General features: G+C 59.4%; 44 protein-coding genes and 1 riboswitch. Of the genes, 18 read left to right on the top strand and 26 right to left on the bottom strand.

The window, feature by feature from the left end; genetic code table 11:
* From WMO44_RS10495 to WMO44_RS10485, 3 genes are all read right to left on the bottom strand, one after another.
* Positions 1 to 1,187: MFS transporter (locus WMO44_RS10495; protein WP_349152550.1), on the bottom strand; the 1,187-nt coding region annotated here is incomplete at its 3' end.
* A gap of 43 nt (positions 1,188 to 1,230) precedes the next feature.
* Positions 1,231 to 2,028, bottom strand: coding sequence for a zinc dependent phospholipase C family protein (locus tag WMO44_RS10490; protein WP_349152549.1), 798 nt, complete (start codon positions 2,026 to 2,028; stop codon positions 1,231 to 1,233).
* 237 nt (positions 2,029 to 2,265) lie between these two features.
* Entirely contained in the window at positions 2,266 to 3,402 is a 1,137-nt protein-coding gene (locus WMO44_RS10485) for an NAD(P)H-dependent glycerol-3-phosphate dehydrogenase (protein ID WP_435387733.1), read from the bottom strand.
* 260 nt (positions 3,403 to 3,662) lie between these two features.
* Here WMO44_RS10485 and WMO44_RS10480 point away from each other — a divergent pair, with 260 nt between their 5' ends.
* The 5 genes from WMO44_RS10480 to WMO44_RS10460 all read left to right on the top strand — a co-directional run bounded on the left by WMO44_RS10480 (position 3,663) and on the right by WMO44_RS10460 (position 7,596).
* A complete protein-coding gene (locus WMO44_RS10480; RefSeq protein WP_349152548.1) occupies positions 3,663 to 4,346 on the top strand; it encodes an amino acid ABC transporter permease in 684 nt (227 codons plus the stop codon).
* A 17-nt stretch (positions 4,347 to 4,363) separates the two neighbouring features.
* On the top strand, positions 4,364 to 5,164 hold the full coding sequence (locus WMO44_RS10475; protein WP_270193083.1) for an amino acid ABC transporter ATP-binding protein: 801 nt from the start codon (positions 4,364 to 4,366) through the stop codon (positions 5,162 to 5,164).
* Between the two features lie 47 nt (positions 5,165 to 5,211).
* Positions 5,212 to 6,039 carry a transporter substrate-binding domain-containing protein gene (locus WMO44_RS10470; RefSeq protein ID WP_349152547.1) on the top strand — a complete coding sequence of 276 codons (828 nt, stop codon included), beginning with the start codon at positions 5,212 to 5,214 and terminating at the stop codon, positions 6,037 to 6,039.
* Between the two features lie 135 nt (positions 6,040 to 6,174).
* Complete coding sequence (locus WMO44_RS10465; RefSeq protein WP_349152546.1) at positions 6,175 to 6,492, top strand: PadR family transcriptional regulator; 318 nt, start codon at positions 6,175 to 6,177, stop codon at positions 6,490 to 6,492.
* 3 nt (positions 6,493 to 6,495) lie between these two features.
* Positions 6,496 to 7,596: a DUF1700 domain-containing protein gene (locus WMO44_RS10460; RefSeq protein ID WP_349152545.1), complete on the top strand. Its 1,101-nt coding sequence runs from the start codon at positions 6,496 to 6,498 to the stop codon at positions 7,594 to 7,596.
* A gap of 55 nt (positions 7,597 to 7,651) precedes the next feature.
* On the opposite strand, the gene uvrC is transcribed toward WMO44_RS10460, so the two are convergent.
* The 9 genes from uvrC to WMO44_RS10415 form a co-directional block, all read right to left on the bottom strand.
* The gene (uvrC, locus tag WMO44_RS10455; RefSeq protein ID WP_349152544.1) at positions 7,652 to 9,502 is read right to left on the bottom strand and encodes an excinuclease ABC subunit UvrC; all 1,851 of its coding nucleotides are present in this window, start codon (positions 9,500 to 9,502) and stop codon (positions 7,652 to 7,654) included.
* Positions 9,499 to 9,747: a hypothetical protein gene (locus tag WMO44_RS10450; RefSeq protein ID WP_097778839.1), complete on the bottom strand. Its 249-nt coding sequence runs from the start codon at positions 9,745 to 9,747 to the stop codon at positions 9,499 to 9,501. The genes uvrC and WMO44_RS10450 overlap by 4 nt, the downstream gene beginning before the upstream one ends.
* An 85-nt stretch (positions 9,748 to 9,832) precedes the next feature.
* Positions 9,833 to 10,096: an HPr family phosphocarrier protein gene (locus WMO44_RS10445; RefSeq protein WP_005920365.1), complete on the bottom strand. Its 264-nt coding sequence runs from the start codon at positions 10,094 to 10,096 to the stop codon at positions 9,833 to 9,835.
* A gap of 281 nt (positions 10,097 to 10,377) precedes the next feature.
* The gene (gene trmD / locus WMO44_RS10440; protein ID WP_349152543.1) at positions 10,378 to 11,625 is read right to left on the bottom strand and encodes a tRNA (guanosine(37)-N1)-methyltransferase TrmD; all 1,248 of its coding nucleotides are present in this window, start codon (positions 11,623 to 11,625) and stop codon (positions 10,378 to 10,380) included.
* A 3-nt stretch (positions 11,626 to 11,628) separates the two neighbouring features.
* Positions 11,629 to 12,165 carry a ribosome maturation factor RimM gene (gene rimM, locus WMO44_RS10435; RefSeq protein WP_349152542.1) on the bottom strand — a complete coding sequence of 179 codons (537 nt, stop codon included), beginning with the start codon at positions 12,163 to 12,165 and terminating at the stop codon, positions 11,629 to 11,631.
* Positions 12,166 to 12,394: 229 nt separating this feature from the next.
* The gene (locus WMO44_RS10430) at positions 12,395 to 12,628 is read right to left on the bottom strand and encodes a KH domain-containing protein (protein WP_005920371.1); all 234 of its coding nucleotides are present in this window, start codon (positions 12,626 to 12,628) and stop codon (positions 12,395 to 12,397) included.
* An 18-nt stretch (positions 12,629 to 12,646) separates the two neighbouring features.
* The gene (rpsP, locus tag WMO44_RS10425; protein WP_022257433.1) at positions 12,647 to 12,889 is read right to left on the bottom strand and encodes a 30S ribosomal protein S16; all 243 of its coding nucleotides are present in this window, start codon (positions 12,887 to 12,889) and stop codon (positions 12,647 to 12,649) included.
* A 69-nt stretch (positions 12,890 to 12,958) separates the two neighbouring features.
* Positions 12,959 to 14,314, bottom strand: a complete 1,356-nt coding sequence (gene ffh / locus WMO44_RS10420) for a signal recognition particle protein (protein ID WP_349152541.1) — start codon at positions 14,312 to 14,314, stop codon at positions 12,959 to 12,961.
* A 26-nt stretch (positions 14,315 to 14,340) separates the two neighbouring features.
* Positions 14,341 to 14,724 carry a sigma factor-like helix-turn-helix DNA-binding protein gene (locus WMO44_RS10415; RefSeq protein ID WP_015536880.1) on the bottom strand — a complete coding sequence of 128 codons (384 nt, stop codon included), beginning with the start codon at positions 14,722 to 14,724 and terminating at the stop codon, positions 14,341 to 14,343.
* A 226-nt stretch (positions 14,725 to 14,950) separates the two neighbouring features.
* Between WMO44_RS10415 and WMO44_RS10410 the strand changes: the two genes are divergently transcribed.
* The gene (locus tag WMO44_RS10410; protein ID WP_097778841.1) at positions 14,951 to 15,862 is read left to right on the top strand and encodes a pyridoxal-phosphate dependent enzyme; all 912 of its coding nucleotides are present in this window, start codon (positions 14,951 to 14,953) and stop codon (positions 15,860 to 15,862) included.
* A 38-nt stretch (positions 15,863 to 15,900) separates the two neighbouring features.
* Positions 15,901 to 17,229, top strand: a complete 1,329-nt coding sequence (locus tag WMO44_RS10405) for an MATE family efflux transporter (protein ID WP_349152540.1) — start codon at positions 15,901 to 15,903, stop codon at positions 17,227 to 17,229.
* A 56-nt stretch (positions 17,230 to 17,285) separates the two neighbouring features.
* Here WMO44_RS10405 and upp read toward each other — a convergent pair whose 3' ends face one another.
* From upp to WMO44_RS10380, 5 genes are all read right to left on the bottom strand, one after another.
* Positions 17,286 to 17,912 (bottom strand): uracil phosphoribosyltransferase, encoded by a 627-nt coding sequence (gene upp / locus WMO44_RS10400; protein ID WP_349152539.1) that lies wholly within the window; start codon positions 17,910 to 17,912, stop codon positions 17,286 to 17,288.
* Positions 17,913 to 18,052: 140 nt separating this feature from the next.
* Positions 18,053 to 18,499 carry a ribose 5-phosphate isomerase B gene (gene rpiB, locus WMO44_RS10395; RefSeq protein ID WP_112090383.1) on the bottom strand — a complete coding sequence of 149 codons (447 nt, stop codon included), beginning with the start codon at positions 18,497 to 18,499 and terminating at the stop codon, positions 18,053 to 18,055.
* Positions 18,500 to 18,540: 41 nt separating this feature from the next.
* The gene (gene tsaB, locus WMO44_RS10390) at positions 18,541 to 19,251 is read right to left on the bottom strand and encodes a tRNA (adenosine(37)-N6)-threonylcarbamoyltransferase complex dimerization subunit type 1 TsaB (RefSeq protein WP_055186126.1); all 711 of its coding nucleotides are present in this window, start codon (positions 19,249 to 19,251) and stop codon (positions 18,541 to 18,543) included.
* Positions 19,248 to 19,673, bottom strand: a complete 426-nt coding sequence (gene tsaE, locus WMO44_RS10385) for a tRNA (adenosine(37)-N6)-threonylcarbamoyltransferase complex ATPase subunit type 1 TsaE (protein WP_005920389.1) — start codon at positions 19,671 to 19,673, stop codon at positions 19,248 to 19,250. The genes tsaB and tsaE overlap by 4 nt, the downstream gene beginning before the upstream one ends.
* Before the next feature lie 84 nt (positions 19,674 to 19,757).
* On the bottom strand, positions 19,758 to 20,969 hold the full coding sequence (locus WMO44_RS10380; RefSeq protein ID WP_349152538.1) for a hypothetical protein: 1,212 nt from the start codon (positions 20,967 to 20,969) through the stop codon (positions 19,758 to 19,760).
* 246 nt (positions 20,970 to 21,215) lie between these two features.
* On the opposite strand from WMO44_RS10380, the gene WMO44_RS10375 reads away from it, so the two are divergent.
* On the top strand, positions 21,216 to 22,433 hold the full coding sequence (locus WMO44_RS10375; protein ID WP_349152537.1) for an FtsW/RodA/SpoVE family cell cycle protein: 1,218 nt from the start codon (positions 21,216 to 21,218) through the stop codon (positions 22,431 to 22,433).
* 130 nt (positions 22,434 to 22,563) lie between these two features.
* Here WMO44_RS10375 and WMO44_RS10370 read toward each other — a convergent pair whose 3' ends face one another.
* Both WMO44_RS10370 and WMO44_RS10365 read right to left on the bottom strand, forming a co-directional pair.
* The gene (locus WMO44_RS10370; RefSeq protein WP_349152536.1) at positions 22,564 to 23,148 is read right to left on the bottom strand and encodes an ABC transporter ATP-binding protein; all 585 of its coding nucleotides are present in this window, start codon (positions 23,146 to 23,148) and stop codon (positions 22,564 to 22,566) included.
* Positions 23,142 to 23,912, bottom strand: coding sequence for an ABC transporter permease (locus WMO44_RS10365; protein ID WP_349152535.1), 771 nt, complete (start codon positions 23,910 to 23,912; stop codon positions 23,142 to 23,144). The genes WMO44_RS10370 and WMO44_RS10365 overlap by 7 nt, the downstream gene beginning before the upstream one ends.
* Positions 23,913 to 24,123: 211 nt before the next feature.
* Between WMO44_RS10365 and brnQ the strand changes: the two genes are divergently transcribed.
* A complete protein-coding gene (gene brnQ, locus WMO44_RS10360) occupies positions 24,124 to 25,404 on the top strand; it encodes a branched-chain amino acid transport system II carrier protein (RefSeq protein WP_349152534.1) in 1,281 nt (426 codons plus the stop codon).
* Between the two features lie 13 nt (positions 25,405 to 25,417).
* Entirely contained in the window at positions 25,418 to 25,828 is a 411-nt protein-coding gene (locus WMO44_RS10355; RefSeq protein WP_349152533.1) for a peptide deformylase, read from the top strand.
* A 391-nt stretch (positions 25,829 to 26,219) separates the two neighbouring features.
* Here WMO44_RS10355 and WMO44_RS10350 read toward each other — a convergent pair whose 3' ends face one another.
* The 4 genes from WMO44_RS10350 to WMO44_RS10335 form a co-directional block, all read right to left on the bottom strand.
* The gene (locus WMO44_RS10350) at positions 26,220 to 27,086 is read right to left on the bottom strand and encodes a carbohydrate ABC transporter permease (RefSeq protein WP_097778848.1); all 867 of its coding nucleotides are present in this window, start codon (positions 27,084 to 27,086) and stop codon (positions 26,220 to 26,222) included.
* A gap of 2 nt (positions 27,087 to 27,088) precedes the next feature.
* Positions 27,089 to 28,066, bottom strand: a complete 978-nt coding sequence (locus WMO44_RS10345) for a carbohydrate ABC transporter permease (RefSeq protein ID WP_349152532.1) — start codon at positions 28,064 to 28,066, stop codon at positions 27,089 to 27,091.
* A 97-nt stretch (positions 28,067 to 28,163) separates the two neighbouring features.
* Positions 28,164 to 29,606: a twin-arginine translocation signal domain-containing protein gene (locus WMO44_RS10340; protein WP_249251153.1), complete on the bottom strand. Its 1,443-nt coding sequence runs from the start codon at positions 29,604 to 29,606 to the stop codon at positions 28,164 to 28,166.
* A gap of 78 nt (positions 29,607 to 29,684) precedes the next feature.
* The gene (locus tag WMO44_RS10335; protein WP_349152531.1) at positions 29,685 to 30,692 is read right to left on the bottom strand and encodes a LacI family DNA-binding transcriptional regulator; all 1,008 of its coding nucleotides are present in this window, start codon (positions 30,690 to 30,692) and stop codon (positions 29,685 to 29,687) included.
* 526 nt (positions 30,693 to 31,218) lie between these two features.
* Here WMO44_RS10335 and WMO44_RS10330 point away from each other — a divergent pair.
* From WMO44_RS10330 to WMO44_RS10300, 7 genes are all read left to right on the top strand, one after another.
* Positions 31,219 to 33,654 carry a glycoside hydrolase family 94 protein gene (locus tag WMO44_RS10330; RefSeq protein ID WP_097778852.1) on the top strand — a complete coding sequence of 812 codons (2,436 nt, stop codon included), beginning with the start codon at positions 31,219 to 31,221 and terminating at the stop codon, positions 33,652 to 33,654.
* Positions 33,655 to 34,042: 388 nt separating this feature from the next.
* Positions 34,043 to 34,151: riboswitch (TPP riboswitch) on the top strand.
* Between the two features lie 263 nt (positions 34,152 to 34,414).
* Positions 34,415 to 34,930 carry an energy coupling factor transporter S component ThiW gene (gene thiW, locus WMO44_RS10325; protein WP_015536868.1) on the top strand — a complete coding sequence of 172 codons (516 nt, stop codon included), beginning with the start codon at positions 34,415 to 34,417 and terminating at the stop codon, positions 34,928 to 34,930.
* Between the two features lie 15 nt (positions 34,931 to 34,945).
* A complete protein-coding gene (thiM, locus tag WMO44_RS10320) occupies positions 34,946 to 35,767 on the top strand; it encodes a hydroxyethylthiazole kinase (RefSeq protein ID WP_349152530.1) in 822 nt (273 codons plus the stop codon).
* Positions 35,754 to 36,392, top strand: a complete 639-nt coding sequence (thiE, locus tag WMO44_RS10315; protein ID WP_097778854.1) for a thiamine phosphate synthase — start codon at positions 35,754 to 35,756, stop codon at positions 36,390 to 36,392. Before thiM ends, thiE begins: the two co-directional genes overlap by 14 nt.
* Positions 36,393 to 36,461: 69 nt before the next feature.
* Positions 36,462 to 36,626, top strand: coding sequence for a hypothetical protein (locus WMO44_RS10310; RefSeq protein WP_349152529.1), 165 nt, complete (start codon positions 36,462 to 36,464; stop codon positions 36,624 to 36,626).
* A gap of 224 nt (positions 36,627 to 36,850) precedes the next feature.
* On the top strand, positions 36,851 to 38,161 hold the full coding sequence (gene thiC / locus WMO44_RS10305; RefSeq protein WP_349152551.1) for a phosphomethylpyrimidine synthase ThiC: 1,311 nt from the start codon (positions 36,851 to 36,853) through the stop codon (positions 38,159 to 38,161).
* Between the two features lie 257 nt (positions 38,162 to 38,418).
* Positions 38,419 to 39,804 (top strand): alanine/glycine:cation symporter family protein, encoded by a 1,386-nt coding sequence (locus tag WMO44_RS10300; RefSeq protein ID WP_349152528.1) that lies wholly within the window; start codon positions 38,419 to 38,421, stop codon positions 39,802 to 39,804.
* 66 nt (positions 39,805 to 39,870) lie between these two features.
* Here the strand turns inward: WMO44_RS10300 and WMO44_RS10295 are convergent, their stop codons facing one another.
* The 3 genes from WMO44_RS10295 to WMO44_RS10285 are packed head-to-tail and all read right to left on the bottom strand — an operon-like array spanning position 39,871 to position 43,733.
* Positions 39,871 to 42,582: a cell envelope biogenesis protein OmpA gene (locus WMO44_RS10295; protein ID WP_349152527.1), complete on the bottom strand. Its 2,712-nt coding sequence runs from the start codon at positions 42,580 to 42,582 to the stop codon at positions 39,871 to 39,873.
* A 42-nt stretch (positions 42,583 to 42,624) separates the two neighbouring features.
* The gene (gene rlmB / locus WMO44_RS10290; protein ID WP_154265637.1) at positions 42,625 to 43,431 is read right to left on the bottom strand and encodes a 23S rRNA (guanosine(2251)-2'-O)-methyltransferase RlmB; all 807 of its coding nucleotides are present in this window, start codon (positions 43,429 to 43,431) and stop codon (positions 42,625 to 42,627) included.
* Complete coding sequence (locus WMO44_RS10285) at positions 43,359 to 43,733, bottom strand: hypothetical protein (protein WP_349152526.1); 375 nt, start codon at positions 43,731 to 43,733, stop codon at positions 43,359 to 43,361. The genes rlmB and WMO44_RS10285 overlap by 73 nt, the downstream gene beginning before the upstream one ends.
* Positions 43,734 to 44,222: 489 nt before the next feature.
* Between WMO44_RS10285 and fba the strand changes: the two genes are divergently transcribed.
* Complete coding sequence (gene fba, locus WMO44_RS10280) at positions 44,223 to 45,086, top strand: class II fructose-1,6-bisphosphate aldolase (protein WP_005920439.1); 864 nt, start codon at positions 44,223 to 44,225, stop codon at positions 45,084 to 45,086.
* Positions 45,087 to 45,185: the final 99 nt, after the last annotated feature.

Raw genomic sequence — 45,185 nt, 5'->3', positions numbered from 1 at the left:
GCAATGGAGCCAACGCCCACGTTGGCGCTGCCGGTCAGCTGGCTGCCCACGCTGACGATCATGGTGCCAAGGAAGGAGGCGCCCTTGCCACAGATATCGAACAGACCAAAGTATTCGCCAGATTTTTCCTGCGGGATGATCTTGGCAAAGTGGCTGCGGCTCAGTGCCTGCACGCCGCCCTGGAACATTCCCACCACCACGGCAAGCACCCAGAACTGCCACTGGCTCTTCAGGAAGAAGGCAAAGACGGCGATGCCGGTATAGGCCGCAATGCACACCGGGATCAGGGTCTTGGACGCGTATTTCTGGCTCAGACGGCCAAAGATCAGCGCCGAGGGGAAAGCCACGATCTGGGTGACCAGCAGCGCCAGCAGCAGACCGGTGGTGTCCAGTCCCAGTGCCGTGCCGTAGGCGGTAGCCATATCAATGATGGTATACACGCCGTCGATGTAGCAGAAGAAGGCCAGCAAAAACCAGAACACCTGCTTGTCCTGCGGCAGATGCTTCAGGGTCTGCCCGATGCGCACAAAACTCTGTCGGATGGCGTGCTGCTCCACCTCCACATAGTTGATCTGGCGGTATTTTTTCAGCAGCGGCAGGGTGACCACCAGCCACCATACGGCGGTAATGACCAGCGCGATGGACAGCGCGGTCATCTGGCTGAGCCCCACCGCACTGCTGCCCAGCACCAGCGCCAGACAGACCACAAAGGGCACGCAGCTGCCGATATAGCCCCATGCGTACCCGCGGGAGGACACCATGTCCATCCGCTCCGGGGTGGTCACATCGCCCAGCATGGAGTCGTAGAACACCAGACTGCCGGAGTAGCCGATCTTTGCAATGATAAAAATGACCAGAAAGGCCAGCCATGTGCCCGCCATACCCATGGCGCAGCAGCCAATGACGCCCACAAAAAGGCAAAGCATGAAGATGGGCTTTTTAAAGCCCTTGGTGTCGGCCAGCGTGCCCAGAATGGGGCTCAGAATGGCGGTGACCACCGTGACGATGGAGCTTGCATAGCCCCAATAGGCCAGATAGTCCACCTTGCTCACCCCACCGGCCTCGGCCAGCGCATTGAAGAAGATGGGCACCAGCGTGGCGATCATCAGCACAAAGGCCGAGTTGCCCACATCGTATAAGATCCATGCCCGCTCCAGCGGTGTCACCTTGAATTTTTCAGTTTTCATCGTATTTCCCTTGTCCTCTTTGCACCGCCGGGCGGCGCGTTTTTTAAAATTCCCCAAAGGTGTGGTCGTAGGCGGCATCCAGCGGCTCGTCCGTATCCAGCTTTGCCACATACTCTAAGATCAGCCGCTCTGCCAGCGGTAAAGCCTTGGCGTACAGCGCGTCCAGCTTGCGGTTGCTCTCGGTGCACTGCGGGTTCGGCTGCGGGTTTGCCACAAGGCCGTGCATCCCATCGTACTTGCCCAGCACCTTCATGCCGGTCAGCACCACCCAGCGCTTGACCGGGCTCGAAGCCTGCAGCACCTTATGCACCATGATCATCCCCTTCAGGGCTTCCAGCGCGGTCTGCTCCGAAATATCCCTGTAAAACGGCGCAATGACCCGGGCGTTTGACGCGCTGGGGTGGATATGGCTGGCGGAAAAGAAGGTCAGCGGGTCATAGCCGTCCCGGCGCATCAGCATATTGTCGAACTCGGTCTCGATCTCGCAGTGGGTCACACCGCTCTCCCGGGTAAACTGCTCCACAAAGGGGTGGCAGGTGCTGTCCAGCGCAAAATGACACACAAAACCCAGCGCGTAGGCCAGCGCAGCCTCGCGGTCGGCTTCCTCATGCACCACCCGCCGTGCCCGGTCAAAGAACGTTCTGCCCGGCTCGTCGTGCATGGCGTTGCCCAGCGCGGCGACCGGGGTGGACTTTTCCGCATGGTAATAGAACAGCAGATCCGGCCCGTGCAGACCGATATCGTACAGTTCCCGGTGTGCCTCCAGCTTTTCCCGCAGCGGCGCGGGCAGATGATCCAGCACATTTGCGCCAAAGCGGCGGTGTGCGTAGGTAGAGGGCATCTCTCATTCCTCCTTCTTGCTGTGCCAGTGCCCGCCGCCCTGTTCCGGCTGCACTGACCAAAAATCCTATCGTTTCCAGTATAGCAGAAAGTTTGCCGACCTTCTACCCTTTTGTGTCTGTTTTCTGTAAAAAGTTTTAATAATTTTGCTGCACTTCCCGCCGCTCCCCCAAACAGAAAAGGGACCTCCTGAAATGCCCGCAGGCATTTCAGGAGGTCCCTTTCTAATCATTCAGATTCACACACTCTCATAGCCCTGCGGCATCTCGCTCTTGCGGTCGCGGGACATCAGGTTGCGCAGTGCGTCGCTGGCGCTCATGCCCTCCTTGACAATGGCGTTCACCGTCTGGGCAATGGGCATTTCCACATGGTACTTCTCGGCCAGCTCCATAGCGGCGGGCAGGGCGTTGATGCCCTCCACCACCATGCCGACCTCCTTCACGGCCTGCTCCGGGCTTTCGCCCTTGCCGATCAGGATACCGGCGCGGTTGTTGCGGCTGTGCATACTGGTAGCGGTAACGATCAGATCGCCGATACCGGCCAGACCCGCAAAGGTCTGGACATTGCAGCCCATAGCCACGCCCAGCCGGGCGATCTCGGCAATGCCGCGGGTGATCAGGGCGGCGCGGGCGTTATCGCCGTAGCCAAGGCCAGTGGAGATGCCGACACCCAGCGCGATGACATTCTTCATGGCGCCGCTCAGCTCCACGCCCTTGATATCAGTGTTGGTGTACACGCGCATACAGGTGTTGCTGAACACCTCCTGCACCACCTCGGCAGCCTCCAGATCCGGGCTGGCGGAAACGATGGTGGTGGGCAGATCCAGCGCCACCTCCTCGGCGTGGGTGGGGCCGCTGAGCGCCACCAGACGCACCGCGCGGGGGCCGTTCTCGTGGCTCAGCTCGTCGGCAAGGATCTCGGTCATGGTATATAAGGTATCAGGCTCAATGCCCTTTGCCACATCCACGATGATCTGGCCGGAGCGGATATAGGGCCGCGCCTTGGCTGCCGTGGCGCGCACGAACACCGACGGCACTGCAAACAGCAGCACGTCCTTGCCGGTGCACACTTCCTCTATGCTTTTGGTAAAACGCAGCTCCTGCGGGATGACCATCCCCGGCAGATTGGGGTGTACCCGGGTGGCGGAAAGGTTGTCCACCTCGGCCTCAATGGCCGACCACACCTGCACATCGTTGCCGCTGACGGTCAGCATCCGTGCCAGAGCCATGCCCCAGGTACCTGCACCCAGAACACCAATACTAAACTTTTTCACGTTTGTATCCTCCGTGTCTGCACCGGGCCAAGGGCAAGCCCCTGCCGGTGGATTTGCGCCGTGCCGAGCCGTTGCCCCGCGCCTGCGCACTACTATGACCATTGTACACGAAAGCACCCACAGCGTCAAGCATCTGCCGCATTGCACAATTATTTAACAAGTTTATGCAATTTTTCGGTCACATCACACGTTTTGTGCAAACCGTTTGCGCTGCGGGGCATTTCATGCTATTATAGTATTCTGGTAGGTTTTGTAGGGATTGGTGATTCAGTCTCTTGACTTTGACCCTACTTTAAGGTATATACTGCTTTAGTCGGCAAAAACTTTGCCGGAGCGCGTATTTTTATTTTGAGGAAAAACCAATGTTTGAAGCACTTTTATCCAACCGCACGGTCAGCGTGCTGGTGGAGGCGCTGCCCCGCATCCTGACGGCAGGCCTGACCATGACTATTCCGCTGACCCTTCTCTCCTTCTTTTTTGCCATGATCATCGCAGTGGCGGTGGCGCTGGTGCAGTACGCCAACGTGCCGGTGCTGCGGCAGATTGCCCGGTTCTACATCTGGGTCATCCGGGGCACGCCGCTGCTGGTGCAGCTGTTCATCATCTTTTACGGCCTGCCCAGCGTGGGCATCATGCTAAACGCCTTTCCGGCAGCGGTCATCACCTTTGCCTTTAACGAGGGTGCCTACTGCGCCGAGACCATGCGCGGTGCGCTGGAAAGCGTACCGCAGGGGCAGCTGGAGGCCGGGTACTGCGTGGGCATGAGCTGGTGGCAGATCATGCGCCGCATCGTGCTGCCGCAGGCGCTGCGCACCGCCGTGCCTGCGCTGTCCAACTCCCTTATCGGCATGATCAAGGACACCTCGCTGGCGTCCAATATCACGGTGGCAGAGCTGTTCATGGCGGGGCAGCGGGTAGCCGCCCGCACCTACATCTTTTTGCCCATCTACTGCGAGGTAGCTGTGGTGTATCTGCTGTTCTGTACCGTCATCACCAAGCTGCAGGCGCTGCTGGAACGTCAGCTCAACGCCCGCGGCTTCCAGTAAAAGGGAGGTGCGCACCTATGGCTATGTTAGAGATCCGCAATGTGCAAAAAACCTTCCGCACCTACGCAAAGCCCGGCCTTTTCCACCGCCCCGGTGCACGGAAGGTCGCCAGTGAGCTGCCCGTGCTGCGCGGGGTAGACCTGACCGTGGAAAAAGGCGATGTAGTGGCGATCCTTGGGCCGTCCGGCTCCGGCAAGACCACCCTGCTGCGGTGTTTAAACTTTCTGGAAACTGCCGATGCCGGGCAGCTGGTATTTGACGGCGAAAGCTTCGACCTTGCCCATGCCAGCCGCGCCGACATTGCCCGGCTGCGCAAAAAAACCGCCTTTGTGTTCCAGAACTACAACCTGTTCCGCAACAAGACCGCCCTGCAAAACGTGACCGAAGGGCTCATTGTGGCGCGTAAGCTGCCCAAGGAGCAGGCGGATGAGATCGGCATGAAGATGCTTGCCAAGGTAGGCCTTGCTGACCGCGCCGACTACTACCCCCGCCAGCTTTCCGGCGGGCAGCAGCAGCGGGTGGCGATTGCCCGTGCCCTTGCCGCCGACCCGGAAATTATTTACTTTGACGAGCCCACCAGCGCCCTTGACCCGGAGCTGACCGGCGAGGTGCTCAGCGTGATGCGGCAGCTGGCCGAAGAGGGCATGACCATGCTGGTGGTCACCCACGAGATGGGCTTTGCCCGCAACGTTTCCTCCAAGACCGTGTTTATGGAAAACGGCGTGGTGGTGGAGCAGGCACCCTCTCAGCAGTTTTTTGCATCCCCCAAGGAGGAGCGCACCCGGGCTTTCCTGCGCAGGATCGCCCATACGGAATAAAACCACTTCTCTTTTTGCATTTTTTCGACAGAAAGGAATTTTTACTTATGAAACGCAGAACCTTTATCTCTCTGATGGGCGTTATGGCTGCCGCCGGGGTGCTGGGCCTGACCGGCTGCTCCTCCAAGGACACTGCCTCCAGTACCGCCGGTCCCGCAACGCTGAATAAGCTGGACAGCATCCAGAAGAGCGGCAAGCTGGTGGTGGCGCTGGAGGGTGCATGGCAGCCGTGGAGCTACCACGATTCCTCCGACACGCTGGTGGGCTACGACGTGGAGGTATCCCGCGCCATTGCCGAAAAGCTGGGCGTAGAGCCGGAGTATGTGGAGAGCGACTGGGACAGCCTGTTTGCTGGTCTGGACGCAGGCCGCTACGACATGGTGTGCAACGGCGTGGAGGTGACCGAGGAGCGCGCCAAGACCTACGCTTTCACCACCCCCTACGGCTACATCCACACTGCGCTGGCGGTGCGCAAGGATAACGAGGACATCCACAGCTTTGAGGACCTGAAGGGCAAGACCACCGCCAACAGTCTGGCTTCCACCTACATGGAGCTGGCCGAAAGCTACGGCGCTACCGTGCAGGGCATCGACACGCTGGAAGAGACCATCCAGCTGCTGACCGCAGGCCGCATTGATGCCACTCTGAACGCGGACGTTTCCTTCTACGACTACCTGAACGTCCACCCGGAGGCAGATTTCAAGCTGGTGGCACAGACCGCTGAAGCCTCCCATGTGGCCATCCCGGTGCTCAAGAGCGAGGACACCGCCTATCTGGACGCGCTGAACACCGCCATTGACGCCCTGCGCGCCGACGGCACCTTAAAGACCCTGAGCGAGAAGTATTTCGGACAGGATATCTCTTCTGAAAATTAAGCTTTATATACATCCCTGCACCGCTGTGGAAAACCCGCAGCGGTGTTTTTTTTGCGTTCGTCTATTGACTTATGCAATATTATATGATATATAATATTATAGAAACACACCATACTGAAAGGAGGCTGTTCCTGCATGAGTTTTCCCATCAGTGCCGCGCTGCTGGACGCCATTGTGCTGTCCGTGGTGGCGCAGGAGCCGGAAGGTACCTACGGCTACAAGATCACCCAACAGGTCACCCACACGCTGGAACTGAGCGAATCCACCCTGTACCCGGTGCTGCGCCGGTTACAGAAAGATCAGCTGCTCACGGTCTACGATGCGCCCTTCAATGGCCGCAACCGCCGCTATTATCAGATCACCTCCGCCGGGCAGGCGCAGCTTGCCGCCTACGCGCAGGAGTGGAGCCGCTACCGTTCTTCCATTGACACATTTTTCAGAGAGGTGGAATGATCTATGACCCGTACTGCATTTCTTGCTGCGCTGGAGCAGCTTCTGGCTCCCTTGCCGGAGTCCGAGCGCAAGGACGCTTTGAGTTATTACGAAGATTATCTGGATGCCGCCGGGCCGGAAAACGAAGCCCGCGCCATTGCGGAGCTGGGCAGTCCCGAGGAGGTCGCCCGCAAAATTCTGGACGAACAGACCCCGGCAGGCAGCTCTGCCGCCCCGGTATCCCCTGCCCCGCGTTCCCGCTGGCGCATGGTGCTGGGCGGCGGGCTGGCGGTGCTGGTGCTGGCCTGCTTTTTCTTCCAGCACTCCAAGGCCACCCCGGTGCAGCCGGTCGAGCCTGCGTCCCCGGCAGCGGACAGCAGCTCTGTCCCGGAGGAGGCCAGCAGCAGCTACCTCGCTGTCCCGGCCGATACCGTGCCCCTCACCATCCCCGCCGATGACCTTGGGGAAAGCACCCTGCAGATCCCGCTGGAAAAGCTGGATCAGGAACTGAAGCTCAGCCTGAACTACGGCTCTGTGACCTTTGTCACCGACCCGTCCCTCACCTCGGACAAATACGCCACCTTCCAGTTCGACAACTTCCCGCATTCGCCTGTTCTGCGCACCACCGGCGGGGATGGCCGCACTACCCTGACCTTTGAAATGCCGGAAAACTGGCAGGTAGCCGAGGATGCCCCGGAGGCCATGCTCACCGTCACCATTCCGGCAGACGCCCTCACCCGGCTGATCATCAGCTTGGAGACCGGCGATGTCCGCCTTGCGCCCATGCAGCTGAAAACGCTGACTGTTGCGCTGAACAATGGCAGTCTGCGTGCCGAAGACCTGACCGTGACCCGCGACATGCTGGTCGAGCTTCCTGCTGGCAAATGTATGATCGATCACCTTTCCATTGCGGAATACGCCAGTATCGCTGCAACCTACTGCATCCGCCTGCATCTGGATGGCGACCCCGCCGACTACACGACCGATGCCCGCACGGATGACGTTGTACGCATCGGCAATAAGGAATATGATAAACGCTATACCTCTTCCGGTTCCAACGGCATCCTGAATCTTTACGCCAAAGGGCTGATTTATCTAAACGTTGACGAACAACGCCCTGCATAACAGAAAGCGCCCCTCTTCCATGGCTTTGCGCCAGCGAAGAGGGGCGGTTTTGTGTTTATGCCTGATGAAAATACTCGTAGATGGTCTGTGCCAGCTGTTTGCCCACACCGGGAGTGTTTTCCAGCTGGTCGGGGGTGGCTTCCTTCACCGCGCCCACGCTTTTGAACTGCGCCAGCAGGGCTTTAGCCGTTTTAGGGCCTACGCCCGGTACTTCGGTCAGGGTGGAGGAGTAGCTTTTCTGCTTCATCTGCTGCTTGCGGTAGGCGTTGGCAAAGCGGTGGGTCTCGTCCTGAATGGCAGTGATGAAGGTAAAGGTGCCGCGGTTCATGTTGATAGCGATTTCCCGCCCGTCGCTGTCCACGATGGCGCGGGTGCGGTGGTGATCATCCTTTACCATGCCGTACAGCGGCACATCTTCCAGCGCCGTACCGGCAAGCGCCTCCTTTGCGGCGCTCACCTGTCCCCTGCCGCCGTCCATCAGCAAAAGATCCGGCTTCTGCCCGAACCAGTTGCCGCTTGGCTGACCATTTTCAGCCTGTGCAGCGTATTTTTCGTACTCTGCCGCCCGGCGGGAGACAGTCTCTGCCAGCGAAGCGTAGTCGTCCGTGCCCGCCACGGTCTTCATTTTGAACTTACGGTAGCCCGCCTTGAAGGGCTTGCCGTCCTTGAAGGTGACCATGCCGCAGACGCTGCTGCCATCACCCCAGTTGGAGATATCGTAGCTTTCAATAGCGCGGGGCGGCTTTGAAAGCCCCAGCACCTGCGCCAGCTCGTCCAGCAGCTTTTCCTCCCGGGCGTAGCGTCCGCTCTCCCGCGCCAGACGCTCCACCGCGTTGGTGTGCGCCATCTCTACCAGATGCGCCTTGTCCCCTCGCTGGGGCACGTACAGCTGTACCTCGCTGCCCCGCTTCTGGTTCAGCGCCTGCTGCAAGGCATCCACGTCCGGCGGCAGTGCGTCCACCGCGATGATTTTCGGAATTTGTTCATCGTCCAGATAATACCGGGGCAGAAACTCCTCCCGCACCGCGTCGATATCCGAGGTATCGTGGAACAAAAACTCCCGCTTATCGGTCAGCCGTCCCTCCCGGAAGCGCAGCACCGCCGCACACACACTGTCCGGCGTACCGGCAAGCGCTACCACGTCCATCTCCACGTCCGGGTCTACCACTACCTTCTGCCCTGCCGTCAGCTTGGTGATGGCGTTGATCTGATCCCGCAGAAGAGCGGCGGTCTCAAATTCCAGCCGGTCGGAGGCTTCCTGCATCCGCTCATTGAGGGTTTTCAGGATGTCCTTTTTGCCATAGCGGATCAGGTGCACCGCGTTTTTGACCGCCTGATTGTAGGTCTCGCAGCTGATCTTTCCGCTGCACACCGCCATGCACTTGCCGATATGGGCGTTCAGGCAGGGGCGGCCTTTGCCGATCTCCTGCGGGAAGCGCTTGGAGCAGCGCGGCAGCAAAAAAGCATCCATGGCCGTTTCTGCCATCTGCCGCGCCGCAAAGCTGGAGGTGTAAGGGCCGATATACTCTGCCCCGTCCTCCTCCTTTTGCAGGGTGAAAGAAAGGCGCGGCCAGTCCTCCCGGGTGACGCGGATGTAGCTATAACCCTTGTCATCCTTGAGCAGAATGTTGTACTTGGGGGTGTGCGCCTTGATCTGGCTGGCTTCCAGCACCAGCGCCTCGAACTCGCTTTGGCAGACGATAACGTCAAAGGCGTAGGCATGGGCGATCATCTGGCTGACCTTGTTATCGTGGGGCACGCCCTCGCGGAAATACTGGCTTACCCGGATGCGCAGGCGCTTGGCCTTGCCAATATAGATGATGGTGTCGCTTTTGTCCCGGATGATATACACCCCAGGCAGCAGCGGCAGCATACAGGCTTTTTGATAGAGCTCGGCCTTGGTCATGCGTTTTCGTCCTCAGCTTTTGCAGCACGGAGGTTTTTGCAGTGGAAGAGATCGGCCACGCAGCCCACGATGCCCGCCACATTGAGCAGCCATACCCAGCTCTTGACCCGCTGCTCGGTGAGCAGTTCCAGCAGGGCGTTTGCCGCCAGCAGCAGACTGAACAGAACAAGGAACACATACCACGGCTTCCCGGAATTACACAGTGCCACGAACTTTTCCATTCGCTGTTTGTTTTTCTCGCTCATAAAAAGCCCTCCTTCTTCCCGTAAAAAAGCTTATCAAAAAAGCGGCAGGGAACCCCCGCCGCTTTCTGTTGCTTGTGATACAGACTTACTCTGCAAAGCCGGACTCCACCAGCTTGATCAGGCCATCCACGGCAGCCTGCTCATCCGCGCCGTCAGCGATGATGCGGATGGTGGTGCCGCCCACGATACCCAGAGACAGAACGCCCAGCAGGCTCTTTGCGTTCACGCGGCGTTCTTCCTTTTCGACCCAGATGGAAGACTTGAACTCGTTTGCCTTCTGGATAAAGAAGGTAGCCGGACGAGCGTGCAGACCAACCTGATTTTCAACGGTAACTTCTTTTACGTACATAGTAAAGCGCTCCTATCTAATATCGTTTTGGTGTACAAAAGCATGGTGTGCCTGTTGTGTTACACTCATTTTAGCGCAAGTCGAAACACTTGTACAGACCCCTTTTGCATTTTTGGCGCTTTTCCCAATGAAACAGGGAGCATTTTTCAGGTTTTGTACAAAGACAATAAAATTATACCCCAAAGGTTAGAGGTGTAATACAAAAGTTTTCAACAACTTTTAGACCGCCGGGGAGTTTTCCTCTGAATTTTGTGTATTTTCACCGACATTTCCGGCGCGGCTCACTCCTGCACAGGGCCTGCGTAGCGCATCTGCACCAGTGCGCATTTGCGCGTCACAGTGGGGTATTGCTGCGGGTCAAATTCCAGACTGGTGCTGCCGTCCAGCTGCCAGCCCATGCGGGTATACAGCGCAATGGCGCGGGTGTTGGTGTTCAGAACACTCAGCACCGGGTGTGCGTGCTCCGGCAGCTTTTTGCGGGCAAAATCCAGCAGCTTTGCGCCAATGCCCTTGCCCCGGGCTTTTTCCGTGACGAACAGGTGCTCGATATGCCCCGCCTTATGGCTGACGCACACCATGCCGTCCGGCACATCCTTGGTGGTGTGCAGGTAGCACACCCAGCCCGCCGCCTTTTCCTGCTGTAATTGCAGCAAAAACTGCGGCTCGGTCAGAGCGCGGCAGTATTCCGGCGTCCAGTTGTCGGCGCAGACAGCCTGCCGACCCTCAGCAAACAGCTTTGCGGCGGCGGCAAACTGCTCGGCGGTCTTTACCAGCCGGACATTCTCGCCCCGCTTCCACTTGGGCACTTCGGCAATGGGGTGGCTCGTACACCACTGCTCGTACAGCTCCGGGCGGCGCAGACGGGTGCGGGTGCGGCTCTGTTCGCCGCGCCACGCGTCAATTTTTGCATGGTCGCCGCCCAGCAGCACCTCGGGCACAGCACGGCCCTCCCACACCTCGGGGCGGGTGTACTGGGGGTATTCCAGCAGGCCGTCCCAGTAGCTTTCCTCCTCGTAGCCCTTCTGCTCAGCCAATACGCCGGGCTTCAGGCGCAGCACGCTGTCTGCCACCACAAGGCTGGCCAGCTCGCCGCCGGTCAGGATATAATCACCAATGGAGATCTCCTCGTCCGCAAAAGCATCGATGACACGCTCGTCAATGCCTTCGTAGTGGCCGCAGACCAGCGTCAGGTTGTCGTACTGTGCCAAGCGCTTTGCGTGCTCCTCGGTGTAGCGCTGCCCGCCCGCCGTCAGGAACACAATATGCGGGGCGGGCCGTCCCTGTTCCGCTACCTCGCGCTGCACCGCCCGCAGGCAGTCCGCGATGGGCTGGGCGTACAGCACCATGCCGCAGCCGCCGCCGTAAGGGTAATCGTCGGTCTGCTTCTGCTTGTTCAGGGTATAATCCCGGATCTGGTGGCAGTGGGTCTCAATATAGCCCCGCTTTGCCGCCCGGCCGATGATGCTGGCATCCAGCACCTGCTGGCACATCTCCGGGAACAGGGTCACGATATCCACACGCATTCCCATGGCTTACTCCTCCTCCCGCTCGCTGTCAAAATCATCATCCAGCAGGCCGGGGATGGGGGTGACAAGGATATACCCCTCCGGCGGGTTGCGCTCTTTCAGGAAGGCGTCCACCCCGGGGAACATATACTCCTTGCCGCCGGGTGCCTTGACGGTGTAGATATCTTGCGCACCCGGGTGATCCACGCTGGTCACCACGCCGTACACCTTGCCAGTGTCGGCATCCCGCACTTCGCACCCGATGAGATCTGCCACATACCACCGGCCTGCGGGCAGGGTGGCATCGTTGCGGTCAAAGTAGAACACCTGCCCGCGCAGCGCCCGGGCGGCATCCATATCGCTGACCCCCTCCAGCTGGAGCAGCGCCATCTGCCCCTGCGGACGGATGGAAAGGATCTTATAGGCTCTGCCGCCCTGTGCCGACGGGTACAGGCGGCCCACTTTTTTTAAAAAATCCACCCCGTCGCACCAAAGCTCCAGCTTCATTTCCCCGCGCACACCGTGGGTGGTAACAACTTTTCCGGCTTCCAGATATTGCTGCATCGTTTTCTCCTGTAAGAACCCTCTCAGTCAATGCCTGCGGCATTGCCAGCTCCCCCGAGGGGGGGAGCTTTTTGACGAAGAGGTGGTGTATTGCTTGTTTGTTCAGAATGCTCCTGTGTACAGTCTGCTCCAAGCTCCCCCTTTCGGGGGAGCTGGCGCGAAGCGCCTGAGAGGGTTTTCTATAACCAAAAAGGCCCCTTGCCGCAAGGGCAAAGGGCCAGTAGGGTGCTCAGTCGATCTCAACAAGGACCTTTTCATCGACCCGCACAGCAGCCGCGCGCATCACCACACGAATGGCTTTTGCGATCCGGCCCTGCTTGCCGATGACACGGCCCATATCTCCCTCTGCCACGCTCAGGTGGTAGACGATGGTACCGTCCTCGCGGGGCTCGTCCACCGTGACCTTAACGGCGTCCTTGTCCTCCACGAGACCGCGGGCAACTGCCAGCAACAGCTCCTGCATGAGTCAGCCCTCCCCTACTTACAGAATGTTGGACTTCTTCAGCAGGACACGAACGGTATCAGTGGGCTGAGCGCCGTTAGCGATCCACTGCTTTGCCTTCTCGGCATCGATCTTCACCTCAGAGGGCTCCTTGTTGGGATCGTAAGTGCCGATCTCCTCGATGAAGCGGCCATCGCGGGGGAAGCGGCTGTCAGCAACGACAACACGGTAGAAGGGAGCTTTCTTGGCGCCAACGCGGCGCAGACGAATCTTAACTGCCATAATAGATATCCTCCAAAAATTGTTGTTTTTGATATATGTTACAAACCCCGCCGGGGTTGTATACCGTTGTTATTTCAGTCCGCGGAAGGCGTTGGGGTTGCCCATCATGCCGCCCAGACGGCGGGCAAAGCCCTTGGGGCTCTTCTTGAACTGCTTCATCATCTTCTGCATCATCTCGTACTGCTTGAGCAGCTTGTTCACGTCCTCCACGCGGGTACCGCTGCCTGCAGCAATGCGGCGCTTGCGCTTGGGGTTGATGATGGAAGGCTTTTCCCGCTCTTCCTTGGTCATGGAATAGATCATGGCCTCGATGCGGTCAAAGGCTTTTTCGTCGATCTGGCTGGCGTCGATGCCGGAAGCACCGGGCAGCATGCTGAGCATCGCGCCTGCACCGCCCATTTTGCGGATCTGGGCGAACTGCTCCAGCATATCGTTCATATCGAACTTATTTTCCATCAGACGCTTGGCGGTCTCTTCGGCAGCCTTTTCGTCGGCGGCATCCTGTGCGCGCTCGATCAGGCTGAGCACATCGCCCATGCCAAGGATGCGGCTTGCCATGCGGTCCGGGTGGAACACATCCAGATCATCCAGCTTTTCGCCGGTGCCCTGAAACTTGATGGGCTTGCCGGTAACGGCCAGCACGGAAAGCGCTGCACCGCCGCGGGTATCGCCGTCGGTCTTGGTAAGGATGATGCCATCCACGCCCACCGTCTCGTTGAAGGTCTTAGCCACATTGACGGCATCCTGACCGGCCATGGCGTCCACCACCAGCAGGGTCTCATCCACGGGAACGGCGGCCTTGATGTCCACCAGCTCCTGCATCAGCACTTCATCGATCTGCAAGCGGCCTGCGGTATCCAGAATGACGATGTCGTTGCCGTAGTCTCTGGCGTGCGCCAGTGCCTTGCGGGCGATCTCCGGCGGCTTTGCGCCGGGCAGGGTGAACACCGGTGCACCGGCCTGCTTGCCCACCACCTGCAGCTGGTCAATAGCAGCGGGGCGGTAGATATCGCAGGCCACCAGCATGGGGCGGCGACCCTGCTTGATATAGAACTTGGCAAGCTTTGCCGCGTGGGTGGTTTTACCGTTGCCCTGCAAGCCGCAGAGCATGATGACCGTCTGGCCCTTGTTTTTGATGTTCAGGCGGGCGGCTTCGCTGCCGCCCATGAGGGCTACCAGCTCCTCATTGACGATCTTGACCACCTGCTGGGCGGGGGTCAGGCTTTCCATGACCTCCTGTCCCATGGCGCGCTCGGACACCTTTGCGCAGAAGTCCTTTGCAACCTTGTAGTTGACATCGGCTTCCAGCAAAGCCATCCGCACCTCGCGCATGGCGGCTTTGATATCTGCCTCGGTCAGTTTACCGTGACCGCGCAGCTTTTTGAATACACCGGCAAGGCGGTCGGTCAGGGATTCAAATGCCATTGTGCGGTGCTCCTTTCAAAATTCGATCAGCTTTCGTTTGCTTCATCCATCGAGCGGATGATCTCCAGCATTTTTGTCAGCGTTTCCACATATTCCGTGGTGGTGATATTGGCGCGGGGGCCGGTGCACTCGAACCGGGTGTCGATGACCAGCTGCTCCAGCTGTTCCAGCTTCTGCTGCACCCGCCGGTAGCGGGCTGCAAAGCCTACCTTTTCTTCCAGTTCCTTCAGGGTGGTCTCGCCGTGCTTGATGGCGTCCCGTGCGCCCTGCCGGGTGATGCCGAAGTTTTCGCCGATCTCGCTCAGCGAAAGATCATCGTTGTAATACTGGCGCAGCATCTCGCGCTGCTTCTGGGTAAGCACCTCGCCATAAAAATCCAGCAGATACCCCATTTCCAGATCTTTTGCCATTGCTGTTGACCCCCGGTGCTCTGCTGTCTGTGCTTGCTGTGTTGTAAAGTTTTTTTGCTTTACGGATGGAGTATACCAGAACCCCTGCCCCTTGTCAAGGGGATTTTGGAGTTTTTTCTGAAATATCTGCCCAAAATTCGCTGTTTTTGCCAAAAGGCATCTTGACGCAGCCGGGGGCTTTGCGTTAGGATAATAGTGTTGTATCCCAAGAGAAAGGAGTGCCCTTGTGCCGATCTACTCTAATTTTTACCAGACCCTTACCACTGCCTGCCCCATTGTGGAGCTGCGGGGCTACGCCGCCGCCTGCGGGCTGAAGGGGCATCTGTACGCGTATCTGGATTTTAACGGCCCCACCGGCACCGCCCGGGACGGCCTTGCCGAGGGGATGCTGGCGCTTGCCATTGAAAAAAAGCAGCTTGCCCCGGGGCAGCCCATCATTGAAGCAGCCTCCGGCCCCTTTGCCACCGCCCTTACGCTGGCCAGCCTGACCGCCGGGCACCCCATCGTGCTGGTGATGCCGGAGGACGCCCCTGCCCTGCGGCAGGAGTATCTGCTGCGGCTGGGTGCGCAGATCCGGCACAGCCCTGCCCGCAGCGGTCTGGCCGGAGCACGGGCACTGGCGGCGCAGACCGCCGCTGCGAACGGCTGGTACTATATGAACTGGCTTGCCAACGACGATAACCCGGAGTATCACCGCCGGGTCACCGGCCCCGCCATCGTGCAAAGCATTGCCCGGCAGAACAAGAGCCTTGTGGACGCCATCACCATTGGCGTGGGCAGCGCCGGCACGGTGACCGGCGTAGGCGAGACCATCAAGGCATGGACGAACGATGTGCGCATCGTGGCGGTAGAGCCTTACGAAAATCAGGTGCTGGGCGGCGGACTTACCGGGCCCCACGGCATCCCGGATATCGGCTACGGCATCGTGCCGGAAAACTACAACAGCTATGTGGTGGATAACGTTTCCGCTGTGGCCAGCCGGGACGCCCAGCGTGCCGCCCAGCAGGTGCTGCGCACCGATGCCATCCCCGCTTCGGTCAGCGCCGGTGCTGCCCTGCACGCCGCCGCCCAGCTGCTGGCCAACTGCAACAGTCGTGCCGCGCTGGCGATCTTCAGCGGGCGCGCCAGCATCGTGTAAGCGGCTGCTTCTATCAATAGGAAAGAAGGACGTTTTTCATGACCAAGGACATGACCAGCGGCGCCATTACGCCGTTGCTGATCAAATTTACCATTCCGCTGGTGCTGGGCAACCTGTTCCAGCTTACCTACAACGCCGCCGACAGCATCATCGTGGGCAAGTTTGTGGGCGAGGACGCACTGGCTGCCGTGGGCACCTCGAACCCGCTGATGACCCTTGCCATCCTGTTCATCAACGGGATGTGTCTGGGCGCGGGTATCCTGGTCAGCACCGCCTTTGGCGCGGGAGATACACAGCTGGTAGAGCGTCAGGTCTCCACCACCGCCATTGCAGGCACGGTGTTCTCTTTGACCTTCTCTGCCCTGTGCGTGCTGCTGGCAGACCCGCTGCTGCGGCTGCTGCAGGTGCCTGCGGCTATTCTGCCCATTGCGGTGAACTATCTGCGCATCGTGTTTGCAGGGCTGATCTTCACCTTCTTCTATAATTTTCTGGCTGCCACCATGCGTGCGCTGGGCGACAGCAAGAGCGCACTGTATTTTTTGATGATCAGTGCGGTGCTGAACATTGGTGGCGACCTGTTTTTTGTGGAAGCGCTGGGCTGGGGCAGCGAGGGCTGTGCCCTTTCCACCGTGCTCAGCGAGGCTGCCTGCTGCCTGCTGTGCGTGGTGTACATCCGCTATAAGGTGCCGGTTTTACAGCTGGGCAGACGGTGGCTGGTGTATGACGGCAAGCTGCTGCGCAAGACCGTAAGCTACGGCTGGGCCAGCGCCATGCAGCAGGCCACAGTGCAGCTGGGCAAAATTGCGGTGCAGGCCATCGTGAACACCATGGGCGTCAACGCTATGGCTGCGTTTACCGCCGCCTCTCGCATCGACGACTTTGCCTACACCCCGCAGCAGAACATCGGCCACGCCATGACCACCCTGATGGCGCAGAACCGCGGTGCGGGCAAGGCCGACCGGGTACGGCAAGGCTACCACTGCGGGATGCGCATTGAGTTTGCCTATGGCATCCTGCTTACGGCCATCTGTCTGCTGTTTGCCCAGCCCATCATCCGGCTGTTCGCCACCGACCCCGCCGTAGTGGACTTGGGCGTGCGGTTTTTGCGCACCATCTCGCTGTTTTATCTGATGCCCGCCGCCACCAACGGCATTCAGGGCTTTTTCCGGGGCATGGGCGATTTGAAGGTCACCCTGAACAGCAGTATGCTGAACATGGGTGGCCGTGTGGCCGCCGCCGCCCTGTTTGTGCTGGTGCTGAAAATGGACATTGAAGCTTTGCCCTTCAGCTACGCCGTGGGCTGGCTGCTGATGCTGCTGTACGAGCTGCCCATGCTGGTGCGTTTTCTGCGCAGCAGCGAGATGTAAGATAAAAAACAATGCCGGAGCATCAACGCTCCGGCATTGTTTTTTATAGATATGTTTTACTTGGTGCCGTAGATACGGTCGCCTGCATCGCCCAGACCGGGCACGATGTAGCCATTCTCATTCAGGCAGTCATCCTGTGCGCCCAGATAGATGTCCACATCGGGGTGTGCCTCGTGCAGAGCCTTGATGCCCTCCGGTGCGCCCAGCAGACCGATGAACTTGATGCGCTTTGCGCCGTGCTTCTTAATCTGGGTGATGGCATCGATGGCGCTGCCGCCGGTAGCCAGCATGGGGTCCAGCACCAGAACGTCGCGCTCGGCGATATCCTGCGGCAGCTTGCAGAAGTACTCCACAGGCTGCAGGGTCTTTTCGTCACGGTACAGGCCGATGAAGCCAACCTTGGCAGCGGGCAGCAGGGTCAGCATGCCGTCCAGCATACCCATGCCTGCGCGCAGGATGGGCACCAGAGCCAGCTTGCGGCCTGCCAGCACCTTGGTCTTTGCCATGGTGATGGGAGTTTCGATCTCCACCTCTTCCAGCGGCAGATCGCGGGTAGCCTCGTAGCACAGCAGAGTTGCGATCTCGCCAACGAGGTCACGGAACTCCTTGGTGCCGGTCTGTTTGTTGCGCAGCAGGCTGATCTTGTGCTGCAGCAGCGGATGTTCAACGATCATCGGGGTCATAAAAACACGCTCCTTAATTTATATAGAACATTCTATCGGGTACTGATCTGTGCCCTTGCCCGCCCGGTGGGCGCACAAAAGGATTTTTTCACAGAGAAGCTTGCACAGCAAGCTTCTCTGTGAAATTACAAAAATTTCAATCAGCGGTTTTCCAGTGCGGTCAGCTTGTCGATGCGGCGCTGATGACGGCCACCCTCAAACTGGGTGTTCAGGAAGATATCCACCAGCTGGCAGGCAAGACCTGCGCCCACTACGCGGCCGCCCATGCACAGGGCGTTGGCGTCGTTGTGGCGGCGGGTATACTCGCAACTGAAGCTGTCGGAGCAGCAGCAGGCGCGGATGCCCTTGATCTTGTTGGCAGCCATGCTGATGCCCACACCGGTGCCGCAGAACAGCAGTGCCTTCTCGCACTGGCCGCTCACCACTGCGTCACAAGCGGGCACAGCCATGTCGGGGTAGTCCACGCTGTCGGTGCTGTGGGTGCCAAAGTCGATATACTCCAGACCAAGCTCTTCCAGATGTGCCTTGACAGCCTCTTTCAGTTCAAATCCGCCGTGGTCGGCGGCAAGTGCAATGGGTTTTGCCATGGAAAAACGTCCTTTCCCTGTGAGTGGTCACAGTTCCGCTTTTATTGTTTGTTTGCTGCGGCTTCGGCAGCCAGACGCTCTGCCCGCTCCCGCTCCGCCTGACTGAGACGGTGGTAGTCCGGCAGCAGCGCCTCCGGCAGCACAGCCTGCCCGGCTGCGGCCATCTGCTTTGCCACAAGTGCTACGGCAGCGGCACGGCCGCCCCGCAGCGCCGGGGGTGTTTGCAGCACACCCGGCACATCGCTGTATTTATTATAGCACAGACCCGCGCCATCACCAACAAAAAACAGGGGCTTTTTGCAATTTTCTACAAAATCAGCCAGATCTGCAACCGCCCGGGCGTCATCGTCCAGCAGGCGGGCGTGGGTGGCAAGGTCAAACGCTGCGCTATATACCTGTGCGCGGCGGGCATCCAGTGCGCAGAGCACCGTGCCCTCGCCGGTGTGGGCAGCAGCCAGCGCTTCCAGCGTAGACACCGGGGCGCACAGGGTCTCGCGCGGGAAGGCCAACCCCTTGACGGCGGCCAGCCCGATGCGCAGGCCGGTAAAGCTGCCCGGGCCTGCGTTGACAGCATACAGGTCGATGTCCGCACAGGTCAGCCCGCACATCTTTAAGCAGGTGTCGATCATGGGCATCAGCGTTTCGCTGTGGGTCATGCCGCCATCCAGATACACCTCGTACAGCAGGCGGTCGTCCTGCAGCAGGGCTACACCGGCGGTCTTGCCCGCCGTATCCACGGCCAGAATATTCATACCGTCACCCCCTCAATGGTGATCTTGCGGGTGGTATCGTCCAGACGTTCGATGTTCACCCGGATGGGGTTTTCCAGTGCCAGCAGGTCGGCAAAGTTCTCGCTCCACTCTGCTGCCACCACAGCGCCCTGATCCAGATAATCGTAGAAACCTGCCGCGCACAGATCATTCTCGGTAGAAATGCGGTACAGGTCAAAGTGCGCCAGCGGGCGCGGGCCCCGGTAGTAGTTCACGATGGCAAAGGTGGGGCTGGACACCGGGTCGGTGCAGCCCAGACCCTCGGCAAGGCCCTCGGTAAAGGCGGTCTTGCCAGCGCCCAGACCGCCGGTAAAGGCGATCAGCGCCCCGGGGGCCAGCACAGCGGCCATCCGTTTGCCCAGCGCCACCGTTTCGGCGCGGGAATGGGTGATATATTCTGACATGAAGGTTACCTCATCGTTTCAAAAAAGGGATGGCAGACGCCTGCCATCCCTAAGTATAATATAAAACGTGCAAAAGTGCAATGGTCAGGCGGCGGCAGGGGTCTGCTGCTCTACAGCACTGTTCGTTGCCGTGCCGGGCGCGGTGAGCCGAGCGGTGCCGTTGCCCTGAATGATGGGGTAGGACGCCGCCGGGTGCGGATGCCGTCCGGTGTTCTGGTTGAGATACCACACGATGTCGTTTTCGCCGTAGACCTCAAGGCCGTAATCAATGGCCTGCTGCAAGGTCTCACCCTCGATCAGACGGTTCACGGTCGCCCACAGCATACTGCGGGAGTACACGCTGTATACGTTGTTCACAAAGCCCGCCACAGCCTTTGCCCCGCCGGAGAGCAGCCCATCCGAAAGAGCAGTGTTCACATGGCCGCTGCGTCCGTAGAACTCGCAGGTCTCCGAAAGCACGATGGTGCCGTTCAGCTTCCCGCCCCGGTAGGCATTGCTGAAAAAGCCTCCGGTGACGGCGTAGCAGCCGTTTACCTTGATAACCCGGTGGCTGAGCAGATCCATGCCGTAGCGCAGGTCGTTCCAGAAATCCGATTTTTCCAGCAGCAGGAGGATGGGCGCAGTGGCCTGCTTTTTCCACAGCCAGCCGTACTCATAGGTATAATACGCGCCGTGGGCGCTAAGGATGGCAAGGTCGTAGTCTGCCATCCGTTTCAGGTCGGAGACGGTCACCATCATGTCCAGATGAGTGTCCAGGCCGTAGCCGTTCCAGTAGTCCTTCATATAAGAATAGTAGGGGTAGCGGTTGCTGTTCACCCCGTTATCAAAGGCATAGTAGATGACCGCATTGCCCACGGTGCCGTTCTCGGCAGCGAGCAGGGCAGGCGCATCCTCCATCTCCGGCCCGGGCAGGGCGGCGTCCGCCTCGCTCTCGCTGTCAGTGAGCAGAATACCGCCCAGTGCGCCGCAGCTGTAAGTAAAGCTTATCATGCCGTTTTCCGCATCCACATAGATGCTGTCCTTTTTCACAAGCCCCTGCGCCGCCAGCTCATCCAGCTGCGCCAGCGCAGCAGTCTGACGCGCTTTCTCCGACATTCCGGCGTAGGCGGCGCTGTCGGTCAGGGCGGTGACGGCGGCATCCGTCTGCTGCATCTCCTTTACCTCAGAGGCAGTCAGGGTCTGGGGGGTGCCGGTGGTCTCCTCCGGTGCAGCGGCCACTGCCGGGCACACTACCGTAAAGGCCAGTGCGATGGCGCACACTGCACTGAGCAGGCGGCGATAAACTGTATGTTCCATTTCTTCTTTCCCGTTCCTCTCCCCCGGCACACTGCCGGGGCTGTTGTGCGCAAGGCTGCGCCCACAGGTTCATTGTAGGATGCAACCGGGGCTTTGTCAAGCACCCCGGCAATGTTTTACCATTCCGTCACACCCGGCGCATTGCATTGGCAGGGGGATTTGTGTATAATAGCGATATGTTGGGTTTTTATCGCCTGTACGCAGGCACACTCCGGCAGACTGTTCTGACGAAAGGCGGTGCTTTCCTTGGATAGCATTCGACAATATTTTAAGCGCAGCGATAAGATTTATCTGCTGCTGTGCATTTTCAGCAGCGTTATGGCGGTGCTGGCGCTGTCCTCGTGGGCAGCTAAGCAGGGCAACGGCTTTGCCACCGACGAGGTGACCGGTGCCATCATCGGCATTGGCGACTACCGCCGGGCGCTGGTGCAGGCGGGCGCTTCCGTCATTGGCATCGTGATTGCGCTGCTGCTCTCCTGCGTGGACTACCGCAGCCTTGTAAAGGTGTGGCCGGTGCACGTTGTGCTGACGTGGGGTCTGGTGCTGCCCACGCTGGTCATCCGCAACGTATCCATCGGCCCGCTGACCATCGGCTACAACGCCGGCGATACCGACAACTACTCCTGGTACAAACTGGGCGGCTTTACCTTTCAGCCCACAGAGCTGGCAAAAATCAGCTTTATCCTGACCTTTGCCATGCACCTGAACAATGTGCGCAGCCGCATCAACGAACCAAAGGAGCTGGCAAAGCTGCTGCTGCATCTGCTGGTGCCCATTGCCATCATCCATGTGCAGGGCGATGACGGCACCGCCATCATCTACGGCATCATCGGCTGCTGCATGATGTTTGCGGCGGGGTTGAGCTGGAAGTATATCTTTGCAGCCTTTGCGGCGGCGGGCGCTGCCGTGGCGATGGCCTTTGCCTTTTTCAGCGATAAGATCGGCAAAGGATACCAGTGGTACCGCATTCTGGCGGTGCTGGACCCGGAAAACACCACCGGCTGGGCCCCCAGCGAGACGATATGGAAGAACATCATCTACCAGCAGCAGCGCGGCGAGATCGCGCTGGGTTCCGGCGGCATCTTTGGCAACGGTCTATTCACCGGCCGGTATTACAGTGTGCCCAACGCCCACAATGACTTCATCCTCAGCTGGATCGGCAACGTGGCGGGCTTTGTGGGCTGCTGCGTGGTGCTGGGCGTTCTGCTGGCGCTGGTGATCAAAACCTTTGCCACCGGTGCCCGCAGCGAAGATCTGCTGGGCAGCTACATCTGCGCCGGTATCGGCGGTGCCCTGATGGCGCAGATCGCGGTGAACGTGGGCATGAACCTGCGGGTGCTGCCGGTCATCGGCGTCACCCTGCCCTTCTACTCTGCCGGTGGCAGCTCGGTGCTTATGCTGTATATCTGCGTCGGTTTAGTCCTTTCTGTATACTCTCACAACACCAAAAGCCTGTTCGGGTAAAGAATATTCTATAAAGCAAGGACGTGCAGCCTGCGGGCTGCACGTCCTTGCTTTTTAGGTGATTTTAAAACAAACGCCATATTTGAAAAAAAATTTCCTTAAATCATGCCCAGAGCGAAGCGGAGGGCATTCAAGAACGTCCCAGCTTTTCCAGTTCCACCACCGGCCAGCCGAGGGCGCGGATGGCGCTTTCGTCGTGGGTAGCCAGCAACACCGGCTTGCCCGCGCAGCGCTGCCGCAGCAGCGCCGCCGCCCGCTGCAGGGTGTCCGGGTCCATGCCGGTAAATGGCTCGTCCAATAGCAGGGTGTCGCTGGATGCCCACAGCGCCCGCAGCAGCGCCACCCGCCGCTTTTGCCCGCCGGAAAGTCTGCGGGCGGGCAGCTGCAAGGCGGCAAGTTCCATTCCAAGTTGTTGAAAATCACTTATAATTTGCTCTTTGTACTGGTTTTCTGCCCCCGGCAGCACCAAAGTGACGTTCTGCACCGCGTTCAGCTGAGGGCAAAGGCGGTCCTCCTGAAAGACCGCTGCCACCCGGCCCACACCCTCCACACTGCCGGCGGTGGGGCGCTCCAGCCCCATCAAGATGCGCAGCAAGGTGGTCTTGCCCCAACCGCTGGGTGCCCACAGCACCACGGGGGCGTCCACCTCCATGCACAGGTCGGTGAAGAGCGGTGCCGCGCCGAACCGTTTTGTCAGGTGTTGAAGCTTCAGCATTTTGTCCCCTCCTCTCCCAGCACTGCGCCAACAGCTTTATCCAGTGCAAACAGGAACAGCTTTTCAAAGCCTGCGCTCAGCAGAATGATGACAAAGGTCCACGCAAACAGTTCCCCAGTGGAAAGGGTGATCTTGGCGCGGTACAGCGCATCGCCGATGCTGCCGTTGGGCAGGCCGATGACCTCGGCCGCCACGCCGCTTTTCCAGCAGATGCCCAGCGCTACGCTGCACCCCTGCCGGAAAGCCGGCAGCACCGCCGGCAGCCAGACCGCACGCAGGCGGCGACCCGGCGGCAGACGGAACACTGCCGCCATTTCCAGCAGCTGCACGTCTGCCCCGGCAATGCCGGTGCGCACCGCGCCGTACAACACCGGCAGCACCATCAAAAAGCTGACGAGCACCGAAAGGGCACTGCCCCGCACCCAGACCAGCGCCAGAATGATAAAGCTTGCCACCGGCGTGGCTTTGACCAGCTGCATCACCGGAGCCAGCAGTGCATCGGCGGCGCTCCACCGGGCAGCGCATACCGCCAGCACCACGCTGACCACTGCGCCCAGCACAAAGCCCAGCAGAATGCGCCCGGTGCTGAAGCCCACCCGCTGCCAGAAATCCGCCCTTGGCAGCAGTTGAACCAAAGTGCGCAGCGCCTGCACCGGCGATACCAAAAACACCTCCTGCCCGATGGCCATAGCTGCGGCCTGCCACACCGCCAGCCAGAACGCCACCGCCAGCAAACGGCGAAAAAACTGCTTGTTCTGCTTCATAAACTGCCCTCTTCCACTGCCTATTATAAGGTATAGTATACCATACCGTCCCGCAAAGGGGAATGACCTGTGCACCACCTGCGGCGGGTCGGCTTTCAATGTATATACTTTTGTTCAATCGTCGTATGCTTGACATGAATTTACATCCAGTGTAAACTGGATACAGTATGCGGTGCATCTTTGCACCGGCGCAGGAAAGAGGGGGACGGTATTGACACAAGCGCTCAAGGGCCGCAAGCTGTTGCTCGTCGGTTTTACGTTGTTTTCCATGTTTTTCGGGGCAGGCAATCTGATCTTCCCACCCGATCTTGGCGCAAAGGCAGGGACAAACTTCTGGCCCGCCTTTCTGGGGCTTGCCATCAGTGCCGTGGGTCTGCCAGTCGCAGGGGTCATCGCGGTGGCACGGGCAGACGGTCTGGACAAGCTGGCCGGGCGGGTGCACCCGGTATTCGCACAGGTATTCATGATCTTGATCTACCTGTCCATCGGGCCGTGTCTGGCTATTCCGCGCACCGCAAGCACCTCCTTTGCCATGCTTACCCCGCTGCTGGGCAGCAGCGCCGGGCTGCAGCTGGGGTACTCCGTGCTGTTCTTTAGCGCGGCCTTTCTGGTAGCGCTGCACCCGGACAGGCTCACCCGCTGGCTGGGCAGGCTGCTCTGCCCCTGCCTGCTGGTTCTGATTCTGATCCTGTTCGGCGGCTGCCTACTGCACCCGTTGGCGGCGCAGTACGCTGCGCCCACCGAGACGTATCGTTCCACGGTCGTGTTACAGGGCGTATTGTACGGCTACCAGACCATGGACGCCCTTGCGGCGCTGAACTTTGGCGCGGTCATTGCCATGAACATCCGGGCGCAAGGCGTTGCCCGGGAGCAGGACGTGCAGCGCAGTGCCATCCGTGCAGGGTTTGTGGCGGGCGGGCTGCTGCTGGCGGTCTACACCATGCTGGGGCACGCCGGAGCACTGACCGGTGCCGCCGTGCCCGGCCTTGCCACCGGTGCCGAGGTGCTGACCGTGCTGGCCGAGCGGCTGTTCGGCAAAGCAGGGCTGGTGCTCCTTGCCGCCATCTTTATGCTGGCCTGCTTCAACACCTGTGTGGGGCTGATTGCCTGTGTGGGAGAGTATTTCCACACCCTGCTGCCCCGCATCCCCTACCCTGTTCTTGCCGCCTTTTTTGCCGCTGCCAGTATGCTGATCGCAAATCTGGGGCTGGCAGAAATTCTGCGCCTGTCCGTCCCAGTGCTCAACGCGTTATACCCGGTGGCCATTGTGCTGATCGTACTTTCCTTCGTGCCCGGGCTGGAACAGCGCCACCGAGTTTACCCGCTGTGTATCGGCTGTACCGCCGTGCAGAGCATTGCCGCTGCGCTGCCGCTTGGCCCGCTTTCTGCTCTTGCCAACGCTCTGCCGCTGGCAGCACTGGGCTTTGGCTGGGTGTTCCCGGCGGTTGCCGGGCTGCTGGCAGGCATCTTTTTAAGCCGCACTGAAGAATAAAGGAGATTTTACTATGATCCAGCCTATCATGCACGACCCGTTGTTTCTGGCGCAGAAGTCCGCCCCCGCCACCCCGGAGGACGCGCCCGTTGCACGGGACTTACTGGACACCCTGACCGCCCACGCCGACGGCTGTGTGGGCATGGCAGCCAACATGATCAGTGTGCTCAAGCGCATCATCGCGGTGGAGGCCGAGGACGGGTATCTGGTGCTGTTCAACCCGGTCATCCTGAAAAAATCCGGCCTGTACGAGGCCGAGGAGGGCTGTCTTTCGCTGGAAGGCGTGCGGAAAGCAAAGCGCTACCAGAGCATCAAGGTGCAGTACCAGACCATGGACGGTAAACTCCGCATCAAGACCTTTACCGGCTGGACGGCACAGATCATCCAGCACGAGATCGACCATTGCGATGGGATCTTGATCTGAATCCCATCGCACACTCCCCCGCGTGGGACGATTTTGAATGCGCTCCGCGTTCGCTTTGCGCATAAATAGCGGAAAGAATATTTTTATAGTTGTAACTCTGGAAAATCTGCGGATTTTCCAGAGTTACTTTTTCACGAAAGGGGCGCAAAGATATTGCAACTGCCTCTCCCGGTTACGGCTCTTCCTGTGAAAAGGGGATTCAGAAACGCCCGCAGACGTTTCTGAATCCCGAATATAAAATAATTTTTCCGCTGAAAATGGCTAGAGCGCAGCGGAAGCCATTCCAAATCGTTTTTGCTCACCAACTATAACGCACAAAGCCCCCGAGGGTGTGACCCCCGGGGGCTTTGCTATGCTGTAACAGAGAAATGAAGGTGTTATTGTGAGGTCATTAGCCTTTAACGCCGCCAAGTGCAACGCCGCGGACGATGAACTTGGACAGCAGCAGGTAGACGACGATGACCGGCAGAATGGCGATGGCCACCATCATGTACACCTTGCCCATATCGAACTTCAGGAAGTCCGCGCTGCGCAGCTGAGCGATCAGGATCGGCAGGGTCTTTTTGTCGGCGGTATCCAGCACCAGAGCCGGGATGAAGTAGTTGTTCCAGCTTGCCACGAAGGAGAAAATGGCCTGCACAGCCAAAGCCGGCTTCATGATGGGCAGCACGATCTTATTAAAGGTATAGAACTCGCCTGCGCCGTCAATGCGAGCGGCTTCCACGATCTCCATGGGAAGGGAGGCGTCCAGATACTGCTTCATGAAGAAGAACACCGTAGGTGCTGCAATGCTGGGAACGATCAGCGGGATGAAGCTGTTTTTCAAGCCCATCTTGGAGATCAACTGCAGAAAGCCCAGTGCGGACACCTGTGTGGGCATGGTCATGATGAGCAGGATCAGGGCAAAGGCGGCCTTTTTGAATTTGAAGTTATAGGCGTAGATGCCGTAGGCTGTCAGTGCCGAGAAGTAGACGCTGAGCGCTGCCGAGCAGGCAGACACCAGCAGGCTGTTGCGGATGCCGCTTACCACAGGGATGTTGGCGTCCGTAAGCACGTTGCGGAAGTTTGTGATGATGGACTTGCCCGGCATCAGCGAGAAGCCCTTCTGGATCTCGAAGTGGGTGCGGGTGGAGTTGATGATCAGCACATAGAAGAAGAACAGGCACAGAAAGCTGATCAGCACCAGCACCAGATAGCACCACGCGCGGCGGGCGGTCAAGATCGCCTTTTCGGACTGGTTTTTAGGCGTATGTGCCATACTTATTTCCCTCCTTTGGCAGCAGCCTTTTTGGCTGCTTTCAGTTCCTTGCGCTGGGCCTTGGTCAGGCCGTCATCTTCCTTGGTCAGCGAGAAGTACACGATGACGCACAGCACTGCACACACAAGGAACAGCACCACAGATACTGCACCGGCCATGCCGTAGTTCTTGCTGAACAGGTGGTTGTTCAGGTACATGATCATGGTGGTGGAGGTACGGTCGGGGCCGCCTTTGCCGTTGGTCAAGATCTGCGGCACATCGAACATCTGCAAGCCACCGATCATGGAGGTGATCATCACATAGACCAGAATGGGGCGGATCAGGGGCAGGGTGATCTTCCAGAACATCTGGTTCGGGGTGCAGCCGTCCAGCTCTGCAGCCTCGTATAGGGTGGGATCTACGCCCATAATGGCTGCCATCAGCATGATGGTGGTGTTGCCGAACCACATCAGGAAGTTCATCAGGCCCACCAGACCACGGTTGCCCCACACGGTATTCAAAAAGCTGATGGGGGTCTTGATCCAGCCCATGCTCAGCAGCACTGCGTTCACCGGGCCGTTATCCGAGAACAGGGCGAAGAACAGCATGGCAAAAGCCGAGGCCATGATCAGGTTGGGCATGTAGATGACCGTCTTGAAGAAGGTCTGTCCCTTCAGCTTCAGCCGCAGGTCGGTGAACCATGCCGCCAGCAGCAGCGAGACGATGATCTGCGGGATAAAGCCGATGATCCATAAAATCAGCGTGTTGCCAAAATACTTGGGCAGATCGGTCGCGAACAGGGTGATGTAGTTCTTCAGGCCCACAAAGCTGGGTCCGATGATCTTCAGGCCGCTGCGGTAATACTCAAAAAAGCTGTAATAGATGGTGGATGCCAGAGGGATCAGCTGGAATACCGCGAAGATGATAAAGAACGGTGCAATGAAGATATAGCCCCATTTCGCGTAGCTGATCGACCCTTTCTTCTTTGTTTTTTCTCCCATGAGATCTCCCTCCTGCCGGGTCACAGCAAAACCAAAGGGGCGGGCGAGATACGCCGCCCGCCCCTTTGCTTCAATTTTCAGTTCGGAGTAAAACCGCTTATGCGGGCCATACCACGTCGGTCAGCTCGGGGTACTTCTCCTTGATGGCGGTCTCGAAGTTTGCCTTGGCGGCATCCTCCTCCACGTTGCCGGTGAAGTAATCCTTGAAAGCGTTCTGGAAGCTCTCGTTCAGGCCCTGATCGTACGGGCCGGCGTTGGACATATCGATCTTGGTTGCAGCCTCTGCAAACAGAGCGATGTGGTTCTGGCCGCCGAGGAAGTCGGACTTGTAATCGCTGCTGGCGATCTCGTTCATGGCCTTCTCGTTGTTGGTGTAGTCCTGCGTATCCATGGTGATCTGCTTCATGATGGCTTCATCGCAGGTCAGCTTCAGCATAACGTCCTTGATGGTCTCAAGGTTGTCGCTGCCGGCTGCGCCGCAGATCCAGGTGCCGCCCCAGTAGTAGGGCTGAGGGCCTTCGCACACAGCGTAGTCGCCGTAGATGCCGTTGCCAACCTCTTCCTTGCCGCCCTCAGCGGTAGGAGTTGCCAGAGAGTTGCCCAGCAGGGTGAAGTTGATGCCCCAAGTGGAGTAGAAGAAGCCGAACACCTTACCGGTGGGGCCCTGATCGGAAGCCCACTGGCTGTCCCACAGGCTGGACTTGTTGTTGTAGCCCTTGTCGGTGTACTCCTTGGTCTGATCCACCCACTTCATCAGGTTCTCGTCCACGGTAACGGTGGTACCGGTGACCCAAGGCGCGGAGACGTTGTTGGAGAAGGTGCGGTAAGCATCGTCAAAGCCGGACAGCATCTTGTAGCCCTTGGCAGCAGCCTTGGCAGCTACATCGTTGAACTTATCCCAGTCGGACAGGTAGGTCTGCACTTCGGCGGGATCATCGGTGCCCAGCACCTCCTTGGCAATGCTGCGGCGGTATGCGAACAGACCCGGGGTAGCCTGCCAAGTGGTGCCGCGCTGGCTGCCGTCCACAGAAACGATATCCTTGGTGTACTGGTACTGGCCGGCCAGATCGGAATCGGTCAGGCCGATGTCCTTCTTGACATCCAGAACGTAGTCGGAATCCACATACTTCAGAGCGTAGTCAGCCTCGATCAGGAAGATGTCGATCTTGTCGTCATCGGCAGCGGAGTCCTGATTCAGCAGAGCCTCGTCCAGCTTGTTCTGGTAGTTGTTGTTCTCGTTAGCGTTGATGGTCCACTTCACGGTGGTGCCGTCCTTCAGGGTGGTGGTGGACTTGTCGGCTGCGATCTCCTTGACCTCGGGATAGTAGTCGTTGAAGCGGCTCTGGAACTCATCATTCCAGCACCAGATGTTCAGCACCTTGCCCTCGGCAGCAGCCGGAGCAGAAGCAGCAGCGGAGGATGCGGGAGCCGCAGAGGAAGCAGCAGTGCTGCTGGAGCTGCCGCCGCAGGCTGCCAGAGCAGCACCAACAGTCACGACACCGGAAGCGAGCAGGAAATTACGACGAGAGATCTTTTTCATAAGGGTAAACCTCCTTCATGGTTTTCCAATTAAAAAATTCATTCTCAAAAACTCCGCGCCGGGAGTTGTGGGCCTTTGTTAAAGGATGCGGACGGAGCCGCCGTCCAGCAGTTTGCCGGACACCCGGATCTGCTCCGGCAGGGTCACACGCGGATGCTCGATCAGCTCGATCAGCTTATCCGCTGCCAGCCTGCCAAGGGATTTGGTGTTCTGCTGGTAGGTCACCAGCGGGGGTTTGACCACCCGGGAGAGATAGATGCCATCGTATCCCATCACCGAGATGTCCTCCGGGATGCTCAAGCCCGCTTCGGTCAGGGCGTTGTAGCCGCCCAGTGCGGAAAAGTCATCCGGGAAGATGATGCAGGTGGGCCGCTGCGGCAGTGCCAGCAGCGCCCGGGTCTCCTCTGCGCAGCGATCCACATCGTGGTACACACCGCAGCGGACGTACTCCTCCGGCACCTTCAACCCCAGTTCCTCGCAGGCTTGATAGAAGCCTGCCAAGCGATTCTCGGTAACGGCGGTCTTTTCGCCGTGGATGAAGGCGATACGCCGGTGTCCGCAGGCCCATGCCTGCTGTACCAGAGCCTTTGTGCCCACCACGTTGTCTGAAAGGATCGCCATCCGGTTGTTGAACACATGGTCGATGGTCACCACCGGCACATCGCCGTTGACCAGCTCCACCACCTGTGGATCATAAAAGTTCACACAGGCGATCACCACGCCGTCCACACCCCGGTAGTGGCAATGTTCCAGATAGCTCATGGACTTGCCGCTGATGTTGTGGTTGATAAAGGTGATATCATAGCCGCGCTTTTCCGCTTCTACCTTGAAGCTGTCCAGCACTGCGGAGAAGTACTCGTGGGTCAGGCCGCTCTGCTTTTCATCTACAAACAGAACGCCAAGATTGTAAGTACGGTTGGTTTTCAGCGCCCGGGCCGCTGCGTTGGGCAGGTACCCCATGCGGCGGGCTGCTGCACAGATGCGCTCCCGCGTGGCCGGTGCGATGTCTGGCTGGCCGTTCAGCGCCTTACTGACAGTTGCGACGGATACGCCGCACTCTTTTGCCAGATCCTTCAGGGACGGCATCTTATGGCCTCCTTCCAAGGAAAGGAGCTGCGGAATGTTTCTCGCGAGTTCCTTAATCGTTTTCGCAATCTCAATATAGCGCATTCTGTACCAAAAATCAAGTGAAAACGCAAAAGTTTTAGCTCAGCTGCATCACTTTTGGCATTTCGTTTCAATTTGGCCTGTAAAAATTGTGCATCTCGATTCACTTTCGTTACATTTCGATTAAAACGGAAAAATTTTCGTTGCAGTTTCGTTATGGTTTTCGGTGTCAGAGGCTGTATGTATATATTACTTTTAAAATGGGTTTCGGGTCTTTCGTTCCGCGTTTCGCCGGTTTGCGCAGCGCAGAATGCCGCCGAAAACCGCCGGGGCTGCGCAGATTATTTTTAAATTTCCGTTGAGATTTTTGCAAAAAGCTCTTGCATTTTTGGGTGGGATAGGGTATGCTTAGCGTGATGAGATTGCTTCTTTCGCAGCGCCTTAATCGTTTTCGCAATCGACACACTGCCCACCTGACAAGGCGCAGTTTTAAGGAGGAAGCATTATGAAGTTCGGATATTTTGATGACCAGAATAAAGAATATGTCATCACCACCCCGCAGACACCCCTGCCCTGGATCAACTACCTTGGCAGCGAGGACTTCTTCAGTCTGGTCTCCAACACGGCGGGCGGTTACAGCTTTTACCGGGACGCCCGGATGCGCCGCCTGACCCGCTACCGCTACAACAACTCCCCGCTGGACATGGACGGCCACCGGATCTATATCAAGGACGGCGACACCGTTTGGAACCCGGGCTGGCAGCCCACCAAGACCCCGCTGGACAGTTACAGCTGCCGCCATGGTCTGGGCTACACCATTCTGGAGGGCAAAAAGGACGGTGTGACCGCCCGGCAGGAGCTGTTCGTCCCCAAGGGGGATGCCTGTGAGCTGGACCGCGTGACCGTGTGCAACGGCGGCACCACCGTTAAGGAGCTGGACCTTTTCAGCTATGTGGAGTTCTGCCTGTGGGACGCTGTGGATGACAGCTCCAACTTCCAGCGCAACTACTCCACCGGCGAGGTGGAGGTAGAGGGCAGCGTCATCTACCACAAGACCGAGTACCGCGAGCGCCGCAACCACTACGCCGTGTTCTGGGCAAACTGCCCGGTGGACAGCTTTGACACCACCCGGGATGCCTTTTGCGGCGTATATGGCGGCCCGGCAGATCCGCAGGCCGTCCGCGCCGGACACTGCTCCGGCAGCATTGCCCACGGCTGGGCACCGGTGGGCGCACTGCACATCCACCTGACCCTCGCCCCCGGCGAGAGCCGCAGCATCCTGTTCGGTCTGGGTTATATCGAGAACCCGCAGCAGGAAAAGTTCATTGCGCCGGGCGTCATCAACAAGACCCGCGCCCACGCCATGATGGAGCGCTACGCCACCGATGCACAGATCGATGCAGCCCGCGCCGCCTTGCGCACCCACTGGGAAGAGCTGCTGTCCACCTACCATCTGGAATCCGGTGAGGAAAAGCTGAACCGCATGGTCAACATCTGGCACCAGTACCAGTGCATGGTCACCTTTAACATGAGCCGCTCCGCCAGCTACTACGAAAGCGGTACCGGACGCGGCATGGGCTTCCGGGACAGCTGTCAGGACCTGCTGGGCTTTGTGCATATCATCCCCTCCCGTGCCCGGGAGCGCATTCTGGATATCGCCGCCACCCAGTTTGAGGACGGCAGCGCCTACCACCAGTACCAGCCCCTGACCAAAAAAGGCAACCGGGATATCGGCACCGGCTTCAACGACGACCCGCTGTGGCTCATTGCCGGTACCGCCGCCTACCTGCGGGAGACCGGCGACTGGTCTATTCTGGAGGAGCAGGTACCCTTTGATAACGACGCCACCAAGGCGCAGCCGCTGATGGAGCACCTGCGCCGCAGCTTCAACTTTACCTGCACCCATCTGGGCCCCCACGGCCTGCCGCTCATCGGCCGCGCCGACTGGAACGACTGCCTGAACCTGAACTGCTTCTCCGAGCACCCGGGCGAGAGCTTCCAGATCACCGGCCCCAGCGAAGGTCCCGTAGCCGAAAGCGTATTCATTGCCGGTATGTTCGTCAAGTACGGCCACGAATACGCCCAACTGTGCGACCATCTGAATCTGACCGAGGAGGCCGCTGCCGCCCGCAAGCACATTGATGCCGTGGAGCAGGCCACCCTGACCGCCGGTTGGGACGGCGCATGGTTCCGCCGTGCCTACGATGCTTTCGGCAAGCCCGTCGGCAGCAAGGAGTGCACCGAGGGTCAGATCTTTATTGAGCCGCAGGGCATGTGCGTCATGGCTGGCATCGGCAAGGAGAGCGGACAAGCCGCACAGGCACTTGCCAGTGTGGAAGAGCGTCTGGACACCAAATACGGTGTGGTGCTGCTGCAGCCCGCCTACACCAGCTACCAGCTGAATTTGGGCGAGATCTCCAGCTATCCTCCGGGATACAAGGAGAACGCCGGTATCTTCTGCCACAACAACCCGTGGATCAGCTGCGCCGAGGCAACGCTCGGCCACGGCGACCGTGCTTTTGCGGTGTACCGCAAGACCTGCCCCGCCTATATTGAGGACATCTCCGAAATCCACCGTACCGAGCCCTACGTTTACAGCCAGATGGTAGCCGGTAAGGACGCTCCCACCTTCGGCGAGGCCAAAAACAGCTGGCTGACCGGCACGGCGGCATGGACCTTCTTCAACATCAGCCAGTACATTCTGGGCATCCAGCCCACCTTGGACGGCCTGCGGGTAGACCCCTGCATCCCCCACACCCTGTCCGGCTTCACCGTGACCCGCCGCTACCGCGGTGCGGTGTACCACATTACGGTGGACAACACCGCCGGGGTGCAGCACGGCATCAAGGCCGTTACTGTGGACGGCAAGACCATCTCCGGCAATGTACTGCCGCTGGCTGCCGCTGGTACTGAGGTAACGGTGCAGGTGACCATGGGTTAACCCGACTTTCTCTGCTTTTTCATATTATTCTCCTTTCTGTGACCAAAGCCGCCGCGCAGACCTCTGCACGGCGGCTTTGGTTTATAATGAAACAGTTTAACGATTGAAAATGCGCTCCGCGTTGCTCTGCGACCCCACTTGTGAAAATGCGTTTGGAGTAGGCCGCGGTTGCGTAGCAATGAAAGCCCCAGTGGGGCTTTCAAGCGGCGGAGCGGTCTGCGTGAGCAGATGGAGGGGCTTTGCCCCGACAAGTTCCCGCAGGCCGCGACAAACGCGAAATAAAAATAATCTTTCCGCTGAAGATGGCCAGAGCGCAAGCGGAGGCCATTCCAAATCGTCCCCCTTCCCTCTTGCATTTTTGGGGAAAGAGGTGTAAAATAACAGTCACAATCAAACACAGGGGAGCTCGTGCAGCGGGCTGAGAGGAAGTATAGCAAGCTTCGACCCTTTTACCTGATGCGGATAATGCCGCCGTAGGAAGTCATACCCTTTATGATTTTTTGCAGGAGGAGCCGCGCCGGGCCCCTCCTGTTTTTTTGTGCCTCTGCGGAGGTTCCGCAGCCGGCTGAGGGGGAGCGCCCTGAGCCTTGGATGAATGCAGCGATGGGAAGCCGTGTTCCGGCGTGAGAGGAAACCAGTAAGTTTCGACCGCACCTTCCGTACCTGTTCCCGCCTTGTGGCGGGCACGGGCTGTTTTGTTGCGGGAGCGCCGGTATTCATCCTGCGCTGCCGCAGATGATTGAAAAGGAGCCAATTTATCATGAAGAATCTCTCTGTCAAAAAGCTTGCCCTTGCCGGTATGTTCTGTGCCCTGTGCGTGGTGGGCAGCGTGTTCAGCTTTCCCATGTTCGGCAGCAAGTGCGCCCCGGTGCAGCACATGGTCAATGTGCTGTGCGCCGTTCTGCTGGGGCCCTGGTGGGGTGTAGGCGTGGCCTTTGTGGCTTCCCTGCTGCGCAATCTGCTGGGTCTGGGCAGCCTGATGGCTTTCCCGGGCAGTATGTTCGGTGCGCTGCTGTGTGGCCTTGCATACCACAAGACCAAAAACCTGATTGCCACCGTGGTGGGTGAGGTGTTCGGCACCAGCATTCTGGGCGGCCTGTGCGCATGGCCCGTGGCCATCTTCCTGATGGGCAAGAGCGCTGCGGACATCGCTTTCTACGCCTACATCGTGCCCTTCCTCATCTCCACCGCCGTGGGTGCGGTGATCGCCGGTGCAGTGGTGTTCAGCCTGCAGCGCTCCGGCGCTCTGCGCTCCATGCAGAACAGCCTTTCCTGAGCGGAGGTGCCGGGAATGCTCAAAACCGCCTTTGAGAACCTGCGCAGCCGCAGCCCTCTCATCCACAACATCACCAACTACGTCACCGTGAACGACTGCGCCAACATGGTGCTGGCCTGCGGTGCCTCCCCCATCATGGCCGATGATGCCGCCGAGGTGGAGGAGATCACCGCCATCTGCGGCGGGCTGAACATCAACATCGGCACGCTGAACAGCCGCACCGTCACCAGTATGCTGCTGGCGGGCAAAAAGGCCAATCAGCTGGGGCATCCGGTGGTACTGGACCCGGTGGGTGCCGGCGCCTCCCATCTGCGCACGGACACCGCCTTCCGCCTGCTGCGGGAGGTGCAGTTCACGGTGATCCGTGGCAACATCTCGGAGATCAAGACCCTTGCCTCCGGCGCGGGCACCACCAAGGGCGTGGATGCAGACGTAGCCGACAAGGTGACTGAGGAAAATCTGGACAGCGCCGTGGCCTTTGCCAAGGCTTTTGCCGCCCGCACCGGCGCGGTAATCGCCATTACCGGCGCTATTGACATCGTGGCCGATGCACAAAAGGCCTACTGCATCCGCAACGGCAACGCCATGATGAGCAGCATCACCGGCACGGGCTGTCAACTCTCTGCCCTGACGGCGGCCTTTGTCACCGCTAACCCCGGCCAGCCGCTGGAGGCCGCCGCTGCGGCGGTGTGCGCCATGGGTCTTGCGGGCGAGATTGCCCACCAGCGGCTCACCCCGCAGGACGGCAACGCCACCTACCGCAATTACATCATTGATGCCATTTACAACATGACTCCCGATCAGCTGGAGAAAGGCGCAAACTATGAAGTGCGATAAACACACCATGCTCCTGTACGCGGTGACCGACCGCGCATGGGTGGGCGAGCAGACCTTGTATCAGCAGGTGGAAAGTGCCCTGAAGGGCGGTGCCACCTGTGTACAGCTGCGGGAAAAGCAGCTGGGCGACGCCGATTTTTTACAGGAAGCCATCCAGATCCACGCCCTGTGCCAGCAATACGGTGTGCCGCTGTTCATCAACGATAACGTGGAGGTGGCCTTGCAGTGCCACGCCGAGGGCATCCATGTGGGTCAGGACGACATGGCCGCTGCACAGGTGCGCCAGCGCGTGGGCGAGGGCGTGATGATCGGCGTATCTGCCCACACGGTACAGGAAGCGCTGGACGCTGTGGCGCACGGCGCAGACTACCTTGGCGTAGGCGCGGTATTTGCCACCCACACCAAGACGGACGTAAGCGAGATGCCCCGGCAGACCCTGCTGGACATCTGCAACGCCGTGGATGTGCCGGTGGTGGCCATTGGCGGCATCCACAAGGAGAACATCCTGCAGCTCAAGGGCACCGGCGTGGACGGTGTGGCGTTGGTAAGCGCTATCTTTGCCGCAAAGGACATCGAGGCCGAGTGCCGCGAACTGCGCGCCCTTTCGGAGCAGATCATAAAGTAAGCTATCATCCCGCGGCAAACCGGGGGCACCACCTTGGGCCGCGTTACAAAATTCATGGAGAAAACCAACATGAAAAGCGTATTTTGCGCAGGTGCCGGCATCCAGAGCGTACTGTTTTTTCTGAATGACGGCTACCTGTCTGCCACCCTTGCCTGCGGGTCGGGAGTTTCTCCGAGGACCGTCCGCTGGGGTGGGACCCTGCTGCCGCAGGCAGTAGGGCGGGCGATGGAATGACCTGCAACAGCAACGACCGCCGCCAGTGGCGGAAACAGGAAGTTGCTGTTGGGGCAGCGGCCAGCAGGATGCGAGTGCTGCTCAATGCACGAAGCATCCGCTGGGTGCCGCAACCCGTACTCGTGTCCGAGGAGAAAGCTCCCGGCACACAGGCTCCCCTGCATCAATGCATGACCAGCACCCTGCTGTTCAGAGATAAACTATCATTTGGAGGAACACAGCGTATGCAGACTTATACCACCCAGATGGATGCCGCCCGCAAGGGCATCATCACCCCGGAGATGGAGATCGTAGCCAAAAAGGAATACCGCACCACCGAGGAGATCCGCCAGTGGGTCGCCGAGGGCAAGGTAGCCATCCCCGCAAACAAGCACCACACCTGCCTGAACCCCGAGGGCGTGGGCTCCATGCTGCGCACCAAGATCAACGTGAACCTTGGCGTCTCCCGCGACTGCAAGGACTACAACATTGAGATGCAGAAGGTGATGAGCGCCGTGAACATGGGCGCAGAGGCCATTATGGATCTGTCCAGCCACGGCAACACCCAGCCCTTCCGCCAGAAGCTGACCCACGAGTGCCCGGTGATGATCGGCACTGTGCCGGTGTATGATTCAGTCATCCACTACCAGCGGGATCTGGCCGAGCTGACCGCACAGGACTTCATCGATGTGGTACGCCTGCACGCAGAGGACGGTGTGGACTTTGTTACCCTGCACTGCGGCATCACCCGCAAGACCATCGAGCAGATCCGCAAGCACAAGCGCAAGATGAACATCGTGAGCCGCGGCGGTTCTCTGGTGTTTGCGTGGATGAGCATGACCGGCAACGAGAATCCCTTCTACGAGCACTTTGACGAGATCTGCGAGATCTGCGCCGAGCACGATGTGACCATCTCTCTGGGCGATGCCTGCCGTCCCGGCTGTCTGGCTGACGCCACCGACGTGTGCCAGATCGAGGAGCTGGTGCGTCTGGGCGAGCTGACCAAGCGCGCATGGGCGCACAATGTGCAGGTGATGGTGGAGGGCCCCGGCCATGTGCCCCTGAATCAGGTCGCCGCCAACATGGAGGTGCAGAAGAGCATCTGCATGGGCGCACCCTTCTATGTGCTGGGACCTCTGGTCACCGATATCGCCCCCGGCTATGACCACATCACCGCTGCCATCGGCGGCGCAGTGGCAGCCGCCAGCGGTGCGGCCTTCCTGTGCTATGTGACCCCCGCCGAGCATCTGGCACTGCCCAATGTGGAGGACGTAAAGCAGGGCATCGTGGCCTCCAAGATCGCCGCCCACGCCGCCGACATTGCCAAAGGCATCCCCCATGCCCGGGACATCGATGACAAGATGGGCGATGCCCGCCGCGTACTGGACTGGGATGCACAGTTTGCCTGTGCGCTGGACCCCGAGACCGCCAAGGCCATCCGCGATGCACGCCTGCCCGAGGACGACCACAGCGACACCTGCAGCATGTGCGGCAAGTTCTGCGCCGTGCGCAGCATGAACAAGGCACTGGCCGGTGAATACATCGATATCCTGTAAGCTATTCCCGCGCTGAAAGGCGCTTCTTCCTCCGGGACTGCTGCACAAGCGTGCGGCAGTCCCTTTTTTGTAGGACGATTTAAATGCCCTCCGCTGCCGAGCTGCGGCATATTCAGTGGAATTATTATTTTGCATTTGCTGCACTGCGTTCAGTTTGGTCAATCTATTCTATCAATATTTTAGATTTTACAATTCTTCTGTGCTGTACTATAATGAAGTAACAACTTTATTTCTCAAAAGTACAGGAGGCTGTTTTCTTGATAGTTGATTTGATTGAAGCACTTTACCGCCTGCTGTGGGGCGATTTGTTCACCCTGCCGGTGGCGGGCGGCATTGGTATCTCCTTTATGGTGGTGCTGCTGTTTGCAGCCGGTATCGGCTTTACCCTGCGCACAAGGCTGCTGCCGGTGCGGCTGTTCCGGGATATGATCGGCGCAGTGTGCGAAAAAAAGCAGACTGCGGGCGGGCTTTCCTCCTTCCAGACACTGGTCATCTCCACCGCTACCCGGGTGGGCATGGGCAACCTTGTGGGCGTGGTGGCCGCTGTTTCGGCGGGCGGTGCGGGCGCGGTGTTCTGGATGTGGGTCACTGCGCTGCTGGGTGCTTCCACCTCCTTTGTGGAGTCCACTCTGGCGCAGAAGTACCGCGTGCCGGACCCGCTGTACGGCGGCTGGCGGGGCGGCCCGGCCTACTACCTGCATGTGCTGGCCGAGCGCAAACGGGGCAAAAAGCTCAAGCGCTCCGTGTGCGCGGTGCTGTTTGCGGTGTCTGGTCTGATCTGCTGGTGCGGCATCAGCCAAGTCATCTCCAACTCGGTCAGTTCCGCCTTTGAAAACGCCTTTCACGTCCCGCCGCTGGCTACCACCGTGGTGCTCACTCTGCTGGCGGCGCTGATCGTGCTGCGCAAGAACGCCACCGTAAAAAGCCTTGACTTCATCGTGCCGGTCATGGCGGTGTGCTACTTTGTCATCACGGTGGGCATCGTGGTGCTGAATTTCCGGCAGCTGCCCGCCGTGCTGGCACGCATCCTTGCCGAGGCCTTCGGCCTGCGTCAGGTGGCTGCAGGCGGCTTTGGCGCGGTGCTGATGAACGGTGTCAAGCGCGGGCTGTTCTCCAACGAGGCGGGCAGCGGTTCTGCCCCCTGCGCTGCTGCCGCTGCGGAGTGCGACGACCCGGTAAAGATGGGGCTTGTGCAGGCGCTGGGCGTATTGATCGACACCGTGGTCATCTGCAGCTGCACCGCCTTTCTGATGCTGCTGGTGCCGCAGGACATCACCGCCGGGCTGACCGGCATGGATCTTTTACAGACTGCCATGCAGTACCATCTGGGCAGCTTTGGCATCGTGTTCATTGCGGTGATCTTAGCACTGTTCAGCTTCTCCACCTTTCTGGGGGTACTGTACTACGCCCGGGGCAATGTGGCCTACCTGTGCGGCGACAACTGGTGGAGCCAGACTGCCTACAAGCTGCTGACGCTGGCCATGCTGCTAATCGGCGGCACACAGGCCTACACCGTGGTGTGGGATCTGGGCGATGTGGGCATCGGACTGATGACCATCTTCAATATGCTGGCGCTCGTTCCCCTTTCCGGCGAGGCGCTGACCGCCCTGAACGACTACGAAATGCGCAAGAAAATAAAATAAGATCACAAAAACGGGCTGCTGCACAAGGTTCTGTGCAACAGCCCGTTTTGTGATATGCTAAAACTTTCAGCTATGCTGCTTCAGGGCGCAGACGGCGATGCTCAAGGCGCTCCATGCGGCCTGATACATCAGCACCGTGGCAATGGACAGCTGCCAGATGCTGCCCGCGTAGGTCAGCAGCACTGCAATGAACACCGAGAAGCACACCGACACCAGCTGCACCGTTGTGGCGCTTGTCTCGGCATTCTGTGCCTGATCTGCGGCCTGCAAGCCGCCGGTCAGGCTGGCAAAGCCCCTGTGGTGGTACAAGCAGCACTTAGGCTTTTCCGGGGCTGCATCAGCGGCTTCAATGGCCTGACACTGCTCGCCATCCAGCACGGTAACCATGCCCTCCGGCAGATGGTACGCCTCTGTGATGTGCCGCGCCGTCAGGCTGGGATCCTTGCTGGTGACCAGCAGACGGATGTTCTCCCTTTGCAGAGAAGCAAGGCTGCGTGCCACATTGCGGCCGCCCACATAGCGCAGCACAAACATGGCGTGCAGGTTGCCGGACACTGCCAGATACAAAATTTGCAGTTCACCGTTTTTGGAATGGCTGTCCTCGTAGTCCTGCTCCGGCAGGGTCACGCCCTCCTGCTCCATGTAGCGGCGGGTGCCAATGAGTATGCGGTTATTGTCGCACCATGCCGAGAAGCCCATCCCGGTGTGCTGCTCCAGATCCTTGACCGGGAACAGGATATCGGTGCGGTCCTCGATGATCTGGCTGAACAGCCCGCGCAGGGTGTCGCAGCTCTCGTTCAGCACACTTGCCGCATACAGAATGGCGCGGTCGATGCGGCCGCCCTTGAAGATGCGGATATCCTCCAGCGTTACGCTGTCGGCGGTAAACAGGTCATCGGCGTCCAGCTCAATGGTGTCGATGCCGCCCAGCTCCTCAATGGCTGCCCAGCCGGGCACCACAGCGCCCACAGCGGCAGCCGCTCTTTGCAGCCGCAGCGCCGCCAGCCCAGGCACCAGCACCGAAGAAAGGGGTGCGCCCATGCACAGCACGGCAGCAGCCGCAGCCACGGCGCAGTTGATCCCGCCGCCAAACAGCAGGAAGGCCACGCCGCTGAGGACTGCTGCCGCCAGCAGGATACAGGCCACCTTCCGGGCGCGACGCTCGCTGGCGCGCTCGCTGAGGCTCTGCTCCACAAAATCATCGCTGGCGGTCTGCACCGGGCGGCTCAGCAGCACCCACGGGTCCTTCTGCTCCAGATCCCGGGCGAGGGCGCGGATCAGGTCCTTATCGCGGGTGCGGTAAGCGCCTCGCACTTCGCCGCCCTCTGCCGCCAGCGTGTAGCCGCCCTGCACGGCAGCCAGCATTACCCGGCTGCCCACCAGCGCCAGAAACAGCCCCAGCGCTGCCATACCGGTCAGCAGGCCGATGCCCTCGGTGCTGCGGTAGGCGTTGGCATTCAGCATGGCCACCACTGCCTGCAGCAGCGCTGCCACAGCAGCCAGCGCGGGCATGGTGTCTGCACTGGGACGGCCGCGCAAGCCGGTCAGGCCGTCCCGCAGCACCGGGTAGCCCACAAACAGGCTGGCGGCAAACAGCAGCAGATTGGCGGCATAGAACGCCGCCGGGGCAGCGTCCGGGTCCAGCACCGAAAGCGGCGGCAGCAGACGTTCTGCCATCAGCCCAAGGTGCAGCAGCACCACAGCCAGAATGCCCGCCAGCACACAGCGCAAGGTCAGCTCTGCGGCCATGTGGTGCAGCTTGTCGGTGGTGGATTCCGGCACAGTGTCCTCGGCAGGGGCAGCGGTTTCTGCTGCGGGTGCGTCCTCCGGCTGTGCCGGGGTCACAGCTGCATCGGCTGCCGGTGCGGGCACTGTTTCATCAGCAGGAGCGCCGTCCTGCTCCAGCGGGAGCAGCGGCAGGCTCATAGTATCCTCTTTTTCCGGCTTGCGGGCAGCGGGCTTCTCGTCCTCTGCTGTGCCGAACATCTGGAAAATCGACTTTTTCTCAGGCTTTTTCGGCAGTGTCTCCGGGTCTGCCGGAACGCTGGCAAACACCGCCGACGGCAGCTCCTCGGCAGGCTTCTGTGCTGCCTTTGCCGGGGCTTTCTCCGGCTCTGCGGCGGGCTGTGCAGGCGCAGGCTGCACCTTGGGCTGCGGCGCTGCCTGCACAGGTTTTGCGGGCTGCGGGGCAGGCTTTGCCTTGCCGCTCATGCCGTTGAGCATATCCTTCAGCTGCTGCATCTCCCGCTGTTCCAGTTCCTCCTGCGGCAGCAGCGTCTCCGGGGCGTTCTTCGCCTTGGGCTGCTTTTGGGGGGCCGCAACAGGCTGCAGCTCCGGCTGGGGTGCAGGCTTTTTCGGCTGTGGCTTCCCGGCAGCAGCCGCCTTGGGTGCAGGCACAGGCTCTGCCGGGACGGCCTTGACAGGCTCCGGGCGGGCGGGCTGCATCGGCATTACCGGAACAGGGTCTGCGGTGCGCAGCTCCAGCGCCATGTCCTCCTGCTCCGGCTGTACCGGCTTTGCATCTGCCCCCAGCAGGATCTCACCGGTGGGGATCTCCAGCACCGGCTGTGCGGGGGCGGGCGTCTCTTCCTTGTCGTGGCCGAACAGCTTGCCCAGCAGCCCGGCCTTAGGCTTTTCCTCCACCGGAGCAGGCTCGTCCCGGTGGGTCATCTCCTCGGGCAGATCGATCACACTGGTGCTGAAGAAGTTGCGGAAACGCTCCTCTGCCGAGAGCTCCCCCGCCTGATTGCCCTTGCGTTCATTTTTATTGTTCGGCATCCTTGTTCCTCCCACTGTTCTGGATGGAGTTTACCGCTTGTTTTATTCTTCTACGGCGCGCTGCGACTGGATCTCGTACAGGATAATGCCAGCTGCCACCGAAACATTATAGCTGTCCACGCCGGTGCCGGGTGCAGCCATATCCAGCCGCACCACGCCATCACACAGCTTCTTGACCAGTTGGGATACGCCGCTGCCCTCACTGCCCAGTACCAGCGCGATGGGGCCGGTCAGGTTATTTTTGCGCAGGGACACACCGTCCATGTCGGCGCAATAGACGAACACGCCCTGCTCCTTCAGACGGCGGATGGTCTCGCCGATGTTGGCCACCCGCGCCACCGGCAGACGCTCGGCAGCGCCTGCGCTGGACTTGATGACGGTGGGGGTGACGGACGCGCCGCCCCGCTTGGGGATGACGATGCCGTGGGCGCCGCACAGCAATGCGCTGCGCATGACTGCGCCCAGATTGTGGGGATCCTCAATGCCGTCGCTCAGCACCAGAAAGGGCGGTTCGCCCTTGGCCTTGGCTGCTGCCAGCAAATCCTCCACGGTCGCGTACTCGATCTCGCTGGCAAAGGCTGCCACGCCCTGATGGCTCTCGGTGCCGGTCATCAGGCGCAGCTTGTTGGGGTGCACCCGCTTGACCGTTGCGCCGGCCTCTTTGGCCAGTGCTGTATAGTATGCCGCCACTGCCGGGGCCATCCCCTCGGCAATGAGCACGGTGTCCACACCGGAACCGCTCTTGAGCAGCTCGGTCACCGGGTTTTTGCCATAGATCAGGCTCTCGCTCTTCTGCTGCGGCTGCTCTGCATCGCGGCGCGGACGGCGCGGCTGGTTACGTTCTTCCATCTTTTTATGCTCCTTCCGTTCCGGGCGGTCTGCGCCGCACCGGAGCGTTTTATTTTGTTTATGATAATCCAAAATAAAGTATACCATATCTCGTCCGGCTTCGCCACAAATTGCCGGGATTTTATTCCCTCGACGCCTAAAATTTTTTCGACAGAAAGCGTCTTTCCGGCCGGACTGGGCATCTGTAAAAATGTTTTGCCTGCTGCCCGGGCGGCACGGCACACTTCTGCTGTTTTGCCAAGGCAAAAAGTTTTCCACAAAAAATGTCTATACATTCCGTAAACGTTCCGCAGTTTTTCCACAAGTTGAAAACTCCGTGGAAAGTGTGCAAAAGTCCAGCCGCAGCGCCTGTTTTCCGGGTGGAATTAAACAGTTTCCACCGAGTTTTCAACAACAGCTTCCCCCATATCTTAGCAAAAGTCTTACAATTTGTAAAATTCAAGTCGGAATTATGACAATTTTTTGAACCGGAAATTGTCCGTTTTTGCAATTTCCTCCAACATCATTTTGACGAATGTTAAAATACGTTGAAAACCCACTTCATCCAAGCACAAGGCAGATGTTGCGGCGTATATGGATTTTTGTCTCTAAGCATGATAAGTTTCTGATGCAGCCGCTGGAGCTGCTTTGTGCCGTACCCGTTCCACAGCAGCTCTATGCAAGAAAAAGCGCCTGTTCGGATTGATTTTAGGCGCAGTTTGGGGTATACTAACCATGTGGGCTTGTTAAACCATGCACAATGCGGTGTGTGGCAGAGCCGGAACCCCGATAATTTTTGGAGGTAATGAATAATGTTGGTAAATGCAACCGAAATGCTGCTCAAGGCACGCGATGGCCACTACGGTGTGCCGCAGTTCAACATCAATAATCTGGAGTGGACCAAGGCAGTCCTGACCGCCTGCGAGGAAATGAAGAGCCCCGTCATTCTGGGTGTTTCCGAGGGTGCAGGTAAGTACATGACCGGCTTTAAGACTGTTGCCGCTATGGTCAGCGCCATGGTCGATTCCATGGGCATCACTGTTCCCGTTGCTCTGCATCTGGATCACGGCACCTACGAGGGCTGCAAGGCCTGCGTTGAGGCCGGCTTCTCTTCCATCATGTTCGATGGCAGCCACTACTCCATCGAGGAGAACGTGGAAAAGACCAAGGAGCTGGTTGCTCTGGCACACGCTCACGGCATGAGCATTGAGGCCGAGGTCGGCTCCATCGGCGGCGTTGAGGACGGCGTTGTAGGCGCTGGCGAGATTGCTGATCCCGAGGAGTGCGCAAAGATCACCGCTCTGGGCATCGACTTCCTGGCTGCCGGCATCGGCAACATCCACGGCGTCTACCCCGCAAACTGGAAGGGTCTGGACTTCGAGGCTCTGGACCGCATCCACAAGGCCACCAACAACATTCCTCTGGTTCTGCACGGCGGCACCGGCATCCCCGATGAGATGATCGCAAAGGCCATCAGCCTGGGCGTTTCCAAGATCAACATCAACACCGAGTGCCAGCTGGTGTTTGCTGAGGCCACCCGCAAGTACATCGAAGAGGGCAAGGATCAGCAGGGCAAGGGCTTCGACCCCCGCAAGCTGCTGGCTCCCGGCGCAAAGGCCATCGAGGCCAAGTGCAAGGAGAAGATCGAGCTGTTCGGCTGCGCAGGCAAGGGCTAAGCAGAAGCTCGTATCGTAACCGGTACACCACCCAATAAAGTATGCGGCCCCGCCGCACTGTTATGCACAGTGCGGCGGGGCCGCGTTTTATTTTTTTTT

Origin of the sequence: Faecalibacterium tardum, assembly GCF_040096515.1 — a bacterium.
GTDB classification, from domain to species: Bacteria; Bacillota; Clostridia; order Oscillospirales; family Ruminococcaceae; genus Faecalibacterium; species Faecalibacterium tardum.
This window is presented reverse-complemented; position numbering and strand designations above follow the sequence as displayed.

Excerpts from the sequence above, each read along its gene's own strand:
- WMO44_RS10490 (WP_349152549.1), bottom strand. The coding sequence starts at position 2,028 with ATGCCCTCTACCTACGCACACCGCCGCTTTGGCGCAAATGTGCTGGAT.
- WMO44_RS10485 (WP_435387733.1), bottom strand. The coding sequence starts at position 3,402 with ATGGTCATAGTAGTGCGCAGGCGCGGGGCAACGGCTCGGCACGGCGCA.
- WMO44_RS10480 (WP_349152548.1), top strand. The coding sequence starts at position 3,663 with ATGTTTGAAGCACTTTTATCCAACCGCACGGTCAGCGTGCTGGTGGAG.
- WMO44_RS10475 (WP_270193083.1), top strand. The coding sequence starts at position 4,364 with ATGGCTATGTTAGAGATCCGCAATGTGCAAAAAACCTTCCGCACCTAC.
- WMO44_RS10470 (WP_349152547.1), top strand. The coding sequence starts at position 5,212 with ATGAAACGCAGAACCTTTATCTCTCTGATGGGCGTTATGGCTGCCGCC.
- WMO44_RS10465 (WP_349152546.1), top strand. The coding sequence starts at position 6,175 with ATGAGTTTTCCCATCAGTGCCGCGCTGCTGGACGCCATTGTGCTGTCC.
- WMO44_RS10460 (WP_349152545.1), top strand. The coding sequence starts at position 6,496 with ATGACCCGTACTGCATTTCTTGCTGCGCTGGAGCAGCTTCTGGCTCCC.
- uvrC (WP_349152544.1), bottom strand. The coding sequence starts at position 9,502 with ATGACCAAGGCCGAGCTCTATCAAAAAGCCTGTATGCTGCCGCTGCTG.
- WMO44_RS10450 (WP_097778839.1), bottom strand. The coding sequence starts at position 9,747 with ATGAGCGAGAAAAACAAACAGCGAATGGAAAAGTTCGTGGCACTGTGT.
- WMO44_RS10445 (WP_005920365.1), bottom strand. The coding sequence starts at position 10,096 with ATGTACGTAAAAGAAGTTACCGTTGAAAATCAGGTTGGTCTGCACGCT.
- trmD (WP_349152543.1), bottom strand. The coding sequence starts at position 11,625 with ATGGGAATGCGTGTGGATATCGTGACCCTGTTCCCGGAGATGTGCCAG.
- rimM (WP_349152542.1), bottom strand. The coding sequence starts at position 12,165 with ATGCAGCAATATCTGGAAGCCGGAAAAGTTGTTACCACCCACGGTGTG.
- WMO44_RS10430 (WP_005920371.1), bottom strand. The coding sequence starts at position 12,628 with ATGCAGGAGCTGTTGCTGGCAGTTGCCCGCGGTCTCGTGGAGGACAAG.
- rpsP (WP_022257433.1), bottom strand. The coding sequence starts at position 12,889 with ATGGCAGTTAAGATTCGTCTGCGCCGCGTTGGCGCCAAGAAAGCTCCC.
- ffh (WP_349152541.1), bottom strand. The coding sequence starts at position 14,314 with ATGGCATTTGAATCCCTGACCGACCGCCTTGCCGGTGTATTCAAAAAG.
- WMO44_RS10415 (WP_015536880.1), bottom strand. The coding sequence starts at position 14,724 with ATGGCAAAAGATCTGGAAATGGGGTATCTGCTGGATTTTTATGGCGAG.
- WMO44_RS10405 (WP_349152540.1), top strand. The coding sequence starts at position 15,901 with ATGACCAAGGACATGACCAGCGGCGCCATTACGCCGTTGCTGATCAAA.
- upp (WP_349152539.1), bottom strand. The coding sequence starts at position 17,912 with ATGACCCCGATGATCGTTGAACATCCGCTGCTGCAGCACAAGATCAGC.
- rpiB (WP_112090383.1), bottom strand. The coding sequence starts at position 18,499 with ATGGCAAAACCCATTGCACTTGCCGCCGACCACGGCGGATTTGAACTG.
- tsaB (WP_055186126.1), bottom strand. The coding sequence starts at position 19,251 with ATGAATATTCTGGCCGTGGATACGGCGGGCAAGACCGCCGGTGTAGCC.
- tsaE (WP_005920389.1), bottom strand. The coding sequence starts at position 19,673 with ATGTCAGAATATATCACCCATTCCCGCGCCGAAACGGTGGCGCTGGGC.
- WMO44_RS10380 (WP_349152538.1), bottom strand. The coding sequence starts at position 20,969 with ATGGAACATACAGTTTATCGCCGCCTGCTCAGTGCAGTGTGCGCCATC.
- WMO44_RS10370 (WP_349152536.1), bottom strand. The coding sequence starts at position 23,148 with ATGCTGAAGCTTCAACACCTGACAAAACGGTTCGGCGCGGCACCGCTC.
- WMO44_RS10365 (WP_349152535.1), bottom strand. The coding sequence starts at position 23,912 with ATGAAGCAGAACAAGCAGTTTTTTCGCCGTTTGCTGGCGGTGGCGTTC.
- WMO44_RS10355 (WP_349152533.1), top strand. The coding sequence starts at position 25,418 with ATGATCCAGCCTATCATGCACGACCCGTTGTTTCTGGCGCAGAAGTCC.
- WMO44_RS10350 (WP_097778848.1), bottom strand. The coding sequence starts at position 27,086 with ATGGCACATACGCCTAAAAACCAGTCCGAAAAGGCGATCTTGACCGCC.
- WMO44_RS10345 (WP_349152532.1), bottom strand. The coding sequence starts at position 28,066 with ATGGGAGAAAAAACAAAGAAGAAAGGGTCGATCAGCTACGCGAAATGG.
- WMO44_RS10340 (WP_249251153.1), bottom strand. The coding sequence starts at position 29,606 with ATGAAAAAGATCTCTCGTCGTAATTTCCTGCTCGCTTCCGGTGTCGTG.
- WMO44_RS10335 (WP_349152531.1), bottom strand. The coding sequence starts at position 30,692 with ATGCCGTCCCTGAAGGATCTGGCAAAAGAGTGCGGCGTATCCGTCGCA.
- WMO44_RS10330 (WP_097778852.1), top strand. The coding sequence starts at position 31,219 with ATGAAGTTCGGATATTTTGATGACCAGAATAAAGAATATGTCATCACC.
- thiW (WP_015536868.1), top strand. The coding sequence starts at position 34,415 with ATGAAGAATCTCTCTGTCAAAAAGCTTGCCCTTGCCGGTATGTTCTGT.
- thiM (WP_349152530.1), top strand. The coding sequence starts at position 34,946 with ATGCTCAAAACCGCCTTTGAGAACCTGCGCAGCCGCAGCCCTCTCATC.
- thiE (WP_097778854.1), top strand. The coding sequence starts at position 35,754 with ATGAAGTGCGATAAACACACCATGCTCCTGTACGCGGTGACCGACCGC.
- WMO44_RS10310 (WP_349152529.1), top strand. The coding sequence starts at position 36,462 with ATGAAAAGCGTATTTTGCGCAGGTGCCGGCATCCAGAGCGTACTGTTT.
- thiC (WP_349152551.1), top strand. The coding sequence starts at position 36,851 with ATGCAGACTTATACCACCCAGATGGATGCCGCCCGCAAGGGCATCATC.
- WMO44_RS10295 (WP_349152527.1), bottom strand. The coding sequence starts at position 42,582 with ATGCCGAACAATAAAAATGAACGCAAGGGCAATCAGGCGGGGGAGCTC.
- rlmB (WP_154265637.1), bottom strand. The coding sequence starts at position 43,431 with ATGGAAGAACGTAACCAGCCGCGCCGTCCGCGCCGCGATGCAGAGCAG.
- fba (WP_005920439.1), top strand. The coding sequence starts at position 44,223 with ATGTTGGTAAATGCAACCGAAATGCTGCTCAAGGCACGCGATGGCCAC.